Below are 57180 nucleotides of genomic sequence, written 5' to 3' on the forward strand. Positions count from 1 at the left end.
CGACAGCGCGGCGATCACCGCTGGCGAGCTGCACGTCGAGGGCGTCGACCTGAGCCACGCCAGCGAGCGGCAAAAGCGCGGCCTGCGTGGTCGGACCATCGGCCTGGTGCCACAGGATCCGATGGTCAGCCTCAACCCGACCCTGCGCATCGGCAAGCAGATCGGCGAAGCGCTGATTCTCGCCCAGGGCCGTCGCTACCCCGGTGTCGATGCCGACGTGATCGAACTGCTCGAGCAGGTCGGTCTGGACAAGCCGGTGTTGCGCGCCCACCAGTATCCACACGAGCTCTCCGGCGGCATGCGTCAGCGCGTGCTGATCGCCATCGCCCTGGCCGGCAACCCGCGGCTGATCATCGCCGACGAGCCGACCAGCGCTCTGGACGTCACCGTGCAACGGCGCATCCTCGACCACTTGCAACGCCTGGTCGCCGAGCGTGGCATTTCCCTGCTGATCATCACTCACGACCTGGGCGTGGCCACGGATCGTGCCGACCGCATTCTGGTGATGAAACAGGGCGAACGGGTCGAACAGGGCCCGCCGCAGCAGATCCTCACGGCGCCTCGGCATGACTACACCCGCGCCCTGATCGCCGCTGCACCGGCCTTTTCCAACCGCCGCAAGGTGCGCCCGCAAGAGCAGGCAGTGGCCGCTAGTACGCCGATCCTGAGCCTGCATAGCGTCGGCAAGCGCTTCGCCCTGCCGCGGGTCAAGGGTGAAGACAGCAGCTTCGTGGCACTGGAAAACCTCAGCCTGCAGGTCTACCCCGGCCAGACCCTGGCCATCGTCGGCGAGTCCGGCTCGGGCAAGAGCACCGCGCTGCGTATCGCGTTGGGCCTGGAGAAACCCAGCCAGGGTCGCGTGCTGTTCGAGCAGCAGGACGTCACCGACCTCAGCTGGCGCGAATTCCGCCCACTGCGCCAACGCATGCAGCTGGTGCAGCAGAACCCCTTCGCCGCCCTCGACCCGCGCTTCACCATCTTCGACAGCATCGTCGAACCACTGGTGTCTTTCGGCCTGCTCAAGGGGCCGGCACTGGAACAGGCCGCACGGGAACTGATCAGCCGTGTGCACCTGCCGGTCAGCTATCTGGATCGCTTGCCCCGCGAGCTCTCCGGCGGCCAGCGCCAGCGCGTCGCCATTGCCCGCGCCCTGGCACTCAAACCCGACCTGGTGCTGCTCGACGAACCGGTCTCGGCACTGGACGTCTCGGTGCAGGCACAGATCCTCGACCTGCTCCTCGAACTGCAGCGCGAGCTGGGCATCGCCTACGTGCTGGTGTCCCACGACCTGTCCGTGGTGGCCAACGTCGCCGACCAGGTGCTGGTACTGCGCAACGGCAAGATGATCGAGCAAGGCCCGGTGAGCCAGGTGTTCGAACACCCCGCCAGCGACTACACCCGTGAACTGATCGCGGCCATTCCGGGCCACCGCATCGCCTTGGCTTCCTGAGCGCAGGTATGGCGAACGCATTGATTCCGGAACTGGCGGTAAGCGATTGGCACATCAGCCGCTCGTTCTACTGCGAACTGATCGGTTTCACCCTGAGCTACGCACGAGCAGAGGAAGGCTTTGCCTTTCTACGCCTGGGTGACGCCGAACTGATGATCGATCAGATCGGCCTGGGGCGAACCTTCGCGGTTGCAGGTGCCGCGTTCGACTATCCGCTCGGTCGCGGGATCAACCTGCAGATCCGCGTTAGCGACGTGGAGGTGATTCTCCAGCGTCTGGCTGCAGCAGGCATCACGCCCTACCTGCCACTGGAAGAACACTGGTACCGGCGTGGCGCTGACGAGGTCGGCAACCGACAGTTCGCGGTTGCCGATCCCGATGGCTACCTGCTGCGGCTCTACCAGGACCTGGGCGAGCGGCCGTTTTCGAGGCCGCACCTCGGACCCGCATCGCCGGCCTGCACAGGAGCGGGTGCATGAGCAACCAGCTACTGCCTTGTCCCGCTACAGCCCTGGTCATCGCCAACCAGCTGTTGCGTACCCGCTATGCAGGCGCATCCTTCGCGTATGTCGCAGGCTCGATCATGCGCGGGCAAGGTACCTACCTTTCCGATATCGACCTTGTGGTCATTTACGATTGCTTGGAGGCCGCGCGTCGTGAATCTTTCATGGCCGATGGGGTTCCGGTGGAGGCGTTCGTCCATGATCGGCAGACCCTGGGCTGGTTTATCGATGCGGACGTGGGTCGCTGACGCCCTAGCCTGCTCAATATGTTTGCGTGGTATTCGGTCGACCAGTGAGGTGATGGCCATTGGCGCCATGCTGCACGCGCGACCATGGGCTCCGGCTACGGCACCTACTCGCCATTTGGCTTCACCGGTGGCTACTACTACACCCGCTTGAGCTATGCGTTCTGAACCCGGCTGGCCCAATGTCGCTCGCGAAGAAGCTGGTGTAGCCGACGCGCTTTTCATCCGCCCTTGCACGTGCAAAGCGGTGGACGGATCGGACCGCGCAGGTGAAACGTCATCCCCCAAGGCATCGGCGATTTCTTGCAAGAAATGCGGCTGCTGCCGCCAAGATAGGCAAAATCACGAGCAGGCTTCAGTCCCCTGACCGATACAGCGAGTGCCAAGGAGCCGGCGACACCATGGAACGCGACGACTCCCCCATCGGCCTGCTGCTCTAACCGGGCCTCACGCAGCTCGACCTGACAGGTCCACTGGAGGTGTCTCGGCGCATCCTGATCTGGAAAGAACTGCAGCCGGTCACCACCGACGGCGGCCTGCACCTGCAGCCGCCCCTGGACATGCTGTGGGTGCCGGGCGGTCCGGGCCAGGTCGAACTGACGGCAGACCCTGGCCTTCATCCGCCATGCCGCTACTTCACCTCGGCAACGAGGACGCCCGGGGACTGCAGTTGCACCAGGAGTACGACCCACAGCCCCCTACTCCTCGGGCCCGCCCAGACAGGCCACGGCCGAATTGCTGGCCAGGCCGATAGCCGCCGCTCAGTCGGGCGTGTGAGCAATGGCCTGACGCAATGCCTCGAGGAATACCCTTTCTGCCCGGCTCATGCGCTGCTCCCGGTTCCACAGCAGGTAGACGTCGACGTCGGCGACCCCCTCGGCCGGTGGCAGGCGCCAGATCAGGCCATTGTGCAGGTCGTTGTCCACCAGGTGCTCGGGCAGGCAGCCGATGCCGTAGCCGGCGATGATCAGTCGGCGGATCTCCTCGAAGCTCGACGAGGAGGCGACGATCTTGCCGGTGAAACCCTGCTGGTCGCGAAACACCGTGAGTGGCGACAGGTTGCCGCCGATCTGGTCGCTGGTGAAGCTGACGAAGTTCTCGCTCTTCAGTGCGTCCATGGACAGCCGGCGCTGGCCGAACAGGCGGTGCTTCTTGCCGCAGAAGAAGGCGTAGCGCTGGCGCATCAGGTGCTGCTGCTCAAGTTTCGGTTGCGGGAAACGGCATAGTCCGACTCCTGCAGTGGCTGTCTTCTGGCTCAGCGAACTCTGGATATCCGAACTACGCATCACCTCAATTTCCAGCTCGACATGCGGATGATCCGAATGGAACTGGGAAAGGAAATCATCGTAGATCGCAGACTGTACCTGACTGATCGACAGCAACCGCACCTTACCGACGATTTCATCGTGAGGCTCTTCCACGGTGGATGCCAACCGCGAAACATTGCCGTAAATCTCCTCGGCGATGCGCAGTACCTCCTCGCCTACCGGTGTGAAATGAAAGCGCGGCCCACGCCGCAGTATCAGCGCACAGTCGAGTTGTTCCTCAAGGCGCTTCAAGGACTGGCTGACCGCTGACTGGGTGATGAAAAGCCGCGCAGCCGCACGGCTGATGCTGCCTTCCTGGCTGATCGCCAGATAGGTGCGCAGCAGGTTCCAGTCTAGGCGATCGTTGAGGAAGCGCCTTCCAGACCATTTCTCCTTAGCATCCGCAGGACCTTCAGCAAACATATCTCACCATTAGTAGCACTGCTAATAAACGACTTAAGTATTAGCAATTTGATTAATCATTGATCGTAAGGGATAAAGCATCCAAGCGCCACAGAGCGCACCCGTGACCGCCTTAACCCTGCCACAACACCAATAAGCCAAGGGCCTTGCATGCAATCCACGAACAGCCAGCCGCGCCGTGCTGCAGCCGCCGCTTTCGTCGGCACCACTATCGAGTTCTACGATTTCTATATTTATGCGACAGCCGCCGCCCTTATCCTCGGTCAGGTATTTTTCCCCAGTGACAACCCCGCGCTGAGCACCCTGGCCGCGTTTGGCAGCTTTGCCGTCGGCTTTATTGCTCGCCCCATGGCTGGCCTCATTTTCGGTCATCTGGGGGATCGCCTGGGGCGCAAGAAGATGTTGCTTTTCACCATGCTGCTAATGGGCTTGGCGACCACAGGCATCGGCCTGCTTCCCAGTTACGCGAGCGCAGGAGTCTGGGCGCCCATTGGTCTGGTGGCACTGCGTATTGTTCAAGGCATCTCCGTTGGCGGGGAATGGGGTGGTGCCGTACTGATGGCCAGCGAACACGCCCCTGAAAAACGCAAAACCTTCTATGCGTCGTTTGCCCAACTGGGCAGCCCCGCCGGGCTCCTGCTGGCCCTGATCGCGTTTCGTCTGGTTACCTCACTTGAACCTGAAGAGTTTGCCGAGTGGGGCTGGCGTCTGCCCTTCCTGGCCAGCGGTGTATTGATGCTGATCGGCCTGGCAATCCGCTTTGGCGTCGGTGAGTCCCCCGAATTCAAGGCTGTCGCCGAGAGGGGCGAGACCGCCAGGTACCCGGTGCTGGAAGTGCTGCGTACCTGCTGGCGGCAGATTCTTTTTGCGGCCCTGGCCGTCACCATCGGTTCGGCAGGCTTTTTCTTCACCAATACCTTCATGATCACCTACGTCACTCAATATCAGGGCATATCGCGCGCCACGATCCTCGATTGCCTGTTCATCGTGACCATACTGCAATTGCTTTCCCAACCCTTGAGCGCATTGCTGGCGGAGCGCATCGGCGAAGGTCGCTTCCTGATGCTTGCCGCGCTGCTATCGATGGCCATGCCCTACCCCATGTTCATCCTGGTCGGCACACAGAACCTGTTGCTGATGACCCTGGGTATCGCCATGGCGGTGATCACCCTGTCGGGCCTATACGCGGTCATCGCCGGCTACATGGCTCAAGCCTTTCCGGCGCACCTGCGCTACAGCGGCATATCCATCGCCTACCAACTGATCTGCGCCATAGCAGGCGGATCCACGCCCATCATCGGCACCTTGCTGGCCACGCATTACGCAGGCCAATGGTTGCCTCTGGCGCTGTTCTTCAGCCTGCTCGCCTCTCTATCACTCGTCGGCGTCTGCGGCTTGGCCCGCCTACGTGGCGATGCCCTCACTGCAGCCCAGACCGTACGTTAACAAGGAGCCCTCATGCCCAAACCCGACAACATCGACTCCGTGGAATGGCAGGCACGCTGCGATCTGGCTGCGCTATACAGACTGGTCGCGTATTTCCGGATGACCGACCTGATCGACACCCATATCACCCTGCGCATCCCCGGCCCCGAGCACCACTTTCTGATCAACCGCTATGGCGTGATATTCGATCGTATGAAAGCCAGCGATCTGGTGCGCATCGATGAGCACGGGACGTTGGTGAACGGTCACCAGGACGGCAGTCGTGTCAATGCCGCAGGTTTCGTGATTCATTCGGCCATCCACATGGCGCGCCCCGACCTGAGTTGCGTGATCCATACCCACACCGCCGCGGGCATGGCGGTGGCGGCCCAGGAACAGGGGCTGCTGCCGATCAGCCAGCACGCCCTGAAGTTCTACGGCAAGCTGGCCTACCACACCTACGAAGGCATTGCCCTGTCCCTGGAGGAACGCGCGCGTCTGATCGCAGACCTCGGTACCCACAAAGCGATGATTCTGCGCAACCATGGCCTGCTTGCCGGGGGTAGCGGCGTAGCCCAGGCCTTCCATGAAATCCATTTTCTGGAGCGTGCCTGCCAGGCCCAGGTTCAAGCGCTGTCAGGCAACAGCAAGCTCGTCTATCCCACTGAAGAGGTCTGCCGGCATACCGCCCGGCAGTTCGAGCGTGATGAAGCCGAAGAAATCATCCAGTTGAGCTGGGCGGCGGCACTGACCCTGATCGAAGACCAGCGCGAGTCCTACTGCTCATGACCACCATCGTTCTGCTGAGCCGCGACAGCGGGCTGCTCGCTCAATTGCAGGCAGCATTCGCCCGGCAGGCGCCCGACCTGCAGGTCGTCCTCGCGGACGATCCACATGCCGTGCATGCGCGGGTCGCCGCGTGCTGGTATCCGCCTGCCGATAGCCTGGGGCGCCTGCCAAAACTCCAACTGGTGCATTCGGTCGCCGCCGGCGTCGATCACCTGGCCACCGACCCCAGCGCCGCCGATGTGCCTACGTGTCGGGTGGTGGATCCGGATCATCGCCAGGGGATGACCGAATACGTGCGCTGGGCCGTCATCCACTATCACCGGGATTTCGACCTGGCAATGGAGCAGCAGCGTCGTAACCAGTGGCAACGACACCCGCAACGGACAGCGGCGCAGTTCAAGGTTGGCGTCATGGGACTTGGTTCTCTGGGCGCTGCGATCGCCAGTGACCTGTCCTCGGCAGGCTATCCGGTACGTGGCTGGGCCCGCAGTTCCCGTGATTTGCCAGGGGTTTCCTGCCACCACGGAGAGAACCAGTTCGCCGCATTTCTCGATGGCCTGGACATGCTGGTCAACCTGCTGCCGCTGACGGATGCCACCCGCCATATCCTCTGCGCGCGCACCTTCAACGCCCTCGCCCGTGGTGCCGCCATCATCAATGGCGGACGCGGCCAGCATCTGCGCATCGACGATCTGCAACAGGCACTCGCCAGTGGCCAGATACGTGGCGCAGTGCTGGACGTTTTCGAGCATGAACCCCTGCCGGCAGATGATCCTCTGTGGCAAACCCCGGGGGTAGTAATCACGCCACACATGGCGTCGGCAGCCTCACACGACTGCATTGCCCAGCAGGTGGCCGAGAACACCCGGCGTCTGCTCGCCAATGAACCCCTGAATAATCTGGTGAACCCGTCGCTGGGATATTGAGCGGCGCAGCAATGCCTCCGCCAGCGTTTTTTTAACGGCCGCCTACGGTCAATCCGTTTTGCAAAGAGGTGCCTGATGGCAGTTTTGAAATGTAATGGCTCCCGCCTGTGGTCGAGCCTGATGGACATGGCCAAAGTGGGTGCCACCGATAAAGGCGGCAACTGCCGCCTGGCGCTTTCGGCCGAAGACAAGGCCGGCCGCGAGCTGTTCATGGGCTGGTGCCGCGAAGCAGGAATGACCATCGCGTTCGATGCCATCGGCAACCTGTTCGCGCGCCGCTCGGGTAACAACGACGACCTTGACCCCATCGTCATGGGCAGCCATCTGGACACCCAGCCAAAGGGTGGCCGTTTCGACGGTATCTACGGCGTGCTCAGCGGTCTGGAAGTGGTGCGCTGCCTGAACGACAACGCAATCGAGAGCCAACGCCCGATTGAAATCGCGGTATGGACCAACGAGGAAGGTGCGCGCTTCACCCCTGCCATGTTCGGTTCGGCGGTGTTCACCGGCAACCTGGCCCTGCGCACCGCGCTGGATACCCGTGATGTGGCAGGGATCAGTGTCGCCCAGGAGCTTGAGGCAACCGGCCATATAGGCAAGCTGCCGTTGCAGCGACCATTCGACGCCTACTTCGAGGCACATATCGAACAAGGCCCGATCCTTGAAGACAACGGTTTGCCAGTAGGCGTGGTAACCGGTGGGCAGGCGATCTGCTGGCTCGACGTGCAGGTTCGTGGGCAAAGCGCGCACGCCGGCACCACGCCCATGAACCTGCGCAAGGACGCCCTGTTCGGGGTTGCCGAGATGTCACTCCAACTGGAAGCCCTGGCCACCGAGTTCGCCCCCAAGGGCCTGGTAACCATAGGCCAGCTGGCTATCGCCAAATCCTCCCGTAACACCATCGCAGGCAACGTGGATTTCACCGTGGATCTGCGTCACCACGAGGACGAGCAGATCGCCCTGATGGAACAGCAGGTACGCGAACGCTTCGCCGCTGTGGTGCACGCCAGAGGCCTGACACTCAGCATCGAACGTCACTGGCTGAGCCCGGCGACGCCGTTTGATGCCGATTGCGTAGGCGCGGTACGCCGTGCGGTCGAAGCCCTCGATTATCCGCATCAGGACATCGTAAGCGGTGCCGGACACGACGCGATTCACCTGGCGCGGCACTGCCCCACCACCATGGTTTTCATTCCCTGTGTGGGTGGGCTGAGCCATAACGAAGCAGAGGATGCACTGCCCGAAGACGTACGTATGGGCTGCGACGTACTGCTCAATGCCATCGTCGAGCGCGTGTTGCGCTGACACTCGAACACCCTGTTCACCAGGGCAGGCACCACCGCCAGTAGAACAATAAACACGCGCTAGGACACGAACGTTAACACCTTGAAAAACACTGCCATTCAATAACTCAATCCGCTGAGCTTGCGCTCATTTTGGAGACATAAGGCATGAAATCCTCTGCGTGCACGACCGACCTGGCAACGCCTCGGGAACAACCGGTCAACATGAAAAAAGTCGCTGTGGCGAGCGTGATTGGCACCACCGTGGAATGGTATGACCTGTTCATCTTTGCCACGGCATCGGCGCTGGTATTCAACAAGATATTCTTTCCCGCGTTCGACGCACTGGTGGGCACCCTGCTCGCATTTGGCACCTTTGCCTCGGCATACGGCGCAAGGATCGTCGGCGCCGCCCTGTTCGGTCACTTCGGTGACAAACTGGGTCGCAAATCGATGCTGCTGATTTCCCTGCTGGCCATGGGGGCGGCAACCTTTGCCATTGGCCTCTTGCCGGACTACGCGAGTATCGGCATCTGGGCGCCGGTTCTGCTACTGACCCTGCGTATCATCCAGGGGCTGGCACTGGGCGGTGAATGGGGCGGTGCGGTACTGATGGCCGTCGAACATGCCCCCGCCCATCAACGCGGCCTGTACGGCTCTTGGGTACAGATCGGGGTGCCTGCGGGCACCATGATTGCCAACCTGGCGTTCCTGGTGATTGCCGCGATGATGAGCCCGGAGGATCTGCTCGCCTGGGGCTGGCGCATTCCGTTCCTGGCCAGTGCATTGCTGATTGCCGTGGGCCTGTACATTCGCCTGAACATCAGCGAAACCCCGGCCTTCAACAAGGCTCAGAAAACCGAGAAACATGTCAGCGTGCCGCTCGCGGAAATCTGCCGCAAGTACTGGAAACAGGTGCTGTTGGGCGGCGTGGCCACCATGTCGACCGGTGCCTCGTTCAACATCATCGTCGCCTTCGGCCTCACCTACGGCACCGCCACACTGGGCTTCAGCCGAACGGCCATGCTCAGCGTGGTACTGGCGTCCTGTGCGTTGTGTATCGCACTGCTGCCAGCCTTCGGCGCGCTCTCCGACAAGATCGGCCGCAAACCAGTGATCATCGGCGGCATCATTGCCGAGGCCGTGGTCGCCTTCCCGATGTTCTGGCTGATGGACACCCGCGAACTGCCCTTCGTGTTCCTGGGCTACATGCTGCTGATGACCGCCTTCGCCGCCAACTACGGCCCCATCGCCACCTTCCTGGCCGAACTTTTCGGTACACGCGTACGCTATTCCGGGCTTTCCGTCGCTTACATGCTGTCCGGCCTGCTGGGCAGCGCGGCGACCCCGATGGTCACCACCGCCCTGCTGGCCTGGACGGGCAAGGGTTCGTCGGTAGCCTGGTACATGATCGGCTCGGCGTTGATTTCGCTGATTGCCCTGCTACTGCTGACGGAAACCTTCAAGCGTGACCTGACACGCGCCTCGACGACAGACGACTGAAAGCGAGCCGCCAGTACGCGGCAGATCCGCCGTGCATGTTCGATGACACGGCTCGCCCCGCCTGCCGGGCGAGCCAAGCAAGAGGTAGCCTATGAAACGCATCAACGCCGCCAGTGGCGCAATCGGGCCGGTCGGCCCCTACTCCCAGGCAGTGATCAGCGGCAACCTGGTGTTTACCGCTGGGCAGATTCCGGCCAATGCCGAAGGCCAGCAGCCGGATAGCTTCCCGGATCAGGTGCGGCAGACGCTGCGCAATCTGGAGGCGGTTCTGCTGGAAGCAGGTTCCAGTTTCGATCAGGTGATCAAGGTCAATGCCTACCTGACCGATCCGGCTCAGCTCGAGCCGTTCAATGCGGTCTATCGGGAAGTGCTCGGCCATGCGCCGCCGGCACGCACCACGGTATGCGTGCAACTGTGGGGGGTCTCCCTGGAGATAGACTGCGTGGCAGAACGCCTGGAGCCCCGAGAGGCCAGCCTATGAGCGATCTCGATAGCCTTGTGCAGCGCCTCGCCGAGGTGGGCTTTGCGACCTTCGGGCATTTTCTCGACGATGGCTTCGCCGATCCCGGATTGCGGGCGCAGACGCCTGGCATCCGCCTGATCGGCCGGGCAGCGACCCTGCAACTGGCCGACAGCGATGCCATCGCCATGAACCAGGCACTGGTTCGCCTGCAGGCCGGCGAGGTACTGGTGGTCGCCACCGGCGGCGATCTGCGGCACGCCTGCGTGGGCACCGTCACCGTCAGTGCCGCCCTTGGCGTTGGCGCCAGCGGTATCGTGGTCGACGGGCTGGTCACCGATGTCGTCGAGCTGCGCCAGCTGGGCTTGCCGGTATTCGCCAGGGGCACCAGCCTGCTCACCACCAAGCTGCGCGGCAGTGAGACCAGTCGCTTTGGCCAGCCGGTGACCTGTGGTGGCGTGCTCGTTCAACCTGGCGACCTCGTGCTGGGTGATGACAACGGCGTGATGTTCATCAGCCCGGCCGCCCTGGCCGACGTCATCGACAAGGCCTGTGCATCCGACCAGGCGGAGCCCGGACTGCTTGCCCGGCTTGCCCAGGGCGAAGCGCTGGCCAGCGTACTGAAAACCCGCAACGACCCGCTCTGATCGGCCGTCATCCCGATTAGCTCGGCTGAAGGCCTGTGTGCTGGCTCCCATTTGAAGACTGGGGCCAGCAACGGGGATCACGCGTGACTGTTGTTCAGTAGCGAGCAGAAAGATGAATGCCGGCAATCATGCAGCGTACCGAGCCACCGGCCATCTCGACGGTTGGCACATTCAGTGGCACCAGACGCGCAGAGCGCTCGATAAGCGCGCGCTGCTCATCGCTCAGGCTCTCGAACGCCCGTTGCGACAGGGCAAGAATGCGTCCGTCACGTCCGGACAATTCGATGGCGTTGCCAGCGAACTCCTTGATCTGCTGATTCGCCAGCTCGATCACCTCGCGACCCGACTCCTGCAGACGTTTGCGCACCTCTTGCGCTCGTGGCTGATGGGTAAAGGTACCGAAGCCCACCAGTGCAAAATCCGTGGCCACGCACATCAGCACATTGGTGTGATAGATCGGCTTGCCCACCCCATCCGCAGTATCGAAGACCATCGGCTCGAAATTGAAGTGGGTGCTGAAGCGTTCGAGTGCCAGGGGATCGGCCCGGTTGGAACGCGCCGTATAAGCCACCCGCGCCAGGTGATCGAACACCATCGCCCCGGTGCCCTCGAGAAACAGGCCGTCGGCCTCCAACCCGGAGTAGTCGATCACATCCTGCACCCGATACTCACGCTTCAACATCTCGATGATGTCGGGGCGCCGTTCGCGACGACGGTTCGGGGAGTACATCGAGTAGAGCGCGACATGCCCCCCCGGATGAGTGGAGAACCAGTTGTTGGGAAACACGGAATCCGGCGTGTCGTTTTCACCACGATCTTCGAACAGGTGAACGCGAACGCCCTCGGCCTCGAGACGGGCAACCGCTGCGGTCACTTCGTCATACGCCGCCTGGGCAATTGCCTGGGCCGACTGTTTGGCGGCACTGCTCTGGAAGGCGTTGTCGGCAGCGGTCTGCGGATTGGGAGTAAAAGCATGCGGGCGGATCATCACCACCGCAGCCGGGGCCTGAATGGAATTGGTAGAAAGGGGCATTGTTGCGTACACCTTGGGAAAGTCGGAACGGCTTGCGATCGGTTACGCCACGCGGCGAATACGCTGCTTGCTGGAACCACCACGGGTATGGCGGAACAGATCCTTCGGATCATCATCGACCCAAGGCACCAGATCCACCTTGACGCCCATGCCCCGTTGCTCGGCCTGCTCGTTGACATACCGCAGAACCGAGTAATCCTCGAGCGCAAAGCCCACCGAGTCGAATACCGTCACCTGCTCCGTGCTCTGGCGGCCTTCGGCCGTGCCGGACAGCACCCGCCACAAATCCACCACCGGAAAATCCGCCGGCAATTGCTGAATGTCACCTTCGATACGCGTCTGTGGCTCGTACTCGACGAAAACACGGGCGTTACGCAGAACATCGGCATGCAACTCGGTTTTCCCCGGGCAGTCGCCGCCCACACCGTTGATGTGCATGCCGGGCTCGATCATCTCTGGAGTGAGAATCGTGGCATAAGCCTTGTCGGCGGTTACCGTGGTAACGATATCCGCACCGCGCACCGCCTCGGCGACGGAGCGGGCACGAATGATGCGCAGATCGCCGTACTCCTCCAGGTTGCGAATAAGCTTGGCAGTCGCCGCGGGATCGATGTCATAGGCGACGATTTCCTCGATGCCCAGGTGCTTGTGGAAGGCCAGCGCCTGGAACTCACTCTGCGCGCCGTTACCAATCAAGGCCATTCGCCTAGAGTCCGGCCGAGCCAGAGCCTGGGCCGCCATCAGCGAGGTCGCCGCAGTACGCAACGCGGTGGCCACGGTCAACTCGGAAAGCAGGACGGGGTAACCCGTTTCCACGTCGGCCAATACGCCAAAGGCCATTACCGTATGCAGGTTTCGCGCAGTATTACCCGGGTGGCCGTTGACGTACTTGAAGGCGTAGCGACTGCTGCTAGATACCGGCATCAACTCGATCACGCCGACATCCGAATGATTGGCCACCCGAGCACACTTCTCGAAGTCCGCCCAGCGCTTGAAGTCGCTGCGGATGGTTGCGGCCAACTCACCAATGAATGGTCCGACGCCAATCGCGTTAACCAGATTGGACATGGTTGGGACATCAATAAAACACGTCATGGTTACTTCCACCTTATTATTAACTTTCAATTGACGGGAAAAAAGCGACGGAACAGCATGCGTAACTTCAGCGGCGGTTGCATGACGATAGTTTGCTAGAGGTCGTTGCCAAAATGAAGTGACCATCTTGTCAATTCCAATCCGATAGTTAGCACTTTGCACACCCCCATCAACAATGTGAGTACTCGAGCGCAGCATGGACGACATCGACAGGGGGCTGGTTTCCCTATTAAGAGACAATGCAAGAACGCCGGTGGTGACCTTGGCGAAAAAGTTACGCGTCGCTCGGGCAACGGTGCAGAACCGCATGGCGCGACTCGAGGACGAGGGCGTTATCCTGGGCTACACCATCCGCCTCAGACCCGATACCGAGGAGCACGGCATACGGGCCATCACCAGCATCGGCATCAACGGTCATCATGCTGCCGAGGTGAAGCGGGCACTGCGCGGGCACCCCAACGTGGTCGCCATTCACACCACAAATGGCCGCTGGGATCTGATGGCGGAACTACGTGCCGATACGCTGGAAGCCTTCGACAAGGCGCTCAACTCGATCCGCGCCATCCAGCATATTGCCAACACTGAAACCAGCATTCTGCTCTCCACCTACAAAATGTAATCACAACCGGCCTTGGATGAGTGCCGCCGCCGACACGCGCACGAGCATTTTGCAAACGCGGCAGTGCAAAGTGCTCGAAAAAAACAACACACCATACAACTTGCCTTGTTCCGAATGGCACTTACTGATGGCAAACTTATGACACACCCACAGCGCAAAAAAACAAAATAAAACTCAAATTTTAATTTCATCAATCCTGCCAGGCCACATCATCCACTCCCGCATCCCGATGATTCGTGAAGGGGAAGTAGCCGCCATAATGATTAATAAGAGGAAAAGGCATTGATATTAAAAACTGTTGCGTGCTCGCTGATGGCAGGGGCAGTCCTGTTTGCAGGAGCAACGCAGGCTCGCCCCTACGAAACCATCCGCGCGAGTGGAAAGATACTCGTGGCGACTGGCGGTGAGTTTCCTCCCTTCAACTATTTCGAGGGCCGCAAGCTGTCCGGTTTCGAAATCGAGCTGGCTCAAGCTGTCATAAGACGGATGGGCCTGGAACTGGAGTGGAAGACTCTGGGTTTCGATTCCCTGCTCGCCGGCCTGCAGCAGGATCGTTGGGATATGGTCATTTCTTCCCATGGCATCACCGAGGTACGCGCCAAAGCGGTGACCTTCCTCGCCCCGCACTACTGTTCCGGTGGCTCCATTGTCTCGCGTGACCCGACGATCCGCTCGGCCGCAGACCTGAACGGCAAGCGGGTCGCCATCCAGACCGGCTCGACCTATGCCGATAACGTAAGCAAGCTCACCACCCCCAAAGGCATCAAGAACTACCCACAGGATCGGGATGCCCGCACCGCGCTGGCAACTGGCAGGGCCGACGCCTGGGTGACCGACAAATTCGTTGCTCTGGAAGCGATCCAGGCAGCACCAGCCGCCAAGCTACAACTTGGTGAGCTGCTGTTCGTGGAGAAGATTGCAGGGGCCGTCAGTAAGGGCAACACCGAACTGGCCGATGCCTACAACAAAGCGCTCGCCGAAGTCATGGCCGACGGCACCTACGAAGAGATTTCAACGCGCTACTTCGGTGAAGACGTTCGCTGCCCCTCCTGAGGGCAGCGTGTTCGATGACGGCTAGACAAGAGCGACAACAATAATGAATTTCCTTCTATCGGCATGGCCGGCTTCCTGGTCGCGCCAGCAACGCAGTACCCTGGCCATCGCAGTGGGTGTCGTCCTTCTGATGCTGGTGATGTGGCTGATCGCCATTCCACTGTCCTACGTTCCCGAACCCATCGCCTCGAATGCGGCCATGTTCGCCGACGGCACACGCACCACGGTGAAGATGACCCTGATCGCCGCCGTGTTCGGTATCGTGCTGGGGCTGGTCGCGGCGCTGGGCAAACTGTCCAGCTTCGCACCCGCCCGCTGGCTGGCCTCGTTCTACATCTGGATCATTCGTGGCACGCCGCTGCTGGTGCAGATCCTGTTCGTGTTTCTCGCCTTGCCGGTGCTGCTGCCCTGGTTGCAGATGGATGATTTCACTTCGGCATGCGTGGCGCTGGCCTTCAACGCGGGAGCCTACAACGCCGAGTCGATTCGCGCCGGCCTGCTGGCCGTACCACGCGGGCAGACCGAAGCATCACGATCTTTGGGCCTGTCACGTGGCTACACCTTTTTCGATGTGGTGTTTCCCCAGGCGTTCAAGATCTCGTTGCCGCCATTGGTCAACAACTTCATCGCCCTGCTCAAGGACTCCTCGCTGGCCTACGCGATCGGCGTCGTCGAGCTGACCAACGTCGGCAACCGCCTGCAGGCAGCAACCTTCGAACCCTTGCCGGCGCTGATCACCACAGCGCTCATCTACCTGCTGCTGACAACGCTGCTGACGCAGATTTCCAATGCCGTTGAACATCGTATGGATGTAGAGGGGCGACGCTCGTGACGACAACCGAAAATGCGCTGATCAAGGTGCGCAACGTACACAAGTACTTTGGTGCTCACCACGTGCTGCAAGACGTGTGTACGCAGTTCCATGCGGGCGAGGTGACGGTGATCGTCGGCGCCTCGGGCTCCGGCAAAAGCACCCTGCTGCGCACGCTTAACCGCTTGGAAAAACACGACGAGGGCCATATCACCATCGATGGTATCGAGGTCGATGACAACAACAGGCGCCTGGATCGCCTGCGCCAGGACGTTGGCATGGTGTTCCAGCAATTCAACCTGTTCGGCCATCTTTCGGTGCTCGACAACATCACCCTGGCGCCACGCCGCATGCGCGGCCTGAGCCGGCGCGAAGCCAATGAACGGGCCATGGAGTTGCTGGCGCGGGTAGGCCTACGGGCGCACGCGCACAAACATCCCCACGCGCTTTCCGGCGGCCAGCAACAACGGGTGGCGATAGCTCGGGCCCTAGCCATGCAACCGCGGGTGATGCTGTTCGACGAGCCCACCTCTGCCCTTGATCCGGAAATGGTCACGGAAGTGCTGGATGTGATGCGCGAGCTGGCCTCTTCCGGCATGACGATGATCGTGGTCACCCACGAGATGGGCTTTGCCCGCGAGGTCGCCGATCGCGTGATGTTCTTCGATCAGGGCAAGATAGCCTTCGATGCGGCCCCGGAGCAGTTCTTCACCCGCGACCACGACAATCCGAAGATCAACTCGTTTCTTAGCCGGGTGCTGAACCACTGATAGCGCCCGCAGTATTATGCGCAGTTAGCTCACAGCGACAATACGTAGTCAGGGGGTGTCATCTGGCCGCCAAGTACTGGCTATCCGGTGTGCCATAGTCAGAACGCTTAAAGACCACTCACAGCTGAAGTCTGCAGGCGCCTGGTCTGTCCATCAACAGATGTATTGCTGGGGCCCGCTGGTGGTATAGAGTTCCGCCACTTACCGAGGTGAGTTGACAAGTATACAGCTTGAGATTAAAGCACCATCCCAAGCTGAACCGATGGGGTTGGTCTTAGACCAGCAGCATCCGCGATCTTACCGCCTGCATCGTCAAGGACGTCTATGAATCGCGCTTTTCGAGGCAAGACACTAGTCGAGGCGTCGGTGCCGTCCGAATGATGGCACCTGTTCGGCGATGCGGCGCTGACCGGTCGCCGTGTAGGAGATACCCGCTCAAGCCTGAGCCAGGTGCTCGCGCAGAAATTCGATGAAGCGCTGCGTTTTCGCAGGCAGTAGACGTGTCTCGGTAATGGCGTAAACCGGGGTGGGACTGCCTTGCCATTGCGGCAACAGGCGACGCAAACGGTCGTGGGCAAGGTCATCCGCGGCGATTTCCTCGGGCATCAGCACGATGCCCATGCCCATCGTCGCCAGGCGCCGGATCATGCCGACGTTGTTGACCGCAAACCGGCTGCCCACCGAAATCGTGGTCGTTCGTGTGCCATCGTGCAGGGTCCACATGTTGGTTTTCGTCATGCCAAGGCACTCGTGCTGCGCCAGGTCAGCGGGATCGCCGGGTTCCCCCGAGCGTTCGAGATAGTCCGGGGAGGCGTAGAGGCAGGTCGAGAGCCGGGCCAGCGGACGCGCGATCAACTGCGAATTCTCCGACTCACCCATGCGGATCGCTACATCGAAGGGTTCGCTGACCAGATCGACCCGCCGCGGCGTCAGGTCGAAGTCGAACGTGATACCGGGATAGTGCCGGGCGAACTCGGCGATCAAGGGCGCCAGGTAGGTGACCGCAAAATCCACCGGCAGGGACACCCGCAGCATGCCGCTGGGCTGCACCAGCATTTCCCCCAGTTGTTCGTGCGCGAGCCGGGCTTCATCGACGATGCGCTTGCAGCGCTCGAAGTAGATCTGGCCGGCCTCGGTCAGCTCCACCTTGCGGGTGGTGCGGTGCAGCAGGCGCAAGCCGATGGCCTTCTCAAGCATGCTGATGCGCCGCGACAGCGTGGAGTTCGGCATCCCGATCACCTCGGCGGCGCCGCGGAATCCCTTGGCTTTGACGACCTCGACGAACAAGGCCATGTCATTCAAAAGCTGCTCCATAACATTGCTCCATAAGTGGAGCAATGTTATCCAATTTACCCCATTTATTCCAAATCAAATGAGACTGATGATTACCCCACTGTTAATCCAAGGACATCATCATGAGTCAGCTTTTCACCCCCGTCCGTGTTGGACGCTACACCCTCCCGAACCGCCTGGTCATGGCACCCATGACCCGCTCGCGCGCCGATGACGCGACCGGCGTGCCGACCGATCTGGTCACGACCTATTACGCCCAGCGCGCCGGAGCCGGCCTGATCATCAGCGAGGGTGCCTATCCCTCGGCGACCGGCAAGGGCTACGTGCGTACCCCCGGCATCATCGACGATGCGCAGGTCGCGGCCTGGAAGAACGTCGCCGATGCCGTGCACGCCAAGGGCGGCCGCATCTTCATGCAGTTGATGCACGCCGGGCGCGTATCGCATCCGTCAATGCAGCCCGGCGGCGCGCTTCCCGTAGCGCCGTCGGCGATCAAGCCGGAAGGCCAGTCCTGGACGGCCAGCGGCCCGCAGGACTACGTCGTACCGTACGCATTGAGCGTGGCCGAGATCGCCGGGGTCATCGGGGACTATCGCACCGCCACCCGCCGGGCGCTGGAAGCCGGTTTCGATGGTGTCGAGCTGCATGGTGCTTCGGGCTACCTGCCCGAGCAATTCCTGTCCTCGGGCAGCAACCAGCGCGCGGACGAATACGGCGGTTCCGTCGCCAACCGCGCCCGCTTCGTGCTGGACGTGCTCAAGGCCATGGTCGAGGAAGCCGGCGGTGATCGCGTCGGCCTGAAGATTTCTCCGGAGATGAACTTCAACAGCATCTCCGACGCCACGCCGCAGGAGACCTACACCTATCTGCTCGATCAATTGGACGGCCTCGACCTGGCCTACCTGCACGTGGCCCTGTTCGGCCCGACCAGCGTCGATTACCACGCGCTGCTGCGCCCGCGTTTCAAGGGGGCCTACCTGATCGGCAGCGGTCTGGATCAGGCCAAGGCCGAAGCCATCCTGAGCGAGGACAAGGCCGACGCCACGGTGTTCGGCGGTGCCTTCCTGGCCAACCCGGATCTGCCCGAGCGCTTGCGCCAAGGTGCCGCGCTGAATGCGCCCGACAAGGACACGTTCTACTCGCCGGGCGCCAAGGGCTACATCGACTATCCCGCCTTGAGCGACAGCACCACTGCCTGAGACCGCCGCCATGTCCATCGTCATCGCCCAGCTGCATCGCGTCAAGCACGCCGGCCATTTCCGCGCCTTCGGTCTGCGTGGCGAGGCCCGGCTGCTGTCCCCGTTCCTCGGGGTCGATCACTATTGGATGAACGGGCCGACCTTTCCGCCGCACCGCCATGCGGGCATGTCGGCCGTGTCCTACCTGCTGCTCGATTCCGAAACGGGCATGGCCAACCGCGACTCCATCGGCACCGACAACCTGATCCGGCCGGGTGGTCTGCACTGGACGACCGCCGGGCAGGGAGTGGTGCACGAGGAAGTCCCTTGCGAACCCGGCAAGACGGTTCACGGGCTGCAGATCTTCGTCGGACTGGCACCGGCGCGCCGCGACATCGCGCCGTTCCCGCTGACGATCGAACCGCAGGACGTGCCGGTCATCCAGCGGCCCGGCGCCAAGATCCGCGTTCCGGTGGGACGCTATGGCGACACGCACTCCCCGCTGACGCCGCCGACCGAGGTGACGCTGCTCGACGTCTCGCTGGAGGCGGGCGCCGAGCTGAGCGTGCCGGTGGCCGCAGGCCACGCCCTGTTCGCCATGCCGATCTTCGGCACGGTGGACGTGGCGGATCAGCGCTTCGACAGCGGACACCTCAGAGTGCCGGTGTTCCCCGCGCAGGACGCGCCGCGCGACATTTCATTCAGAGCCCCACAAGGCAGTGTCAAGGTCGTGCTGTTCAGCGGCCCACCGCTTCCGCTTATCTAAACCCCCAAACGAAGGACTTCCATCATGGCAAGAGACCAATTCACCGTCGAAAACTCCGCGCTGCTGCTGATCGACCACCAGGTCGGCACCATGCAACTGATCAAGAACATCGACTCCGGGTTCGCCGGCAAGCAGGCGATCGCGCTGGCCAAGCTGGCGAAGATCCTGAACCTGCCGACCGTGATCACCTCCAGCCAGGAAGATCGCGCCCAGGGGCCGATCATGCCGGAAATCGCCGAAATCCTGCCGGCAGCGCACGCTGCGCGCATCAAGCGTCCCGGCGTGGTCAATGCCTGGGCCTACCCGGAGTTCCGCGACGCGGTGCTCGCCACCGGGCGCAAGCACCTGATCATGGCCGGCGTGACCACCGATGTCTGCCTGATCTTCCCGGCCATCGACGCCGCCCTTGAAGGCTTCTCCGTGCAGGCGGTGATGGATGCCTCGGGTTCGCCCAGCGACCTGTCCGAGGAGTTCTCGCGCCAGCGCATGCACGACGCCGGCGTGGTACTCACCGCCACCAACACGCTGATCGCCGAGATCGCCCAGGATTGGTCTACGCCCGACGGCCAGCAACTGATCGGCCTGCTGTTCAGCGACGTGTTCCCGGCCCTGGGCGCCAGCATCGCCTGAGCCGGGCATGCAGCTCGCCAGTTGGGCGTAGATGCTTCAACTGGCTAGTCCGCATCGGGTAATGCCGACCGCTCCCAGCGCGATACCGCCGTTCAAATGGCCCACGGCGAAGAACGCACGGGCGTTGCCCTCCCGGCTGTCGAGGTGGAGCCGCCCTCATCCACGATCAGGCACGGCAGCCGCGTTCTCACAGGGCGCGCCGAGCCTGGCGAGACCGTACCGCGTCACCACCCCTTTGCTTTGAGGATCCAGTTCGTGAATGTCGAAGCCCAGGGATAGCGCGTGGGCGTCTGACCAGCGGATCATTTCGTTGGCCACGGTTTCGGCAGAGCCGACGAAGCCCTTTGGCCTGGCGGGCTCCTACAGACTCGGAACTGCACTCCTTACCGGGCTGCCTAGCCTACCGGCAGCTCGCCGGTGATGATCGCCGTGACGATGAAGATGCCGAACAGCGGCAACGACCATTTGAAGAACTCCTTCTGGTACTGGCCGAACGTCATCTCGGTACGGTTCATCAGCAGGAACAGCCATGCCACCGTCGGGCTGGCATAACGCAGTGCCTGCCCCATGAACGAGGCCACGCCGATTTCGGTCGGGGTGATGCCGAACTGGTACGCGATGGGAGCCACCACCGGCAGGATGCCGAAGTAGTAGGCATCCACCGGCAAGGCATAGCAGGCGATGGCACCGAGGAAGGCGAACATCAGCGCGGTATGGCTGCCCATCGACTCGGGGATCAGGCCGGCGATGCTTTCGGCGACCGCCGCCGCCATGCCGCTACCGTTGAAAACGCCGAGAAAGCAGCCTGCCGCCATGATGATCGATGCCACCGCGATGGCATCGCCCCCGTTGGCGGTGATGCGGTCACGCTGTTCGGTGGCGCTGTAGTTCACCGCCAGGGCGATGGCGGTGCCGAGCATGAAGACGATGGCCCCGCTCGCCCAGCCTGCCAGCAGGATGACCAACATGCCGATGGTCAGGGCCAGGTTGAAGAGGAACAGTTTCGGCCGTTTGAACTCACGGTCGTTCTCTTCGATCACCGTGACCATGTCGTCGATCTGCTGCGGGGTGACGATGGCCCTCTCGCCGGGTATGTAGCCCAGCCGGGCGCGCTCCTTGCGACCCATCAGGCAGGCCATGCAGAACACGTAGGTGAACGACACAGCGAGGATCGGCAGAATCGCCACGAACAGGGTGTTCACCTCCACGTTGAGCACCGCCGCCGCGCGCGCCAGCGGCCCGCCCCAGGGCAGGCAGTTGCCCAGCCCGCATGGCAGGATGATGAGCATGGCCAGGTTCGACAGCTTCATGCCCATCTGCTTGTACAGCGGCAGAAAGGCGCTGGTGATGATCAGGATGGTGGTGGTGCCGTCACCGTCGAGCGTCACCACCGAGGAGGTGAACGCCGTGACCAGGATGATCTTCAACGGATCGCCGTTGGCCTTGCGGATCAGGTAGGTGCACAGCGGATCGAACAAGCCGACGTTCATCATCAGGCTGAAGTAGAGAACCGCGAAGAGGATCATCACCGTCGGGTTGACGGTACCCAACGAGACCTTGCCTTCTTCGTTGGTGGTATAGAACAGCCCTTCCCTCACCCAGGTGACCAGGGTGTCGAACGGCACACCGGTGGCCATGCAGGCCAGCGCACCGACGATCAGCGAAACGACGATCAGCCCGGTGAACGGAGAAAGCTTTTGCTTGATGACGAGGATCAGGAACGAAACGATCAACAAATAGCCGAGAGCGGTAAGCATCCGGACATCTCCCAATTTTATTTTTATAGTGCGGAAACGGTGTATCAGGGAGCCTCATGGGCTCCCCAGGGGCATCAGCGCCCGGTCAGCAGTTCGGTCACCCAGGCCGGCGCGAGCTCTGGCAGCGACTCGCCAAGGGCGCGACGGCGGGCGTAATCGTCGATCACCTCGCGCCGCTTGGCCTCGTAGGCATCCTTCTTCTCCGAGGCCTCCAATACGTCCAGCAGGCGGCAACGGGGAACCACCGTGACGCCGTCGTAATCGCCGAAGACCAGGTCGCCCGGGGCGACCTCGATGCCGGCGCAGTGCACCGGCGCATTGATCTTGCCGGGCCCCTGCTTGGCCGGGCTGCGCTGCATGAAGCCCTTGGCGTATACCGGAATGTCCAGCTCGGCCAAGGGCACCTTGTCGCGTACGCAGCCATCGATCACCAGGCCGCTGAGGCCCACCGCCTGGGCAGCACCGGCCATCAGATCACCGATGTAGGCCCGCCCGCGGTAGCCCTTGCCTGCCACCACCAGCACGTAACCCGGCTGGCCCTGGTAGATGGCCACGTGGATGGGGAAATTGTCGCCGTCTTCGGTATCCACCGTATAGGCAGTGCCGAGCATGACCTTGCTCTCATCGAGCGGCATCAGGTCGCTGTCCATGCAGCCGTTGCGTGGGATGCCGAGGCTCTGCATGCCATCGCACAGCTGTGCCGGGCTGAGTTTGCGAAAGCGCTCCAGGATCTCCTGTGGGATGGCTTCGGGCAGGGAAAGATAGTGTTCGGTATTCATGTCGGCGTCCTCAGGGCTGGCGGATGAGATGCGCGATGGCTTCGCGGTAGTTCATGTCACTGCCGCCCGGGCCGAGCAGGCTTGCCCAGTCGCGGGCCGCGAGTTTTTCCAGTTGTTGCCTGGTGGCGATCGACATGCTGGCGTCCACCCCGGCCGCTTCGAGGGTGGCCACCACGTCGTCCAGTTCGGCACCGCGACGCTTCGCGTGGATCAGGGTGCGGGCGGTGAAGGTATTGGCGAGTTGCTCGACCGTCTTGCCGTTCAGCGAGTCCGCCAGGGAATCGACCAGGGTATCCAGCACGCCGAATCGCTCGGCCGCCTGGAAGGACTCCAGAAACAGCTGCGGCAGGCCTTTCATGACCACGCTCTTGAGCATCTTGATGGCCGAGGCCGAACCGGGCGCCGCGTCCAGCACGGTGAGGCACATGCCACGTGGGGTGAAGGCCTGCTCGAAGGCCTGCGCGGCGCTACCGGCCAGCAGCATCGGTACGCGGTGGGCGTTGCCCGGCACGGTGCCCATTACCGCGATGTCGCAGAAGCCCACGTCGGCGGCCCGCGGCAAGCGCTCGATGGCCTGCTTGACGGTGGGTGCCGCCGAGTTCATGTCGATGTAGTGCTGCCCGGTCTGCAGCAGCGGCATGATGCGCTCGGCCAGTGCAAGGGCACTGCTGGCGCTGGTCAGGCAGACGACGAAGCGTGCTTCGCGGCAGGCCTCTTCCAGGGTGTCGTACAGGGTCACCTGCGCCTGCTGGGCGCGCTGCCGAATCAGCGGACCAGCCTTGGGATCATCCCTGTAGGCGTCGTATGCGCCTATCCGCACATCGCCTTGCGCACCCAGGCCGGTGGCCAGGTGGAAGGCCGCCTCGCCGAAACCGATAAAGATCAAGTCCATGAACGCTTTGCCTCTTTTTGGATTTATTGTCCTGGAGGCACAGCAAGGCATGTGCCACGAGCCACAGCACTGCCCCTTCTATTGAAAATCTCCTTTTCAATCAGATGGTTGAGGTCACATCGACAATTCAACCTTTGCCAGAATGAAATGTCGGCGTACCTTGCGAATTGCAGTTAATTTCATTTTCTCAACAACAATGAAAAGCAAGAGAATTAAATGAAACGCGAAACCGACATCCCTGATCAGCAAAACCGCGCGGCTGGAATCGCCGTCATCGCTCCGTCCAGCACCATGACCCGAGTGATGACCAGCATTCTGCGGACACGCCAGCTTTCCCTACCGGTGGTGGAGGCCGCACAGAGCGAAGCGATCGAGATCGCCCGGCAGTTGCTCGCCGAAGGCGCCGAGGTGCTGATCAGCCGAGGCAAGACCGCGCGCATGCTGCGCGAGCACTTTCGCGTGCCGGTCGTTGAGGTCAGGCATACCTTCTTCGACTGCATCAATGCCTACGAGAAGGCGTCACGCCTGTCATCGAGAATCGCCTTCCTGGCCACGTCGGAGGGTTACGCGAGAATCCTCGAGAAATCCCGCCCGTTCGTGGCCGGCGCCTCGATCTGCTTCATCGACCCGCTGAGCAGCGCGCAGACCACCGAAGCCGTGCTCGACGCGCTCCAGGCGCAGGGCATCGAGGTCGCCATCGGCGGGTTGTCCCTCGAAGCGCCGGTGAAGTCGCGAGGCATGCGCTATGTGATGTCCGATACCGACAGCGACGCCGCTGCCGAGGCGATCGACGAAGCCCTGCACCTGCTGCAGGTGGAAGAGGAACGCCGACAGCAGCGCCAGGAACTGCAACGCCGCTACGAGATGATCCAGTCGATTCTCGATTGTGTGTCCGAAGGGATCTTCAGTGTCGATGGCATGGGCGTGGTGACGCGCATGAACAACGTCGCCAAAACCTACCTGAGTGCCGTCAGCTGCGGAGACGCCATCACCGAGCTGCCGGTACGCAGCTACTTCAACCAGGCATTACGCCACGGCAAACCGGTGCGCGGCGCGCTGATCGACGTGGGCCGGCTGTCGCTCACCCTGAGCATCGCACCCATCGTTCTCGAGGGGCAGATCATCGGCGCCGTCGCCACCTTGCAGAAGCAGACGGATATCAAGGCGATCGAACAGAAGATGCGCCGCGCCCTGGCCGGGCAGCATCTGGCCGACAGCCGTTTCGATGACATCGTCGGCAGCAGCGCGGCCTTGCAGAAGGCCAAGAGCCTGGCCGCCACCTACGCCGGCGTGGACAGCACCCTGATGATCGAAGGCGAAACCGGCACCGGCAAGGAGCTGTTCGCGCAGAGCATCCACAATGCCTCGCCACGTCGGAGCGGCCCCTTCGTGGCGATCAACTGCGCCGCCTTCGCGCCCGGCGTGCTGGAGAGCGAGCTGTTCGGTTACGTGAAGGGGGCCTTCACCGGCGCCTCGACCGATGGCCGGGCCGGGGTCTTCGAGCTGGCCCATACCGGCACCCTGTTTCTCGACGAGATCAGCGAAACCTCGTCGGACATCCAGTTGAAACTGCTGCGTACCCTGCAGGAGCGCAAGGTCATCCGCATGGGCGACGACAAGGTCACGCCGGTGGATATCCGCATCATCACCGCGAGCAACAAGCCCCTGCCGGCACTGATCGCCCAGGGCCTGTTCCGCGAGGACTTCTACTACCGCATCTGCGTACTGAGGCTCAGGCTGCCGCCCCTGCGCGAACGCCGAGAGGACATTCCCGCGCTGGTGCGCCATCTTCTCGGCGGCAACGCCGGCGAGCTGCTGGAGCACACGCCAACGCTGGTCGCCAGGCTCTGCGATCACCACTGGCCGGGCAACGTGCGGCAGCTCGGCAACATCGTCGAACGCCTGAGCGTGATGAGCCAATGCAGCGCGCTGATACCAGGCTGGCTGGACGACGCCCTCGACGATCTCTCTCCAGCAAGCCGGAGTGCGGGCGGCGAGCCCGCCATGCAGCCGCTCAGCGAGCGGGACATCCTGTTCGCGGCGCTGGCCAGGGCTGGCGGCAACCGGCAAGGCGCAGCCGAGCACCTGGGCATCAGCACCACCACCCTGTGGCGCAGGATGAAGAAGTTCCTGGATGAGAACCCGGGCTGCTTCGATGCCGCACGCTACGGCTGAGCGAGCGGGCAGCACGTTCACCAACGGCCAGCGCTCGCGCTCGCGTTTCTGTTCCACTCGCTGTCGATAGATCTGCTCGCTGACACGCGCCGGGTTGCGCTGCACGCGCATATCGAACAGGTCGTCCAGCCCATGGGGCGATGATGTGCAAAGCATCATCGGCGTCCAGACTCACGGCAATCGAAGTCGCGAATTAAGGCCAGCTCGCCAGCGCCTCACAGAGCGACTGCAACGGCTCGACGGCATGGCCGAAACAAGACTCGAACCACAGGTGTGCCGCCTGGTTGGCCACCTCCTAGGGGAAGCGCGGAGCGAGGATACTCAGCTTCGCCTGCAACTCGGCATCCCGCGCCGCAGGCAACTCCAGCGCCTCGAAATAAGCCAGATCGACGCAGCCTGGTGCGGCCTGGCTGCGCGGTTCGCCATGAAAAGTGGTTCAGCGCCATGTGCTGCTTGCTCATACGCCCTACGGTGGAAGACCTACGGGTGCCATCCCGTCTTGCCACGGAGTTTTAAAAACCAAAGCAGCGTTATTGCCGTCGGCCAGAACACCGTGTTGAGGATGTCGTGAGTGCTTGCCTGCCAGCGCCAATATCCCAGGCTCCCGATGTCGTCTCGCCGATCGACCCACTCGCCGGCACAGGCAATGACGAAAACCGTCAGCCACGCCCTATACGGTCTACATCGCGGGATGATGGCGATGAGAGTCAAATACACCGCCATCCCTACATAGACGTGCAGCGCATCTTTTGACAGGCCGGTCAATGACACGACCGTGAGCTTGATGCTTTGTACGATTGAGGTGTCCATGTCAACTCATTCCCGTCCACCCGGTATTAGTCGGTTAGCCAGCGACGTAGGTCGGCTATCGTACCTTGGACAGTCGCGGATGGATCAGCGAAGCGTCATCCGTGACTATCCGGCACCTCTCGAAACCTAGGCGCTGGGTCGCCCGGCTTGGCGCTCGCAGACGAGCCTGTTTTCAACGCCATGATGACAGCGCCGGTCGTTTTTCGGGTTTGGCCTACCGGGAATGCCTGGTTTCACCCGCCGGATGTGCTCAGCAATCAGACAGGTAGCTGTCGATTGTGTGGAATCGCCAGCCCCAGGCCGGCTTCGGGCATGGAGGACCAGACCCAACCATCGGGGCGGCCAGAACGAGGAAACCGTCGACATCGACCATGATTGCGTCGATCACCTTCCTCGCTCCTTATCTCGTTCTTTGGCGCGTTGCACGAATTCAAAGTCATCAAGCACCACGCTAACCAGCGGCCAACGCTCGCGGTAGCGTTTTTGCTCCACTCGCTGTCGATAGATCTGCTCGCTGACACGCGCCGGGTTGCACTGCACGCGCATATCGAACAAGTCGTCCAGCCCATGGGGGGCGATGATGTGCAAACCATCTTCGGCGTCCAGACTCACGGCGACCGAAGTCGCGAATTCAGGCCAGCTCGCCACCGCCTCACAGAGCGACTGCAACGGCTCGACGGCATGGCCGAAGCAAGACTCGAACCACAGGTGCACCGCCGCCTGGTTGGTCACCTCCCAGGGAAAGCGCGGAGCGAGGATACTCAGCTTCGCCTGCAACTCGGCATCCCGCGCCGCAGACAACTGCAGCGGCTCGAAATAAGCCAGATCGACATCGGCCAGATACGACGGCTCGGGATGGCCGTGCAGGTGGTCCCAGACCAGATTACGCACGGCGCCGGCGCCAATGCACCAATCGTTCAGCTCCAGCTGGCGAGCCCCTCGCAACGCCTCCATGAACCAGGAGGACTGGCGCACGATAGCCTCGAGCTGCTGCTCCAGCCTGGCCTGCTTCTGCTGCCCGGCAGGCCTGGACGGCCGCGAGGCCCCGCATGCCGAGTGGTTGTGCTGCATGTGCTGCTCGCTCGCTGAGATTAGCGTTCAACAGAGTTGTCGCCGCGCTCGACGCCGGGTTACCAAGACGTCTGCGCCGGTGGCTATGGTCATCAGTGACACATCAGCCCTTCCGCCAACTTCAAACTATCGACAATAAGCGTACTGCTGCGCAATGCCCAGGCTTGTTCCTGGCCACCACGGCGTTTCCAGTCGGCCAGAGCGGCCTGGAGAAACTTCTGGCTCTGAGGGTCTTGGCGAGGGAGATAGATGCTGGCGTCTTCAGCAGCGGCCAATGAGTCGGGCAGCAGGCGATAGAAGCGCCAGTCGTCCTGGCTCTGCAGCACCTTGAGCGCAGACTGCTCATCTGCCAGCAGGCTGCATTCGCCGCTCATGAAGGCTACCGCGGCACGTATGGACGAGGCATATGGCTGCACCCGTGCGCCGCGTTCAACCACGTCGGCTCGCCAGGGACTGCCCACAGCCAGGCAGACGCTCTGCCCGGCCAGGCTACCGGCAGCGGGCAGGGAGCGGTTGCGTAGCACCAGCAAGCCACCCTGGCGATAGCCCGCCGGTGGCTGTGACAGCGCAGCGTGACCGAACACCGGGCCTGTTGCGGCGCCAGGCAATGCCAGGCTACCGGCGATCAGCAGATCCACCCGCGCCTCACGCAGCAAGCGGCCAGGGTCATCCGCCGATGCACCGAGTAACACCACCGGCACCCCCAGGTACTGTCCCAGTGCCTGCGCCAAGGCCTGATCGAATTCGTCAGGCACCGCCTCCAGTGCCGCGTCGGTCGCGCTGGGCCGGGGGTAACTGCGTACCCCCACCCGCAACACCTGACGCTCGGCGACTGCCGCCAGCGTAGGGCCCAATGCGACCTCTCCTGGCAACTGCGGCCGGCTCAGGCCATAGCCGGCCAGGCCAAGCAGCACCAGCACCAGCACCCCAGCGCCTCGTCTAGCCACCCTGTTGCAACCCCCGTCGCCAGCGGGTAAACCGCCGCTCCAACAGCGCCAGCAGGCCATTCAACAGTAAACCGACCACGGCCAACAGCAGAATACCGGCGTACATGCTGGGGATCTGGAACACCTCTTGGGAATTGAGCGTCAGGAACCCCAGCCCGGAATGCGCGCCGATCATCTCCGCGGCCACCAACGCCGTGATGCAGTAGGCCCCTGCCAGGCGCACCCCGGTGAAAATCGACGGGGACGCCGAAGGCAGCACGATGTTGAGAAACAGGAAGCGCCGGTTGGCGCCCATGGACAACGCCGAATTGACCAACAGGTTGTCCACCTGCTTGACTCCGCTGATCGTGCTCAACAGGATCGGCCAGAACGACGCCCAGAAGATGATCGCGATTTTCGACCACTCGCCAATGCCCAGAAACAGGATGAACACCGGGAACAAAGCGAGTGCCGAGGTTTGCCGGAACAGTTGCAACAACGGGTCGAGTACGTTTTCAAGCCGGGCGAACCAGCCCATCAGCAAGCCCAGGCTCACACCGCTGGCGATGGCCAGCAGCAACCCGACCAGCGACCGCAGCAAACTTGCCTGCAAGTGCCTGAGCAGATCGCCGGATCGTACGAGGTCGGCGATCGCGGCCAGCACCGCACTGGGTGGGCTGAGGTACCCTGGGTTTACCCAACCCAGGCGGGGAATGGCTTCCCACACCAGCAAAAACAAAATAATACCAAGGCTGCTATCGAGCACCTTGCGCGAAGTGGTGCGCACACTCATGCCTAGACTCCAATCCGGTGGGCGTGGCGTCGGGCGACGCCTTGCCACGTCTGTGGCACGCTGACGGCTGCCGCCGGGCGCGCCGGGACACCACTGACCTCCTCGCGCAGAACCTCCCAGGCACGCTGGCGCAACTGCACGAAGGCATGGGTATTGCGCAACTCCGCGGCCCGCGGGCGAGGCAGATCGATATCGAATATCTCCTTGACCCGCCCGGGCCGGGCCGTCATCACCGCAACCCGGTCGGACAAGAACACCGCCTCATCCAGGCTATGGGTGATGAACACGATGGTTTGCCGGTGCAGGTCCCAAATGCGCAGCAATTCGTCCTGAAGTATCTCGCGAGTCTGCGCATCCAGCGCGGCGAAGGGTTCGTCCATCAGCAGCACATCCGGCTCGTACACCAGCGAGCGGGCGATGGCCACGCGCTGGCGCATGCCACCAGACAACTCATGGGGGTAACGCGCCGCAAAGCCCTCGAGCCCCACCAGCGCCAGGTAATATCGCGCCTTGTCGCGCCGCTCGGCCTTGCCGACACCGCGGATTTCCAGGCCCATGGCGATGTTGTCCAGCACAGTGCGCCACGGCAACAGCGCATAGCCCTGGAACACCACACCCTGGCTACGGTTGATGCCCTGCAAGGGCTGGCCATCGACGTCCAGTTGCCCGCCGGTTCTGTGCGCCAGGCCGGCAAGAATGTTGAGGAAGGTCGACTTGCCGCAGCCCGAAGGCCCCAACAATGACAGGAACTCGCCCTCGCGCACCTGCAGATCGAAGCCGTCCAATACCGACACCTGTTCGAGCTGGCCGGCTTCGTTGTAGGCCTGGTAGCCCATCTGCACGCCCTTGGCAACGATTTTCGCTACGCCAACCGCACCCATCAGGCAACCGCCTTGGCAAAGTCGTTGAATTGGTTGGTGTAGACATCCTTGACCTGAATGGCGCCGCGATTGAGCTTGCCTTCGCTCTCCAGTATGTCGATGTAGTACTGGATCGGCGGCTCGGTGACGATCAGATCGTCGACATAGGCGAAGCGCTCCACCAGCTCCAGCTTCATGCCGATACGCTCAGAGGTGATCTTGCGCGCATCGTCCGGGTTGGCGTTGACCCAGTTGGCGGCCTTGGCTAGCGCGCTGACCACGTCTCGGGTGGCCTCGGGGTGTTCGCGGCTGAACTTGCCAAAGACGCTGTACGGCGCCATACCGCCCAGGCCCTTGTCCAGGTCATAGTCGCTCCACAACTTACGCAGTTGGCTATTGTGCTCGGCCCCACCGGAGGCGGGCGGGTGGATAATGGCCACATCCACGTTGCCGGTGGCCAGGGTCTGCTCAGCCTGGTTATCGGGTACCACCAACCACTTGATGGTGTCGACATCGACGCCCTGCTCACGCAGGAACTTCTTGGTGACGAACTCGGCGCACGCCCCGAAACTGTTGAAGCCTACCGTCTTGCCTTCGATATCCCTGGGCGTGAAGATCCCCGAGTCGGCGCGCACGAAATACTTCATGTGAGGCGCCTCCTGCAAGGTCTTGCCCCCAGCGGCCACAACCTTGAGATCCAGGCCGCTGGCGATGGCCGAGATGACCAGAGGCACCATGCGCGCACCAAAATCGATTTCTCCGGTGCCGGTGAGCGGAATTATCTGTGGTGCAGCGATACGGCCTATGTATTTGGGCCGCGCCCGCGAGCCCTCGAAATAGCCCAGTGAGTCCGCTACGTAAACCAGGTCGAAGGTCGGGTTGTCGGGGTACTTGAACTCGACCACCTGATCAGCACGCTGTTTGATCACTCCCGGGGCGCCGCCCGCCGACTTGGGCTGCGGGTTGTCCTGCGGGCCACAGCCGGGCAAGGCCAGCCCGACGCTGCCGGCCGCGGTGAGCAGCGCGAAATTTTTGAGAAAGGTTCTGCGATCGTGGTGTTGCATGGTTGCTCCTGCAGTAAGTCGAGACCCGGGGCGATCGCGCCCCGGCACAACAGGCAACGTTGGCAAACCGGGCAGCCAGCGCACTGCAAGCCGGGCTTGGCAAGCGAGACCGAACCCTGTTTCAAGCCTGGGGCAGGAGCGCAATCTCCGGTGGTCCGGTCAAAGGGGGATATAGCTGGGAGTTAGCTTATATGAATAAAATAATGGTTTTAAAATACACTTATGGCATATATTTATACCCGCATGCATCCCATGCCGCCCGCCTGCTTGGCACGCCAGCAGGCCATGGGCCGCAGGGCGTATCAGCCTAGGGGTAATGCGACAGAGCCGTCGGACGCAGCATGCAGCGCTGAGAAAGCACTCTGGCGAACCACCTCAAACCGACAGTTCCCGGCGCTTGGCCCCTCTTCCCTTCGCCAAGCAGCGAAGGACGTGCGCAGTCCCGGCCCCTTCGCCCCGGGCAGCGCTGGCTCGACGTGTTGCTGCAACCTTTCGCCCCAGGTCCACAGTGGTATGGGTAACGCTCTTTCTCGTCGATCGGCGGCCTGCAACCGTCCACGGACGGCGTTCCAGCCACCGTGGCATTTCTAGGGATTGCGGGGAATACGCAGTCCCAGGCTCTCACGCAAGGTGCTGCCTTCGTACTCGCGGCGATAGACCCCGCGCTCCTGCAGGATCGGCACCACCTCTTCGGTGAAGCGCCTGAACTGCTCCGGGTGGCCGATGTAGAGGTTGAAGCCATCCAGCGCCCGGGCCTCGAACCAGCGGATCATTTCGTTGGCCACGGTTTCGGCACAGCCGACGAAGCCGTTGGGCCTGAGTGTCAGGCCATTGGCTACCGCCTGGCGTAGCGTCCAGCCCTTGCTCACGGCCAAGTCGGTGGCGGCCTTGGCGGCGGTGTAGAAGCTGCTGCGGGCGTACTCCAGGGCCTCGACCGGAAACGGTGCATCGAGGTCGTACTGGCGGAAGTCATGCCAGCCGAAGGAGCGACCGAACTCGGCCAGGGCCTGGTCGAAACTATGGTCGACGTCGTGGTAATGCCGCTCGATCTCGCGAGCCTGCTCGTCGCTGTCGCCGATGTAGATCTGCGCGCCCGGCAGGATGATGATCGCGTCCGGGTCGCGACCCTGGCGCTGGGCCCGCGCCTTGATGTCGCGGTAGAAGGCCTGGCCCTTCTCCACGCTCGGCGCATGGGTGAACACTACATCGGCGATGCCTGCGCCCAGATCGCGACCCTGTCGGGAGTCGCCTGCCTGAAAGATCACCGGCTGGCCCTGGGGCGAGCGCTGGATGTTCAGCGGCCCCACCACCGAGAAATGCTCGCCCTTGTGGTGCAGCGCATGCAGCTTGCTGCGGTCGAGGAACTGACCGGTTTCGCGGTCCCGGGGCAGCGCATCGTCCTCGTAGGACTGCCACAGTTTCTGCACCACCTGCACGTGTTCGAGGGCACGGCCGTAGCGGGTGTCGTAATCGTAATGCTCGTCACGGCCATAGTTGCCTGCGGTCCCCGCATCGCCACTGGTGACCACGTTCCAGCCGGCGCGCCCCTTGCTGATCAGATCCAGCGAGGCCAGCCGGCGGGCGACGTTGAACGGCTCGTTGTAGGAGGTGGTCAGGGTGCCGACCAGGCCGATATGGCGGGTCGTCACGGCCAGTGCCGAAAGCAGCGTCAGGGGCTCCAGACGGTTGAGATAATGGGGCGGCGAGTCCGCTGTGATGAACTGGCTGTCGACAATGAAGATCAGATCGAACAGCGCCGCCTCGGCCTGCCGGGCGAGGTCGATGAACCAGTCGATGTTCACGCTGGCATCCGCGGGAATCGCCGGATCGTGCCAGAGGTTATGTCGCCCCGGCCCGCCGACGCCCATGGGCACCGCACCGAGCTTTATCTGTCGTTTGCTACTCATACAGCCCATCCAAAAAGCCTTTTCACAGCCCTTATTAAATACTTATTACTGATATTTAAAAACATATTAGATAAGTAAATTACATAATTAGCTTAGAACCAGAAAGACTTTCACAGCAATTCCTTAGAGGGATAAGGTCAATCCCAGACCGACCCCTGTCCTGGTGGAGGCCGTCTTCCACGACCTGCACCAGGAGTCTGCGCTGCCATGACCACCCGCCCTCCATTACTGCTGTCTGCCGACGTGCTGGTCATCGGCGGCGGTCTCGCGGGAACCTGGGCGGCGGTGGCTGCAGCCCGTGAGGGTGTGCGGGTGGTACTGGCGGAAAAAGGCTTTTGCGGCACCAGCGGGGTGACAGCCACCGCCGGTCCTGGCCACTGGTGGGTTGCGCCGGAGCAGCGCCAGGCAGCCATCGACAAGCGCGTGGCGAGCGCCGCCGGGCTGGGCGATCCACACTGGATGGCGCGAATTCTCGAGACCACCTGGCACACCCTGCCGAGCCTCGACCGGCTCTATCACTTCCCCCGCAACGAGCAGGGAGAGAAGCAGTACCGCGCGCTGCGTGGCCCGGAATACATGGGTGCCATGCGTCAGTTGGCGGTCGAGCACGGTGTCACCCTGCTCGACCACAGCCCGGCCCTGGAACTGCTGAAGAACGACGCCGGCGAGCTGGCCGGCGCCCGTGGCCTGCAACGCCAGCAGCAGCGTGACTGGCAGGTGCAGGCACCTGCCGTGGTGCTGAGCACCGGCGGTTGTGCCTTCCATTCGCGACTGCTGGGCAGCCAGAACAATACCGGTGACGGCTACCTGATGGGCGTTGAAGCGGGTGCCGAGCTGTCAGGCATGGAGTTCTCCAGCTATTACTGCATCGCCCCGGCGAACAGCACCATGACCCGCTCGATGGTCTATACCTTCGGCCGCTATTTCGATGCTGGCGGCCGTGAACTGGCCATCGCCCAGGGCCCGGATTTCAACCTGTCATTGGCGCGCGCCTTGCTCGAAGGGCCGGTGTACTGCCGGCTCGACCGCATTCCCGACGATATCCGCAAGCGCCTGCCCTATGTGCAGCCGAACCTCATGCTGCCGTTCGACCGCAGCGGTATCGACCCGTATCGCGACAGGTTCCCGGTCACCCTGCACGGCGAAGGCACGGTACGTGGCGTCGGCGGCCTGCGCCTGATCGACGAACACTGCCAGACCCGCCTGCCCGGCCTCTTCGCAGCCGGTGATGCGGCGAGCCGCGAGGCAGTCACCGGGGCCATCTCCGGGGGTGGCGCGGTGAACTCGTCCTGGGCGCTGTCCAGCGGGCAATGGGCCGGGCGTGGCGCCGCACGCCACGCCCGTCAGCACCCGGCCGGCACCGTACGGACTCACGGCATCGCCCGGGTCGGCCTGTTGCCGGTAGGCGCGCAGCGGGATGACAGCGCCGCGCTGATCCGCACCGTGCAGGACGAAATGCACCCTTATGACAAGAACCTGTTCCGCAACGGCGAGCAGTTGCAGCGCTCGCTCGATGCACTGGACAACGCCTGGGATCGCCTGCGCGAGCAGAGCCGTACCCGCGATACCCCTGCACGGCTGCGCTGGCGAGAAACCGCGGCGATGCTCGCCACCGCCCGCTGGTGTTACGGCAGCGCCCTGGCCCGCAAGGAAAGCCGCGGCATGCATCAGCGCAGCGACGCGCCCGGGCAATCGGCGGACTTCGACGTGCACCTGCACAGCGGCGGTCTGGATGCGCCCTGGGTGCGCCGCAGTGGGCTCAGCGAACGCAGCGACACCCGCAGCGGAGCGACAGCATGATCGCACTGATCCTCAGTGACCGCTGCGACGGCTGCAGCCGTTGCGTGGCCGCCTGCCCCAGCGACGTGCTGGCGGTCGGCAGTGACGGCAAGCCGGTCATCGCCCGTCAGGCGGACTGCCAGACCTGCTTCATGTGCGAGCTGTATTGCAGCAGCGACGCCCTCTACGTGCACCCCGACAGCGAACAGGCGGTCACCCTCGACGCTGAGCAGGTCCGCACCAGCGGCCTGCTCGGCCAATACCGCCGCGACTCCGGCTGGGACGAATGGGCTGGCGATCCACGCTACGCCAACCAGCACTGGCGCATGGAAGAAATCTTCGGCCTGGCCCGCAGCCTGGCCACAGCCAACGACATTTGAGAGGAGACACCCCATGTTGATCCGCACCCTTATCGCCGCCGTCCTGGGCAGCAGCCTGCTGATGGGTAGCTACGCCAGCGCCGCCGACCTCGAACCGCTACGCGTCGCCAATCAGAAATCCGGCATCAAGTTGCTGCTGCAGGCTGCCGGTGAACTCGACGACGTGCCCTACCGCATCGACTTCTCCGAATTCCCCGCAGCGGCGCCACTGGGCGAAGCGCTGAACGCTGGCGCCGTCGACATCGGTGGTCTGGGCGATGCCCCTTACGTGTTCGCGCTGGGTGCCGGGGCGCCGCTCAAGGTGGTGGAAATCATCAAGCGCGATGGTCGTTACACCACCTCGATTCTGGTGCCCAAGGACTCGCCACTGAAAACCGTGGCCGATCTCAAGGGCCAGCGCATCGTCACCAACCGGGGCTCGATCGGCCACTTCCTGGTCATCCGGGCGTTGCGCGAAGCCGGTCTGAAAACCTCCGACGTGACCTTCGTCAACCTGCTGCCCACCGATGCCCGCAGCGCCCTGGAAAGCGGTGCCGCGGATGCCTGGTCGACCTGGGACCCCTACACCACTATCGCCATCACCCAGAACGGCGCACGCATCCTGCGTGACAGCGACGACCTGCTGACCAACCACTTCTACCTGGCTGCCACCCAGGACGCCGTAGACGGCAAACGCGTGCAGCTCGAGGACTTTGTCAAACGTGTCGAGCGCGCCTTCCTGTGGGCCAACGACCATCACCAGGCCTATGCAGAGGCCCAGGCTCGGGTCACCGGCCTGCCGGTCGCGGTGCACCTGGAGTCGGTCAAGGAAACCACCCACTCCCGCACCGAGATCACCGACAAGGTGATCAGCGACCTGCAGCAGGTCTCGGACATCTACCTCGAAGAAGGCGTGCTGAGCCGCGCCGTGGACGTATCCCAGGGTTTCGATCCGAGTTTCAACGCTGCCCGTGCCGAGCAGCCGGGCAAGGCGGTTGCCCAGGCGCAACCTCAGTAAATCGACAGGAGCATTTTCCATGAGCAAACGACAGATCAAACTTGGCGCGATGATTCACGGCGTCGGCCACGGCTGGGGCGAGTGGCGCCATCCGAACGCACTGGCCGATGCCAGCGTCAATTTCGGCTTCTACAAGCAGCAGGCACAGCTGGCCGAAGGCGCCAAGTTCGACTTCGCCTTCATCGCCGACAGCCTGCACATTCACGCCAAATCCAGCCCCCACTACCTCAACCGCTTCGAGCCGCTGACCGTCCTCTCGGCGCTGGCGGCGGTCACCGAGCACATCGGCCTGGTGGCCACCGTGACGGTGAGCTACACCGAGCCGTTCCAGGTCGCACGCCAGTTCGCCTCCCTGGATCACATCAGCGGTGGGCGTGCCGGCTGGAACGTGGTCACCTCCTGGCTCTCCGGCACCGCCGACAACTTCGGCAAGGCCGAGCACCCGCCACACGCCACGCGCTACCGCATCGCCCGGGAGCACGTGAACGTGGTCAAGGGGTTGTGGGATTCCTGGGAAGACGACGCCTTCACCCGCGACAAGCAGAGCGGCGAATTCTTCGACCCGGAAAAACTCCATGCCCTCAATCACCAGGGCGAGTTCTTCAAGGTCAAGGGCCCACTGAACATCCAGCGTTCGCGCCAGGGCCAACCACTGATCTTCCAGGCAGGCACCTCCGAGGATGGCCGCAACTTCGCCGCGCAGAACGCCGATGCGATCTTCGTCAGCCCGGAATCCTTCAGCGAGGCCCGTGCCTATTACGCGGACCTCAAGCAGCGTGCGGCCAAGGCCGGCCGCAATCCGGACGAGCTGTTCATCCTGCCGGGCATCCGCCCGATCATCGGCCGCGATGCCGAAGAGGTGGAAAGCCGTTACCAGCAGGCCGTCGAACTGGTGAGCATCGAGGATGCCATCGTCGCCCTGGGGCGCCCGTTCAACGATTACGACTTTTCCAAGCACGATCTCGACGCGCCCTTCCCCGACCTTGGTGACCTGGGCAGCAACAGCCAGAAAGGCGGCTCCGACCGCATCAAGCAGCAGGCCCGCGAAGAGAACCTGACCCTGCGCGAAGTCGCCCTGCACTTCTCGCGCCCACGCCGCGATTTCGTCGGCACCCCGGAAGAAGTCGCCAACACCCTGCAGGACTGGTTCGAGGACGGCGCCGCCGACGGTTTCATCGTCAACTCGCTGCTGCCTGACGGCCTGGCCTACTTCACCGAGCACGTGGTGCCGCTGCTGCAAGCCCGCGGCCTGCTGCGCCGTGAATACGAGGGCAATACCCTGCGTGACAACTTCGGCCTGGCCGTACCCACCAACCGCAACACGCTGCAACGCGCACAAGGAGAAGTGGCATGAGCGATTCCCTGAACGATCTGCTGGCAGAACTGCACGCCGAGCGCGAGCGCACCTGGGCCCCCGAGGCGCTGAAGGTCAATATCGAGCAACGCCAGAAGTTGGTGGACGAGGCGCGTCACGACGCCTTCATCAAGGTCGGCGACAACGTCGCCTCCTTCGAACTGGAGAACGTCGACGGCAGCACCCTGAGCCTCGAGAGCCTGGTCGCCGATGGCCCGGCGGTGCTGGTGTTCTTTCGCTTCGCCGGATGCCCGGCCTGCAATATCGCCATCCCCTACTACGAGCGCAACCTGCAGCCGGCGTTGCGCCAGCGCGGGGTACCGCTGGTAGCCGTCAGCCCGCAGGTGCCGGAGCGCCTGGTGGAGATCCGCGACAGGCATCGGTTGACCCTGCAGGTCGCCAGCGACAGGGACAACGCCCTGGCCCGGCGTTTCGGCATTCTCTACGAATTCGACGAGCCGTCGCGCCAGGCCGCACTCAGCAAGGGCCCGGGTATCGGCGCCGTGACCGGTACCGGCACCTGGGAGCTGCCGCAACCGACCGTGGTGGTGATCGGCAGCGACCGTCGCGTGCACTTCGCCGAGGTCAGCCCCGACTGGCTGATCCGCAGCGAGGCGCAACCGATCATCGATGCGGTGGATGAGGTGCTTGGGGTCACCGACAAGGTGGCGAGAAGCGCCTGATGTAGTTCGTAGGGTGGACCGGGGCGCGTAGCCAACGCGAAGCTTGTCCACCGCTCTGCATGGCCCATGGTGGACAAAAAGAGCGTTGTCCACCCTACAAAAACCGAAGCCGCCCTACAACACGGCTCTTTCTCTCTAAAAAAGGATGCGGCCCATGCACGCGCCAGGATTCGTTCGTCCCGAAAAACGCCTGCCTTATGCCCTGTCGCTGCTCTGCCTGGCGTTACCCGGGGCGGCCTGGGCCGCGGAAAAGGACACGGCCCTCGGTACGGTTTCGGTGATATCCACCGGCAACCGCAGCAATACCCTGACCGTGGCCGACAGCCCCTCGCCGATCGACATCATCAGCGGCGAGCAGATCCGCAAGACCGGCAAGGCCAGCCTGCGTGAGGCCCTGGGTCGCATCGTGCCGTCGTTCAGCGCGCCCGCCCAGGCCGGTGGCGGCACTTCGTCGTCGGTACGGCCGGTGTCGATCCGTGGCCTGAGTGGCGATCACCTGCTGGTGCTGGTCAACGGCAAGCGTCGCCACAACACGGCGGTCTACAACAACTTCGCGCGTATCGCCAGCGGCAGCGTGCCGGTGGATCTCGATCTGGTCCCCACCTCGGCCATCGAGCGCATCGAGCTGCTGCGCGACGGCGCCTCGGCGCAGTACGGCTCGGACGCCATCGCCGGGGTACTGAACATCATCCTCAAGAGTCAGGACAATGGCGGCAGCGCCAGCGTGACCAGCGGCCAACAGGAAGACAAACCCGGCGACCTGACCCAGACCGGACTCAATGGCGGCTTCGCGCTTGGCGACAACGGCGGCTTCTTCAACAGTTCGCTGGATATTCGCCTGCAGGGCCCCTCCTATGCGGCCGGCGATGCCCAGGGCGCCTGGTACTACCCGGTGCAAGGCGGTCAGTCGGTGCCGTTCGGCACCCCCGGTGCACAGCCTGACCCACGCGAGGGCTCGGTGGATCGGTTGCTGGAAAAGGGGTATGGCCGGTCCAACCGCGACAAGGTCTACAACCTCTCCTACAACGCAGAACTGCCGCTGCGTGACGATCTGACGCTGTACTCGTTCGCCACCTACAGCGACCGGGAAATCGTCGACACCCGTGGCAGCTTCCGCGCCACCAGCCTGGCGTCGATACCCGAGATCTACCCGGATGGATTTCATGCCCAGCGCCTGATCGACGAGCGCGACTTCCAGGTGGCATTTGGCGGCAAGGGCGACCTGGCCGGCTGGGCCTATGACCTGAGCACCACCTACGGCAAGGACGACGTGCGCCTGGGGGCACAGAACACGCTGAATGCCTCCCTGGGTCCGGCAAGCAAGACCTCGTTCTACCTGGGCGCGCTGGAGTTCGAGCAGTGGACCAGCAACCTCGATATCACCCGGCCTTTCGACATCGGCCTGCCGAAACCGCTGCAACTGTCGGCCGGCATCGAGCATCGCTGGGAAAAGTACCTGCAGACCGAAGGCGAACCCGACTCGTACCGCGACGGCGGCTATGTCTACCCGGTTGGCCACCCGCGTGCCGGGCAACGACCCAGCGCCGGCCTGCAGTCGTTCACCGGCACGTCGGTGGCCGATGCCGGCTCGCTGGACCGTGACAGCTACGCCGTCTACCTCGACGCCGGCAGCAACCTGACCGAGCGCTGGTACACCAGCGCCGCCGTGCGCTTCGAGCACTACGACGACAGTTCCGGCAACACCGCCAGCGGCAAGCTCTCGACCCGTTACGAGCTGGCCCCGGGATTGGCCTTGCGCGGTACCTTCAACACCGGTTTTCGCGCGCCCTCGCTGGCTCAGAAGACCTTTTCCGTCACCCAGAACACCGCCGTGCGGCTGCCGGACGGCAGCTATCAGTTGCTGCTGGCGCGTTACCTGCCGCCTGGCAGCACCGCGGCCCAGGCATTGGGCGGCCAGGATCTGGAACCGGAAAAATCGACCAATTTCAGCGTGGGCATCTCCTGGGAACCGACGCGCAACGCGCGCATCACGCTCGACGCCTACCGCATCGAGATCAAGGACCGCATCGTCAAGAGCGAGATCATCCGCGACAGCGGCTCTTCCACGGTGATCCGCGACACCCTCGCCTCGCTCGGCATCAACGACCTGTACTCGGCGCAATACAACATGAACGGCGTCGACACTCGCACCGACGGCGTCGATCTGGTCAGCGAACTGAACAGCGATTACGGGCGCTTCGGCCAGGTGCGCTGGTCGGCGCTGTACAGCTACAACCACACGACCCTTCGCGACATCAAGCAGAACGGCACGGTCAGCAATCTGCTCGGCAGCGACTACGTGATCTTCGGCCATCAGGCACAGACCGACCTGACCCGCGGAACGCCACGCGACAAACTGGTTTTCGGCAGCAATTGGCGCATTGGCGACTTCATCACCGATGTGCAACTGACCCGCTACGGCACGTACACCGAAGCGGGCATCAGTGCAGCAGCCGACCGCGAGTTCGGCGCCCGCTGGATCACCGACCTCGACCTGACCTACCTGGTCAACGACAACCTCTCCGCCTCCATCGGCGCCAACAACCTGTTCGGCATACGCCCGGACAAGCAGACCGCCAACCCCAGCGTCACCGGGCTGGGTGCAGCGAACCCCAGCGAGATCAACAACCCGGATGAATACGGCAGCTTCAGCCCCTACGGGCTAAACGGCGCGTTCTATTACGCGCGCCTTTCCTACGACTGGTAACGACAAGAGGACAGCCCCATGCCCGCAGAGAACGTCGTCGCGCTCACCGAAACGCTCGTGGTCACGCCACTGGAGCCCACCGTGGGCGCCGAGATAAGCGGCATCGACCTGAGCAAGCCACTCAACGCGCGACAGCGTGACGAAATTCACGGGCTGCTGCTGCGCCACAAGGTGATTTTCTTCCGCGACCAGCACATCAGCAGCGAACAGCAGATCGCCTTCGCCAGCCAGTTCGGCGAGCTGTACGTGCACCCCACCACCCGCCAGGAAGACCGCAACAAACCCCAGGCCCACCTGATTCTCGCCAGCCAGGCCAAGGAGGCTTATGGCGACGCACGCAAGGGTCGCTGGCACACCGATACCAGCTGGATGCTCAAGCCAACCTGGGGCGCGGTGCTGCGTGCGGTAGCGCTGCCGGAGCTGGGTGGCGACACCGTGTGGGCAGATGCCGGCCTGGTCTACCGCGGCCTTTCGGATGAACTGAAAGCGCGTATCGACAACCTCTACGTCACCCACAATTTCAAATCGTCGCTGGACAGGGTCGGCTACAGCTACCCGATCCTCGCCCATCCGCTGGTGCGCACCCATCCGCAAACCGGCGAAGACGCACTGTTCATCAACTTCTCGATGTCGCCACAGGTGATCGGCTGGTCCGTCGAGGACAGCCGCGCGCTGGTCGCCGAACTGCTCAGGGAAGTCGGCAATCCGGAATATCAGCTGCGCTTCAAATGGACGCCAGGCACCGTGGCGTTCTGGGACAACCGCGCGCTGCTGCATTACCCGGTCTACAACTACGGTGACGTCGACCGGGTGATGGAACGGGTGCTGATCACCGACGACGACATCCCCCACCGCGTGCGCGCGCAGGTGGCCGGTTGATGGCCCGGCAACTGCACCTGGCGCTGTTCGTCAGCCATGCCGGCAGCCACCTTGCGGGCTGGCGCCTGCCTGAAGCGGAAGTCGGCAATGCGCTGGACATCCGCTATTACCAGCGCCTGGCCGAACAGGCCGAAGCCGCCAAACTGGACATGCTGTTCGTGGCCGACAAGCTGGCCCTGGACGATATCCATGGCGGCGCCTTCGATGCCGCCGTGACCTGGCGACCGAGCGGTTCGCCCGAACCCCTGGCGCTGCTCTCGGCGCTCAGCGTGCTGACCACGCGCATCGGCCTGGGCGCGACCATCTCCACCAGCTACCACCAGCCTTATCATGTGGCCCGGCAGTTCGCCACCCTGGATCATTTCAGCGCTGGCCGCGCGGCCTGGAATGCGGTGACCTCGGTGAACGACGGCGAGGCCCGCAACTTCGGTCTGGATGAGCATCTCGGCCACGCCGAGCGCTACACCAAGGCCAGCGAGTTTCTCGATGTGGTGCGCACTCTCTGGGACACCTGGGAAAACGATGCCCTGCTGGTCGACAAGGCCAGCGGCCGCTATGCCGATGCCAGCAAGCTGCATTACGCCAACCACCGGGGCGACTGGTTCAAGGTACGTGGCCCGCTCAATCTGCCGCGCCCGCCCCAGGGGCACCCGGTGCTGATCCAGGCCGGCGTGTCGCCGGCCTTTCAGTCGCTGGCGGCGCGCAACGCCGAAGTGGTCTTCCCGGTGCAGTCGACGCTGGAAAAGGCCAGAGCGTTCTACCGCGAATTCAAGGAGCAGGTGGTCGCCGCCGGCCGCCAGCCCGATGACGTCAAGGTGCTGCCCGGCCTCTACCCGATCATCGCCGACAGCGATGAACAGGCCCACGCCCTGGCCGCCGAGCTGGACGAGCGGATCCTGCCCATCGCCGGCCTGGCATTCATGTCGGCGAGCATGAACTACGACCTGGCCAGGCACGACCCCAAGGCGCCGGTGCCGGATATCCGCGCGCACATCCGCGGTAGCAAGGGGCGCTTCGACGTGGTGATCGGCAATGCCATCGAAGCCGGCTGGACGCTCGAACAGCTGGGCCGCTGGTACGCATCGAGCCTGGCGTTCGCCAAGTTCATCGGTTCACCGCAGACGGTCGCCGAGCAGATCCAGCAGTGGTTCGAACTGGAGGCTGCGGACGGTTTCGTGGTGATGCCGCCCTACATGCCAGGCGGCGCCGAGCGCTTTCTCGATCAGGTGGTGCCCGAGCTGCAGCGGCGTGGAATCTTCCGTATCGACTACCAGGGCAGCACCCTGCGCGAGCACCTCGGATTGCGCACCCCGGTTAATAGATTTAGAAAATAACATAAGCATATTTTTATACGTTCTTTGCATGTTCAAAAAGCCTTTCCTAGTATCCGTCCATTGCCTTGACGTGCATCCAGAGGCCGCGCCAATCAACGCGGCACCCACCGAACAGACAGGAGTTCCGCGCAATGAGTCTCGAATTTATCGGCCTGATCGGCCCGCAGGAAGGCAGTGAATCGCAAGCGGCCCGTGGCCCCGCCGTCGACATCGAGTTCATCAAGGCATTCGCCCAGGCTCAGGAGTACGGTGGCTTCGACAAGGCGCTGCTGGCGGTCAACACCAGCGCGGCGGATTCGATGATTCTGGCCAGCTATGTCGCCGCCGTGACCGACAGGCTCGGCCTGCTGGTCGCGCACCGCCCGGGCTTCCAGGCGCCAACCTTCGCCGCCCGGCAGTTCGCCACCCTCGACCACCTCAGCCGTGGCCGTGCCTCGATCAACGTGATCACCGGTGGCGACAGCGGTGACCTGCAGCGCGATGGTGACTTCCTCGACAAGGACGCCCGCTATGCGCGCACCGAGGAGTATCTGGATATCTTGCGCAAGGTCTGGACGAGCACCGAGCCCTTCGATCATCAGGGCGAGCACTACCGTATCGAAGACAATCTGACGCTGGTCAAGCCGGTCCAGAAGCCTCACGTCCCGGTCTACTTTTCCGGCGCATCCGACGCTGCGGTGGAAGTCGCCGCCAAGCACGCCGACGTGTACATGATGTGGGGCGAGCCACTGGAACAGGTCCGCGAGCGCATCGCCAAGGTGCGCAAGGCCGCGGCCAAATACGGCCGCGAAAAGCATATCCGCTTCAGCCTGTCGCTACGGCCGATCCTCGGTGCCACCGAAGATGAAGCCTGGGCCCGCGCCGAGCGCATCCTGGCCGATGCCCGTGAACTGATTCATCTGCGCCAGGGCAAACGTCGCGACAAGAACTTCGGCACCAGCAACTCGGGCTCTTCACGGCTGGTCGAGCTGGCGAGCCAACGCAAGGTGCACGACAAGCGCCTGTGGACCGAGATCGCCGCCCTGAGCGGCGGCGCCGGCAACTCCACCTCGCTGGTGGGCACACCGGATCAGGTCGCCGATGCCGCACTGGACTACTACAACGCGGGCATCACCACCTTTCTGTTCCGTGGCTTCGAGCAACTGCGCGATGCGGCGGAATACGGCCAGGATCTGCTGCCACGCATTCGCGCCCTGGTCGAGCAGCAAGGCAGTGCGAAGAAAGTCCAGAACGCCTGAGCAGGAATCACCACGATGCCGCCAAGCAGACGCGACACCCTGGGGATGCTCACTGGAGGTGCCGCCCTGTTGGCGGCACAGTCGGCACTGGGCTCCGAGCACTCGCCACTCAAAGAAAGCCCACGCCGCATGAAAGAATCATCGACTCCCCGGCAAGCGCCGAAAACCTACAACCTTTTGGAACTGGAAGCGCTCGCATCAGAGGTCATTCCTCGCCCGGCCTTCGATTACATCGCACGGGGCGCCGGTGACGAGCAGACCTTGCGGGAGAACCGCACGGCATTCTCCCGAGCCTTCCTCGACCAGCGCATCCTGACCGGCAAGACGGTCAAGAGCCTGGAGACGAAAATCCTCGGCAGCCCACTGCGTGCACCTGTCGTAGTGTCCGCGATGGCAGCGCACGGTCTGGCGCACCCATCGGCAGAATCCGGCACGGCAAAAGGCGCCGCTGCTTATGGAACACTGCTGGGTGTCAGCACCGTCTCGACCCAGAACCTCGAGCAAGTTGCCTCGGCAAGCAACGGTGACAAGTGGTTCCAGTGCTACCTGACGCGCGACAGCGGCTTCAACCGCGAACTGCTGCAGCGCGCGCACGCTGCGGGTTACAAAGCCATCGTCCTGACTGCAGACGTGACGGTCGGCGGTAATCGCGAGCAGGACCGGCGCAATAACCTGCGCATGCCAACCCCCGGCAACTTTCTAGATACCAGTAATCGACCTCGTAAGATCGAGTTCGCATTCGACAGCAGTATCGGCCTGGACAGCCTGGATTTCGTGCGCCAGCACAGTGGTGGTCTGCCGTTGATCGTCAAGGGCGTGACCACCCCGGCAGATGCCCGCTCGGTTCTGCAACACGGTGTCGATGCCATCCAGGTTTCCAACCACGGTGGCCGCCAGCTGGACGGCTCCCCGGCAGCGTTCGACTCATTGCAGCGAGTGGCCGCCGAGGTAAAGGGTCGCGTACCGCTCATCTTCGACAGCGGCATCCGGCGCGGCCTCGATGTGTTCAAGGCCATCGCCGCCGGCGCTGATCTGGTCGCAGTCGGTCGTCCTGTGCTCTACGGCCTGGCCCTCAATGGCTCGCAAGGGGTGCAGTGGGTGCTCGAACAGCTCGAGCAGGAACTGCGCATCGTCATGCAACTTTCCGGCGCCGCCACGCTTGCCGACATCCGCACCACGCCATTGCTGCACAAGCCGTTTTACGACGCATGAAGCGCAGCGCTGAGCGACTGCGCCAGCGCTATGCACCGTGTTAACCCTCACTCGCGACTGGCATGGCCAGGGGATAACAGCATGACTCAACGACAACTGCATTTCGGCGCCATTCTCACGGGCGTCGGCACCAGCCAGCAGGAATGGCTGAACCCGGAGATTCCCGGCAACGCCAGCATCGACATCGACTGGTACAGGCAGCAGGCACGCGCTGCCGAGGCGGCCAGGTTCGATTTCGTGTTCATCGTCGACAGCCCCTACATCACGCCGGAGTCGGCACCGCATTTTCTCAATCGCCTGGAGCCTCTGACTCTGCTCTCCGCCTTGGCCGGCGCCACCGAGCGGATCGGCCTGGTGGCCACCCTGACCACCTCCTACACCGAACCCTTCAACGTTGCACGCCAGTTCGCCTCGCTGGACCAGATCAGCCATGGCCGCGCCGGCTGGAACGTGGTGACCACCGGCCTGGAGGGTGCGGCAGGCAACTTTGGCCGCGAGCGGCATATCGACCACGGCGAGCGTTACCGCCGTGCCCACGAGCACGTTGCGGTAGTACAGGGTTTGTGGGACTCATACGAGGACGATGCCTTCCCACGCGACAAGGCCAGCAGGCGCTTTCTCGACCCGGCCAAGCAGCACCGCCTGGATCATCAGGGCGAGTTCTTTTCGGTTACCGGCCCCCTGAACATCTCCCGCTCGCCCCAGGGGCAGCCGGTGATCTTCCAGGCGGGCGTGTCCGAATCCGGCCGCGGCCTGGCTGCCGCCATCGCCGAAGGCATCTTCGCTGGCGTGGACAACTTCGAGGATGCCCGCGAGTACTATGCGGACATCAAGCGCCGTACCGCCGAAGCCGGGCGCAACCCCGATCATGTGCTGCTGTTCCCGGGTATCGAGCCGATCATCGCCGACACCGACGAGCAGGCCCAGGCCATCGAGCGTGAGCGCAAGGGCGAGTTGGACCTGCACAAGGCCCTGGTGCAGTTGGGCCGCCCGTTCAACTACCACGATTTCAGCCAATACGAGCTGGACGCGCCCTTCCCCGATCTCGGCGACCTGGGCAGCAACGGCTATCGCGGCCACGCCGAACGCATCAAGCGCGTGGCCCGTGAACAGCACCTGACACTGCGCCAGACCGCGCTGCGCTTCGGCCAGCCCTACTCCAGCTTCGTCGGTTCGCCACTCACGGTGGCCAACGAAATAGAGCGCTGGTTCCGCGAAGGTGCCGTGGACGGTTTCAATATCCACGTTGGCGCTCCCAGCGAATTCGCCCGTTTCACCGGCGAAGTACTGCCTATCCTGCGTGAGCGTGGTCTGTTCCGTGCCGATTACACCGCGCGCACGCTGCGTGGCCACCTGGGGTTGCCGGTACCTGGCAACCGCCATGCCGACAAGCAGACCGGCGCCCCGCGATCCGCCCCCGCGCGTGCGTTGCCGGCTTAGGGTCAGATTCGGGCGCAAAGGCCTGTCATGCCTCTATACTCGCCAGCCCCTTTGCGAGAAGAATCCGCATGTTCTACGCGCTCATCGTCGCACTCGTCGTGGTGCCGGTCATCCTCCTGTGGAGGTCGAGGCACTCGGCGCCAACCGAGACCATCTCGGCTGCACACGCTCGCCTGGTCGAACTCGACGCGCAGCTCATGGATCCCCATGGCGTGTTCAGTATCAGCGAAACGCTGGCCGAGCTCGACGACCTCGAGAACCAGCTTCCTGGCGACGCCGCAGCAGACCGCGGGCACCTGCTCTACCTGCGCAGCTTCGTGTTGCACCGCGCCGGACGCCCCTGGGAGTCGCTGCCCATGGGGCTCGAGGCACTGCGCATCGACGACGCCCGGGCCTTTCTGTCGCCGCAACAGCGCGGGCCATTCGCGCACAGCCTGGCCACCCAGGCCCAGGACCTCGGCGAATGGAGCACGGCCATCGACACCTACGGCGCGGCGCTCGTGCTGCTTGACGCCGACCCCGACATGAGCGAGGCCCAGCGCCTGGGGGTGCGCAAACGGCTGGCCTACTGCCTGCACGAAGCCCAGCGTTACACCGAGGCGCTGGAGATCAACAGCGAGGTACTGGCAGGCGCCGAGCGGCTGGTGGGTAGCCACGACGACAGGCTGCTCCCGGTGATCACCAACCTGGCCCAGAACACCCATGCACTCGGACAGTTGCACAGCGCTCGCACCTTTCTCGAGCGCAGGCTGGAGATCGCGCACCGGCACGATATTGCCGACGAGGTGGACGATAGCCTGTTCCAGCTCGGCGTACTCGCCTTCGAATCGGGCAACGCCGAGGAGGCCGAAGCCTTCATGACGCGTCGACTCGAGCAGGCGTCGGCGAGCGGCGACGAACAGCGCCTCGCCCAGGCACGGGAAGACTTCGACGCTCTTTATCAGAAGTTGGGTCGCCAGGCGGCCGGGCCGTCGCGCTGAGCAATGCGCCCACGGCGCAGAAGCCAACCGACGGTTTCGCGCCCGTGGGCGCAGAAAAGCCTGCCGCCACCACGGCACCCTCGCCTTCCAGGCACAACCAATACATTAATTAAAATTATAAAACTACAAAAAGATAATTAATTAAAAGAATAATATATTTAGATCGAAATAGTATTTATCAAGCCAGTTTAATTTCCGTAGATTTTAATCATTCCGACCCCTCACCCGGTGGAGGCTATCGACACGCATGACGCGAGCGAGGAAGTCGGATACCCGGTTGCACGCTGCACTTCCCGTCATGTCCCCGTGTTCGATAGATGGCGGGACGTTGAACGATCGACGTCTCATCACCCGATCGCGCCGAGACCAGCGAAATGACCAGCAGAGAGCAATTCCCGCCCATCCACAGCATCCGTTCGCTGCCCCACGCCAACAATCGGCTGCTGTCTACCGAGGTGCCCGGACAACTCGATCCACAGGCCGAACGCCTGCACCGCAAGCAGCGCCTGGCAGCCTCGTACCGGCTGTTCGCCGAGCTGGGTTTCGAAGTGGGAGTGGCCGGGCATTTCACGGCCCGCGACCCGATCGAAACCGACCATTACTGGATCAACCCGCTGGGTGTAGCGTTCTCGCAGATTCGTGTTTCCGACCTGCTGCGGGTCGATGGCGCAGGCCAGGTGGTAGAAGGCGACGGCCTGCTCAACACCAGCGCGCTGGATCTGCACCACGAGCTGCAGCGGGCACGCCCCGAGGTGGTCGGCATCGCCCACCTGCATGGCTTTCATGGCCGCGTCTGGTCATCGTTCGGACGCCTGTTCGAGCCGATCACCGCCGAGTCGTCGGCCTTCATCGATGATCAGGTGATCTTCGCACGCAATGCCCTGCGCAGTGCCGATGGAGCGCTGGCGCAGGATCGCCAGATCGTCACCCGGTCATTCGTCGAGCACTTCGCCGCGAATAACCTGCTGGTGTGGCAGAACCATGGCCTGTGGGCCACCGGCGAAACCGTCGAGAGCGCCGCGTGGCGCTTCATCCAGGCGGATGACAGCGCCCGGGCACACCTGCTGGCCTATGCCGCCGGGCAACCGGTGGTGCCAGAAATCGACCCTGCCGACCGCGCCCCCAAGGCACGCCGGGAGTTCTTCGCCTGGGTGAACTTCCTGCCGCTGTGGGATCGCATCATCCGCCAGCAACCAGACCTTCTGGATTGAGCGGGAAGCCAGCACATGCCTACCATCAACCGTCGCTCCCTGCTGCGCAATGGCGCCATTCTGACTGCCGGCGGGCTGCTACCCGGCTGGGCTGCAGCCGATGACAGCCAGCCGCTGCGGGTCTGGCGCTACAAGGGCACCATCGCCTATTTCCTCGACGATGCCGGTCAGGCACAGGCGCCCTATCCTCTGGAATGGGTCGATATCGCCGGTGGCAACCTGGTGCTCGAAGCACTGACCAGCAACAGCCTCGACTATGCCTTCATGAGCGAAGTCCCGCCGATCTTCGCCAGCATCGCCAAGGCTCCGCTGGCCCTGATCGCCAGCTACAGCGGCGACAACAACAAGACCGGCATCGTGGTGAAGAGGAACAGTGGTATTGCCCAGGTCAGCGACCTCCGTGGCAAACGTATCAGCTACGTGCGTGCCACCAACACGCACTATCTGGTACTCAACATGCTGCGCCAGAACGGCCTGGCGCTGTCCGATGTACAGGCCATCCCGCTACCGGCCCAGGACGGCCTGAGTGCCTTCCAGAACGGCCATATCGATGCACTGGTGACCGGTGGCATCAGCGCGATTCATGCCGAGGCCAACCTCGACGGCGTATTGCTGCAAAGCGCCGAGGGCTATTACTCGGGCAACTACCTGATCTCCACGACCCGAACCGCCTTGGCCAAACCCGGTAAACGGGCAGCCATCGGTGATTTTCTGCTGCGTGAAAAAGCCGCCTGGGACTGGATCGAGAGCCACCCCGAACAGTGGGCATTGCGCAGTGAAACGCTCACCGGCATTCCCCGGGAGCTCTATTTGCAGCAATTCGAACAACGCAGCCAGCCGGCGCGAGTAAGGCCCGTGGACGATGCGGCCATAGAGGCCCAGCAGCAAGTTGCCGATGTGTTCTACGAGAGCGGCCTGATACGTCAGAAAGTCGATGTCCGCCCACTGTGGGACAAACAGTTCAGCGAACTATTGAGCGGCTGAACATGAATAACGAACCCCACTCAACAGCATGAAAGAGCACCTGTTCTAACGATACCGAGCCACCCGTCAGACACAACTTCCCATTCATTGAACGGCAACGCGTCAACGTTGCCGCGACGGCGCCCTGCTGCCTGCAAACGGCAACTGACAGCGCGCCAGTACGTGCACGAGAAGTATCAGGCAAGACCCTCAGGGCAAACCCGGGATTGTCTCCATCAGGACGAACACACCGTGCAGCGCAAAGCACGAATACCGGGCTCTCAGACGCCTGAACAATTATCGAGAATGAGGGGCAAACGGATGAAATCCGCATTGAATTACCCTGTGCTGTCATTGGCGCCCGCCCTGCTGGCCGGCTACCTGATCAGCCCGGCCGCTGCCGTCGCCGCACAGACCGACGACAAGCTGGATACGGTGATCGTCACCGGCTCGCGCGGCAGCGAAGCACGCACGGTGACCACCAGCCCGGCGCCGATCGACGTGATCGACAGCAGCCAACTGGAAAAGACCGGCTCCAGCAGCCTGCGCACCGCGCTGCAGAAGACCCTGCCTTCGTTTTCCCAGCGTCCCTCGGGGCCGTCCAACGACAGCATTGCCCGCCCCTACAGCCTGCGCGGCCTCAATGGCTCGAACGTGCTGGTGCTGGTCAACGGCAAGCGGCGCCACAACAGCTCGGTGATCAACCTCGATTCCACCGCGGCCTACGGCACCAACCCGGTGGATCTCGACCTGATCCCGATCAGCGCCATCCAGCGCATCGAGGTGCTGCGCGACGGCGCCTCGGCGCAGTATGGCTCGGACGCCATCGCCGGCGTGATCAACATCATCCTCAAGCAGCAGGACAATGGCGGCTCGCTGAGCACCCAGTACGGGCAGTACTACAAAGGCGACGGCGACACGCTCAGCCAGACCCTCAACAAGGGCCTGGCCATCGGCAGCGAGGGCGGTTTCCTCAACCTGTCGCTGGACGCCAAGTCGCAGCAGACGGCGGTGCGCTCCCAGGAGGCCACCGGCAACCTGTACTTCCCCGGCGACGCGCGCAACGACACGACCAGTCGCCATGTGCAGCGCAACGGGCTACCCAAGATCAAGGGCTTCAACCTGGCCTACAACGCCGAACTACCGCTCGGCGACAACCTTTCGCTGTATTCCTTTTCCACCTTCAGCCAGCGTGACGCCCGTGGTGGGCAGAACTTCCGCCGGGCGAACTCGACCAATATCATCCCCGAGATCTACCCGGACGGAACCGCACCCTTCTACACCCTGGAGGAAACCGACTACCAGGTCGCGGCTGGCGCCCGTGGCCTGCTGGCCGACTGGTCGTGGGACCTGAGTTCCACCTTCGGCCGCGCCGAGGGCCAGGCCGGCGCCGACGAAACCCTCAACGCCTCACTCGGCCCGGCCAGCCCGACGCGTTTCGACACCTACAGCAACCTGTTCGACCAGTGGACCAGCAACCTCGACCTGAGCCGCCCGTTCGAGGTCGGTCTGACCGCGCCGCTGCAGGTCTCCTGGGGCCTGGAACATCGCCATGAGCGCTACAAGACCGAATCCGACGACGTGCTGTCATGGATCAACGGCGGCTACGTCTACCCCAGTGGGCCGCTGGCCGGCCAGCCGGCAGCGGTCGGCGCCCAGGGCGCCATCACCCTGACCCCGGAAGACGCGGGGCAGAATTCGCGCAACAGCTACGCCGCTTATGTGGATCTGGGTTTCGAGCCGACCGACAAGCTGTTCCTCGGCGTCGCCGGACGCTTCGAGAAATACGACGACAGCGCCGGCAACACCACCAGCGGCAAGCTCTCGGCCCGCTACGCGTTCACCCCGGCCTTCGCCCTGCGCGGCACCCTGAGCAATGGCTTCCGCGCCCCCTCGCTGTCGCAGTCCACCTATGCCCAGACCGCCAACCAGTACACCAGCGTGAATGGCGTGGCGCAGTTCGTCGAGGCCAAGACGGTGCGGGTCGACTCGCCCCTAGCCCGCGCCCTCGGCGCGGAGGACCTGAAACCGGAAAAATCGCGCAACATCAGCCTCGGCCTCAGCTGGCAACCGCTGCCCCAGGCCAGCGTCACCCTGGACGCCTACCAGATCGAGATCCGCGACCGCATCGCCCTGACCGGTTTTCTCTTCGGCGACGGCGTCGACGATATCCTGCTGGCCAACGGCTACCGGGAAGGCTACCGCCTGAAATACTTCACCAACGCCGCCGACACCACCACCCGCGGCCTGGATCTGGTCGCCGACTACCGCGTCGACCATGGCCGCTACGGGCGCGTCAAATACGGCCTGGGCTTCAACTACAACAAGACCGAACTGGACGGTATCAAGCAGACCCCGGCCGCCCTCAGCGCAGTGGGCAGCGACCTGCAACTGTTCGACCGGGTGGCCCAGGGCTACCTCACCGCGGCCAACCCGAAGACCAAACTGATCCTCAGCGCCGACTGGCAGATCGACCGCTTCACCGTGAACGCCAGCGTGACCCGTTACGACAAGGTCGTCGCCCGGGACGCCAGCCCGCAGTACGACGTGACCTACGGCGCCAAGTGGCTGACCGATGTGGAAGTGACCTACGCGGCAAGCGACGCGCTGGACATCTCGGTCGGCGCCAACAACCTGTTCGACGTGCGCGCCGACGACAACGCCTTCCCCAACGGCGACATCAACGGTTTCCCGCGTTTCGGCAGCATCTCGCCGTTCAACCCCTATGGCGGCTACTGGTACACCCGCCTCGCCTACAACTTCTGACCCCTTGATCGCCTCCGGCTCAGCTGGAGGCCAACCCGTGGAAAATGCCATGAGCACAGCAGACAAGAAGATCATTCTCGGCGCCTTCGTACCCGGCGTGTTGAGCGGTTCGGCCTGGCGCCTGCCGGAAGCGCCGAAAGACACCTTTCTGGACTTCGACCATTACCGCTACATCGCCGAGAAGCTGGAAGCCGGGCGCTTCCATTCACTGTTCTTCAACGACACGGTCAAGGTCGACCTCGACCCGGGCCTGGAGAAAGGCGCCAACAGCGTGCGCTGGGATCCGTTGATCCTGGCCCCGGCCCTGGCCCTGGTGACCCGGCACATCGGCCTGATCGCCACCGGCAGCACCACCTACAACGAGCCCTACAACCTGGCACGCAAATACGCGTCGCTGGATCACATCAGCAAGGGCCGGGCGGGCTGGAACCTGGTGACCTCGCTGGGCGGTGGCGAGAACTTCAATCGCGCCGAGCACAGCCAGTACGGTGATCGTCACGAGCGCGCCGAAGAGTTCTTCGACGTGATCAGCGGTCTGTGGGACAGTTGGGGCGAAGACGCCTTCGTGCAGGACAAGGCATCCGGCACCTGGCTGGACCTCGACAAGCTGCATGTGCTCGACCACCAGGGCAAGCACTTCCAGGTCAAGGGACCACTCAACGTGGCCAGGCCGATCCAGGGTCACCCGGTGATCGCCCAGGCGGGCTCCTCGGAGGCTGGCATCCGCCTCGGCGCCCGGGTTGGCGAACTGATCTTCACCGCCCAGCAGACGGTCGAGGAAAGCCTGGCGTTCTACCGCACCATCAAGGATCTGGCGGCAACCGAGTTCGGTCGCTCGGCCGAGCAGCTCATCGTACTGCCGGGCATTTCGCCGGTGGTCGGCAAGACCCTGGCCGAGGCCGAAGCCAAGTACGAGCGCCTGCAGGAGTTGCTCGACCCGAAATCCTTCCTCAGCCGCATCTCGCGTTTCGCCAGCCTGGATTACGACCTCTCCGAACTGCCCTTCGACGAGGTGGTGCCCCTGCCGCCCGAGCAGTTCAGCACCGACAGCCACCCCAGCCGGCAGAAGCTGGTCTACGACCTGATCCGTCGCGAACGGCCGACGGTTCGCCAACTGTTCAACAAACTCACTGCAGGCGGCCATCGCGTGCTGCTCGGCACCCCGCAGAGCATCGCCGATGACCTGCAGCACTGGTTCGACAGTGGCGCCGCCGACGGTTTCAACGTGATGTTCTCCGGCCTGCACGCCGGCATCGACGATTTCGTCGACGGTGTCGTACCCGAGCTGCAGCGCCGCGGCGTGTTCCAGCGTGAATACACCGGCACCACCCTGCGCGAAAACCTCGGCTTGCCCTATCGGCAGAACCGCCACCGCTGACCTGACGGGAGACCTCCATGACACGCCGCCCTCTCTTCTGGACGACGACCCTGGCACTGGCCGTCGGCCTGGCTGGCTGTGGCGACCCGGCGCCGCCAAGCGACACCCGCTCGGCGGCCAAGGCACCGGCACACGGCGGGATACTCAAGGTCGCCTTCGACGGTGACCCGCTGTGCATCGACCCACACCAGGCCGGCAACAACACGGCGCTCAATGTGGGGCGGCAACTGACCGACTCGCTCACCGATCAGGATCCGCAATCCAGCGAGATCGTGCCCTGGCTGGCCGAGCGCTGGGAAATCAGCGAAGACTCGCGGCGCTTCACCTTCCACCTGCGCGAGGGGGTGACCTTCAGTGACGGCACGCCGCTCGACGCTGCCGCGGTCAAGGCCAACTTCGAGGCGATCATCGGCCTCGGCGCCCTGGCCACCCTCGGCGGTACCTATCTGTCCGGGCTGCAGAGCATCGAGGTACCCGAGCCGTTGACCCTGGTGGTCAGTTTCAAGCAGCCCAACGCCCAGTTCCTGCAGGCCACCTCGACCATGAGTCTGGGCCTGTTCGCCACCAGCACGCTGCAACGCTCCAGCGAGGAACGCTGCCAGGGTGCTCTGGTCGGCTCGGGCCCTTTCGTACTGGACAGCTTTACCCATAACCAGAGCGTGAAGCTGTCACGCCGCGCCGATTACGCCTGGCCATCATCCCTGGCAGGCCATCAGGGCCGTGCCTGGCTCGATGGCATCGAGTTCGTGATCATTCCGGAATCGGGGGTGCGCCTGGGCAGCCTGCTGTCGCGGCAGATCGACGTGAATACCGGCGTGGCGGTGCAGGACGAAGGCATTCTCGAGGCGCAGGGCATCCCGTTCATCGCTCGCCCCAACCCGGGCATCGTCTTCAACCTGGCGCCGAACGAGTCCCGCGAACTGCTCAAGGAAACCGCCGTTCGCCAGGCCCTCAACAAGGCCATCGACCGCAGCGAACTGCAGGGCATCATCTCCCGCTATCAGAAGCCCGCGACCTCGGCCCTGGCCAGCAGCACGCCGCTGTATCACGACCTGTCCGGGGCGCTGCAGCACGACGCGCAAGGCGCCGCAAGGCTGCTCGACGAGGCCGGCTGGCAACTCGGCGCCGATGGTATCCGTGCGCGGGATGGCCAGCGCCTGTCGTTCCGGGTGGATTACTGGCAGGCCTCGACGCCGGTGCTGGAACTGATCCAGCAGCAACTGCGCCAGGCCGGTATCGAACTGCGCCTGAACAAGACCACCATCAGCCAGACCAGCGCACTGCAAAGCGAAGGCGACTACGACCTGTGGTTCTTCAACCTCACCCGTGCCGACCCCGACGTACTGCGCACGGTGTTCTTCGCCTCGGGGCGCAACGTCAACAAGCGTCCGTTTTCGGAGGTCGACGAAGTGCTGCAGGCGTCGGCCTCGGTACTCGATGCGGGGCAGCGCCGCGAGCTGATCCAGCGCGCCAGCCAGTTGCTCGTCGAGCAGGGCCACATCCTGCCGCTGTACGAATCGGCCACGGTGACGGCATTCGGCAAGCAGGTTCACGGCCTGCATTACGAGGCCTCCACCCGCCTGCAATTCTTCGATACCTGGCTGGAACCACGATGATCGCGAGCACTTTCTGGAACCTGTCTGCCGCCACTCGACGGCGCGTCCTCGCTCAGGGCTACGGGCTGCTCGCCCGCCTGGGCCAGGCGCTGTTCGTGCTGTGGGCAGCCTTCACGCTGTCGTTCGTGATTCTCTACGCACTGCCGAGCGACCCGGTGACCATCATGCTCAGTCAGAGCGGCGAGATGAGCGCGGCGGATCAGGCGCAGATCGATGCCCTCAAGGCCCGCTATCACCTCGACGAGCCATTGCCAGTGCAGTACACCATCGCCTTGTGGCAGGCCCTGCAACTGGACCTCGGCACCTCGATCCAGAGCGGCAAGGCCGTCACCCTGACACTCTGGCAGGCGCTGCCCGGCACTGCCGCGCTGAGCGCTGCGGCACTGTTGCTGGCGATTCCCGCCGGGGTTGGCCTGGCGCTACTGGCCAGCCTGGTGCGCAATCCGCGGAGCCAGGAGACCCTGCTGGCACTGCCCTCGGTGGCGGTTTCCCTGCCCACCTTCTGGGTCGGCCTGCTGTTGCTGCAGGGGCTGTCGTTCCGCATCCACCTGTTCCCGGCCATGGGCAACCAGGGCCTCGCATCGCTGGTGCTGCCAGCCTTGACCCTGGCGATACCCACCGCGGCAGTGATCGCCCAGGTGCTGTCACGGTCCATCGCCGGGGTGATTCGCCAGCCCTTCGTCAGCGCCTTGCGCAGCAAGGGTGTCAGCTGCCGCCGCGTGCTGTTCGGCCATGTGCTGCATAACGCCTCGATTCCGCTGCTGACCCTGGCTGGCGGCATCATCGGCAACCTGCTGGCCGGTGCGGTGGTCACCGAGACGGTGTTCTCCCGAGATGGCATCGGTCGCCTCGCCCAGGGCGCCGTGGCCAGCCAGGACATCCCCATGGTGCAGGGCGTGGTGCTGCTGGCGGCGCTGATCTACATCCTCGTCAACCTGCTGGTGGACCTGCTCTACCCCCTGCTCGACCCCCGCATCAACCTGAGGAAGACGCCATGAGCAGCCTTTCACCCGTGGCCCG

General features: G+C 63.3%; 52 protein-coding genes and 1 pseudogene (2 of these 53 cut by a window edge). 37 read left to right on the forward strand and 16 right to left on the reverse strand.

Annotation, left to right across the window (positions count from 1 at the left end):
* The 3 genes in view from BLR94_RS19010 to BLR94_RS19020 are tightly spaced (at most 8 nt apart) and all read left to right on the forward strand, a layout consistent with a single transcriptional unit that may run on beyond the window.
* Positions 1 to 1450, forward strand: partial view of a dipeptide ABC transporter ATP-binding protein gene (locus BLR94_RS19010; RefSeq protein ID WP_084307601.1) — the 3' portion only. The gene continues 182 nt to the left of window position 1, outside the view; only the last 1450 of its 1632 coding nucleotides appear in the window; the start codon falls outside the window, past its left edge; its stop codon occupies positions 1448 to 1450.
* An 8-nt stretch (positions 1451 to 1458) separates the two neighbouring features.
* Entirely contained in the window at positions 1459 to 1929 is a 471-nt protein-coding gene (locus BLR94_RS19015) for a bleomycin resistance protein (protein WP_084307600.1), read from the forward strand.
* A complete protein-coding gene (locus BLR94_RS19020) occupies positions 1926 to 2201 on the forward strand; it encodes a nucleotidyltransferase domain-containing protein (RefSeq protein WP_208601354.1) in 276 nt (91 codons plus the stop codon). The genes BLR94_RS19015 and BLR94_RS19020 overlap by 4 nt, the downstream gene beginning before the upstream one ends.
* A 218-nt stretch (positions 2202 to 2419) precedes the next feature.
* On the opposite strand, the gene BLR94_RS19025 is transcribed toward BLR94_RS19020, so the two are convergent.
* Together BLR94_RS19025 and BLR94_RS19030 are read right to left on the reverse strand one after the other, a co-directional pair.
* Positions 2420 to 2818, reverse strand: coding sequence for a hypothetical protein (locus BLR94_RS19025; protein ID WP_084307599.1), 399 nt, complete (start codon positions 2816 to 2818; stop codon positions 2420 to 2422).
* Between the two features lie 141 nt (positions 2819 to 2959).
* Entirely contained in the window at positions 2960 to 3928 is a 969-nt protein-coding gene (locus tag BLR94_RS19030; RefSeq protein ID WP_084307598.1) for a LysR family transcriptional regulator, read from the reverse strand.
* 150 nt (positions 3929 to 4078) lie between these two features.
* Between BLR94_RS19030 and BLR94_RS19035 the strand changes: the two genes are divergently transcribed.
* From BLR94_RS19035 to BLR94_RS19065, 7 genes are all read left to right on the forward strand, one after another.
* Positions 4079 to 5374, forward strand: a complete 1296-nt coding sequence (locus tag BLR94_RS19035; protein WP_084307597.1) for an MFS transporter — start codon at positions 4079 to 4081, stop codon at positions 5372 to 5374.
* 12 nt (positions 5375 to 5386) lie between these two features.
* Positions 5387 to 6142: a class II aldolase/adducin family protein gene (locus BLR94_RS19040; RefSeq protein WP_084307596.1), complete on the forward strand. Its 756-nt coding sequence runs from the start codon at positions 5387 to 5389 to the stop codon at positions 6140 to 6142.
* Positions 6139 to 7068, forward strand: coding sequence for a 2-hydroxyacid dehydrogenase (locus BLR94_RS19045; protein ID WP_084307595.1), 930 nt, complete (start codon positions 6139 to 6141; stop codon positions 7066 to 7068). Before BLR94_RS19040 ends, BLR94_RS19045 begins: the two co-directional genes overlap by 4 nt.
* Before the next feature lie 75 nt (positions 7069 to 7143).
* Entirely contained in the window at positions 7144 to 8373 is a 1230-nt protein-coding gene (locus BLR94_RS19050) for a Zn-dependent hydrolase (protein WP_084307594.1), read from the forward strand.
* 146 nt (positions 8374 to 8519) lie between these two features.
* On the forward strand, positions 8520 to 9854 hold the full coding sequence (locus BLR94_RS19055; protein WP_084307593.1) for an MFS transporter: 1335 nt from the start codon (positions 8520 to 8522) through the stop codon (positions 9852 to 9854).
* 91 nt (positions 9855 to 9945) lie between these two features.
* A complete protein-coding gene (locus BLR94_RS19060) occupies positions 9946 to 10335 on the forward strand; it encodes a RidA family protein (protein WP_084307592.1) in 390 nt (129 codons plus the stop codon).
* On the forward strand, positions 10332 to 10961 hold the full coding sequence (locus BLR94_RS19065; protein WP_084307591.1) for an RraA family protein: 630 nt from the start codon (positions 10332 to 10334) through the stop codon (positions 10959 to 10961). The genes BLR94_RS19060 and BLR94_RS19065 overlap by 4 nt, the downstream gene beginning before the upstream one ends.
* 94 nt (positions 10962 to 11055) lie before the next feature.
* Here BLR94_RS19065 and ctlX read toward each other — a convergent pair whose 3' ends face one another.
* On the reverse strand, positions 11056 to 11994 hold the full coding sequence (ctlX, locus tag BLR94_RS19070; protein WP_369690898.1) for a citrulline utilization hydrolase CtlX: 939 nt from the start codon (positions 11992 to 11994) through the stop codon (positions 11056 to 11058).
* A 42-nt stretch (positions 11995 to 12036) separates the two neighbouring features.
* Positions 12037 to 13089 carry an ornithine cyclodeaminase gene (locus BLR94_RS19075; RefSeq protein WP_084307590.1) on the reverse strand — a complete coding sequence of 351 codons (1053 nt, stop codon included), beginning with the start codon at positions 13087 to 13089 and terminating at the stop codon, positions 12037 to 12039.
* 196 nt (positions 13090 to 13285) lie between these two features.
* Between BLR94_RS19075 and BLR94_RS19080 the strand changes: the two genes are divergently transcribed.
* The 4 genes from BLR94_RS19080 (at position 13286) to BLR94_RS19095 (ending at position 16342) form a co-directional block, all read left to right on the forward strand.
* Entirely contained in the window at positions 13286 to 13708 is a 423-nt protein-coding gene (locus BLR94_RS19080) for an Lrp/AsnC family transcriptional regulator (RefSeq protein WP_084307589.1), read from the forward strand.
* Positions 13709 to 13990: 282 nt separating this feature from the next.
* Positions 13991 to 14761: an ABC transporter substrate-binding protein gene (locus BLR94_RS19085; RefSeq protein WP_208601355.1), complete on the forward strand. Its 771-nt coding sequence runs from the start codon at positions 13991 to 13993 to the stop codon at positions 14759 to 14761.
* Positions 14762 to 14804: 43 nt separating this feature from the next.
* Positions 14805 to 15593 carry an amino acid ABC transporter permease gene (locus BLR94_RS19090; RefSeq protein WP_084307587.1) on the forward strand — a complete coding sequence of 263 codons (789 nt, stop codon included), beginning with the start codon at positions 14805 to 14807 and terminating at the stop codon, positions 15591 to 15593.
* Complete coding sequence (locus BLR94_RS19095; RefSeq protein WP_084307586.1) at positions 15590 to 16342, forward strand: amino acid ABC transporter ATP-binding protein; 753 nt, start codon at positions 15590 to 15592, stop codon at positions 16340 to 16342. Before BLR94_RS19090 ends, BLR94_RS19095 begins: the two co-directional genes overlap by 4 nt.
* Before the next feature lie 435 nt (positions 16343 to 16777).
* Here BLR94_RS19095 and BLR94_RS19100 read toward each other — a convergent pair whose 3' ends face one another.
* A complete protein-coding gene (locus BLR94_RS19100; protein ID WP_084307585.1) occupies positions 16778 to 17656 on the reverse strand; it encodes a LysR family transcriptional regulator in 879 nt (292 codons plus the stop codon).
* Positions 17657 to 17757: 101 nt separating this feature from the next.
* On the opposite strand from BLR94_RS19100, the gene BLR94_RS19105 reads away from it, so the two are divergent.
* From BLR94_RS19105 to BLR94_RS19115, 3 genes are read left to right on the forward strand one after another with little or no spacing between them, the layout of a single operon-like run.
* Positions 17758 to 18834, forward strand: a complete 1077-nt coding sequence (locus tag BLR94_RS19105) for an alkene reductase (protein WP_084307584.1) — start codon at positions 17758 to 17760, stop codon at positions 18832 to 18834.
* A 10-nt stretch (positions 18835 to 18844) separates the two neighbouring features.
* The gene (locus tag BLR94_RS19110; protein WP_084307583.1) at positions 18845 to 19579 is read left to right on the forward strand and encodes a pirin family protein; all 735 of its coding nucleotides are present in this window, start codon (positions 18845 to 18847) and stop codon (positions 19577 to 19579) included.
* Between the two features lie 24 nt (positions 19580 to 19603).
* The gene (locus tag BLR94_RS19115; RefSeq protein ID WP_084307582.1) at positions 19604 to 20209 is read left to right on the forward strand and encodes an isochorismatase family protein; all 606 of its coding nucleotides are present in this window, start codon (positions 19604 to 19606) and stop codon (positions 20207 to 20209) included.
* Positions 20210 to 20604: 395 nt separating this feature from the next.
* Here BLR94_RS19115 and BLR94_RS19120 read toward each other — a convergent pair whose 3' ends face one another.
* From BLR94_RS19120 to BLR94_RS19130, 3 genes are all read right to left on the reverse strand, one after another.
* The gene (locus tag BLR94_RS19120; RefSeq protein ID WP_084307581.1) at positions 20605 to 21966 is read right to left on the reverse strand and encodes a CitMHS family transporter; all 1362 of its coding nucleotides are present in this window, start codon (positions 21964 to 21966) and stop codon (positions 20605 to 20607) included.
* Between the two features lie 74 nt (positions 21967 to 22040).
* Complete coding sequence (locus BLR94_RS19125; protein WP_084307580.1) at positions 22041 to 22745, reverse strand: RraA family protein; 705 nt, start codon at positions 22743 to 22745, stop codon at positions 22041 to 22043.
* A 10-nt stretch (positions 22746 to 22755) separates the two neighbouring features.
* Positions 22756 to 23637 (reverse strand): NAD(P)-dependent oxidoreductase, encoded by an 882-nt coding sequence (locus tag BLR94_RS19130; protein ID WP_084307579.1) that lies wholly within the window; start codon positions 23635 to 23637, stop codon positions 22756 to 22758.
* 216 nt (positions 23638 to 23853) lie between these two features.
* On the opposite strand from BLR94_RS19130, the gene BLR94_RS19135 reads away from it, so the two are divergent.
* On the forward strand, positions 23854 to 25812 hold the full coding sequence (locus tag BLR94_RS19135; RefSeq protein ID WP_084307578.1) for a sigma 54-interacting transcriptional regulator: 1959 nt from the start codon (positions 23854 to 23856) through the stop codon (positions 25810 to 25812).
* A 24-nt stretch (positions 25813 to 25836) separates the two neighbouring features.
* Here BLR94_RS19135 and BLR94_RS28320 read toward each other — a convergent pair.
* From BLR94_RS28320 to BLR94_RS19170, 8 genes and pseudogenes are all read right to left on the reverse strand, one after another.
* Positions 25837 to 25971: pseudogene (locus tag BLR94_RS28320) on the reverse strand (nucleotidyltransferase family protein); the annotation flags it as partial.
* A gap of 321 nt (positions 25972 to 26292) precedes the next feature.
* On the reverse strand, positions 26293 to 26622 hold the full coding sequence (locus BLR94_RS19140; protein WP_084307577.1) for a hypothetical protein: 330 nt from the start codon (positions 26620 to 26622) through the stop codon (positions 26293 to 26295).
* A 384-nt stretch (positions 26623 to 27006) separates the two neighbouring features.
* Complete coding sequence (locus tag BLR94_RS19145; RefSeq protein ID WP_208601356.1) at positions 27007 to 27693, reverse strand: nucleotidyltransferase family protein; 687 nt, start codon at positions 27691 to 27693, stop codon at positions 27007 to 27009.
* 92 nt (positions 27694 to 27785) lie between these two features.
* Positions 27786 to 28640, reverse strand: a complete 855-nt coding sequence (locus tag BLR94_RS19150) for a type 2 periplasmic-binding domain-containing protein (RefSeq protein WP_244158233.1) — start codon at positions 28638 to 28640, stop codon at positions 27786 to 27788.
* On the reverse strand, positions 28633 to 29412 hold the full coding sequence (locus BLR94_RS19155; protein WP_084307576.1) for an ABC transporter permease: 780 nt from the start codon (positions 29410 to 29412) through the stop codon (positions 28633 to 28635). Before BLR94_RS19155 ends, BLR94_RS19150 begins: the two co-directional genes overlap by 8 nt.
* A 2-nt stretch (positions 29413 to 29414) precedes the next feature.
* On the reverse strand, positions 29415 to 30293 hold the full coding sequence (locus tag BLR94_RS19160; protein ID WP_084307575.1) for an ABC transporter ATP-binding protein: 879 nt from the start codon (positions 30291 to 30293) through the stop codon (positions 29415 to 29417).
* On the reverse strand, positions 30293 to 31336 hold the full coding sequence (locus BLR94_RS19165; RefSeq protein WP_084307574.1) for an ABC transporter substrate-binding protein: 1044 nt from the start codon (positions 31334 to 31336) through the stop codon (positions 30293 to 30295). Before BLR94_RS19165 ends, BLR94_RS19160 begins: the two co-directional genes overlap by 1 nt.
* A 587-nt stretch (positions 31337 to 31923) precedes the next feature.
* Positions 31924 to 33243: an LLM class flavin-dependent oxidoreductase gene (locus BLR94_RS19170; RefSeq protein WP_084307573.1), complete on the reverse strand. Its 1320-nt coding sequence runs from the start codon at positions 33241 to 33243 to the stop codon at positions 31924 to 31926.
* A 207-nt stretch (positions 33244 to 33450) separates the two neighbouring features.
* On the opposite strand from BLR94_RS19170, the gene BLR94_RS19175 reads away from it, so the two are divergent.
* From BLR94_RS19175 to BLR94_RS19265, 19 genes are all read left to right on the forward strand, one after another.
* Positions 33451 to 35043 carry an FAD-dependent oxidoreductase gene (locus BLR94_RS19175; RefSeq protein WP_084307572.1) on the forward strand — a complete coding sequence of 531 codons (1593 nt, stop codon included), beginning with the start codon at positions 33451 to 33453 and terminating at the stop codon, positions 35041 to 35043.
* A complete protein-coding gene (locus tag BLR94_RS19180; RefSeq protein ID WP_084307571.1) occupies positions 35040 to 35402 on the forward strand; it encodes a 4Fe-4S dicluster domain-containing protein in 363 nt (120 codons plus the stop codon). Before BLR94_RS19175 ends, BLR94_RS19180 begins: the two co-directional genes overlap by 4 nt.
* Before the next feature lie 13 nt (positions 35403 to 35415).
* Positions 35416 to 36399 (forward strand): ABC transporter substrate-binding protein, encoded by a 984-nt coding sequence (locus BLR94_RS19185; protein ID WP_084307570.1) that lies wholly within the window; start codon positions 35416 to 35418, stop codon positions 36397 to 36399.
* A 19-nt stretch (positions 36400 to 36418) separates the two neighbouring features.
* Complete coding sequence (locus BLR94_RS19190) at positions 36419 to 37753, forward strand: LLM class flavin-dependent oxidoreductase (RefSeq protein ID WP_084307569.1); 1335 nt, start codon at positions 36419 to 36421, stop codon at positions 37751 to 37753.
* Positions 37750 to 38436, forward strand: coding sequence for a peroxiredoxin-like family protein (locus BLR94_RS19195; RefSeq protein ID WP_084307568.1), 687 nt, complete (start codon positions 37750 to 37752; stop codon positions 38434 to 38436). The genes BLR94_RS19190 and BLR94_RS19195 overlap by 4 nt, the downstream gene beginning before the upstream one ends.
* A gap of 154 nt (positions 38437 to 38590) precedes the next feature.
* On the forward strand, positions 38591 to 41143 hold the full coding sequence (locus BLR94_RS19200) for a TonB-dependent receptor plug domain-containing protein (protein ID WP_084307567.1): 2553 nt from the start codon (positions 38591 to 38593) through the stop codon (positions 41141 to 41143).
* Between the two features lie 18 nt (positions 41144 to 41161).
* Positions 41162 to 42022, forward strand: coding sequence for a TauD/TfdA dioxygenase family protein (locus BLR94_RS19205; RefSeq protein ID WP_084307566.1), 861 nt, complete (start codon positions 41162 to 41164; stop codon positions 42020 to 42022).
* On the forward strand, positions 42022 to 43356 hold the full coding sequence (locus BLR94_RS19210) for an LLM class flavin-dependent oxidoreductase (RefSeq protein ID WP_167359782.1): 1335 nt from the start codon (positions 42022 to 42024) through the stop codon (positions 43354 to 43356). Before BLR94_RS19205 ends, BLR94_RS19210 begins: the two co-directional genes overlap by 1 nt.
* Positions 43357 to 43487: 131 nt before the next feature.
* On the forward strand, positions 43488 to 44594 hold the full coding sequence (locus tag BLR94_RS19215; protein WP_084307565.1) for an LLM class flavin-dependent oxidoreductase: 1107 nt from the start codon (positions 43488 to 43490) through the stop codon (positions 44592 to 44594).
* A 15-nt stretch (positions 44595 to 44609) separates the two neighbouring features.
* Entirely contained in the window at positions 44610 to 45806 is a 1197-nt protein-coding gene (locus tag BLR94_RS19220; RefSeq protein WP_084307564.1) for an alpha-hydroxy acid oxidase, read from the forward strand.
* 81 nt (positions 45807 to 45887) lie between these two features.
* Entirely contained in the window at positions 45888 to 47246 is a 1359-nt protein-coding gene (locus BLR94_RS19225) for an LLM class flavin-dependent oxidoreductase (protein ID WP_084307563.1), read from the forward strand.
* 68 nt (positions 47247 to 47314) lie between these two features.
* Positions 47315 to 48226 carry a tetratricopeptide repeat protein gene (locus BLR94_RS19230; protein WP_084307562.1) on the forward strand — a complete coding sequence of 304 codons (912 nt, stop codon included), beginning with the start codon at positions 47315 to 47317 and terminating at the stop codon, positions 48224 to 48226.
* 374 nt (positions 48227 to 48600) lie between these two features.
* A complete protein-coding gene (locus tag BLR94_RS19235) occupies positions 48601 to 49437 on the forward strand; it encodes a class II aldolase/adducin family protein (RefSeq protein WP_084307561.1) in 837 nt (278 codons plus the stop codon).
* A gap of 15 nt (positions 49438 to 49452) precedes the next feature.
* Positions 49453 to 50421 carry an ABC transporter substrate-binding protein gene (locus tag BLR94_RS19240; protein ID WP_084307560.1) on the forward strand — a complete coding sequence of 323 codons (969 nt, stop codon included), beginning with the start codon at positions 49453 to 49455 and terminating at the stop codon, positions 50419 to 50421.
* Between the two features lie 300 nt (positions 50422 to 50721).
* On the forward strand, positions 50722 to 53166 hold the full coding sequence (locus tag BLR94_RS19245; protein WP_084307559.1) for a TonB-dependent receptor plug domain-containing protein: 2445 nt from the start codon (positions 50722 to 50724) through the stop codon (positions 53164 to 53166).
* A gap of 49 nt (positions 53167 to 53215) precedes the next feature.
* Positions 53216 to 54544: an LLM class flavin-dependent oxidoreductase gene (locus BLR94_RS19250; protein WP_084307558.1), complete on the forward strand. Its 1329-nt coding sequence runs from the start codon at positions 53216 to 53218 to the stop codon at positions 54542 to 54544.
* Between the two features lie 17 nt (positions 54545 to 54561).
* The gene (locus tag BLR94_RS19255; RefSeq protein ID WP_084307557.1) at positions 54562 to 56160 is read left to right on the forward strand and encodes an ABC transporter substrate-binding protein; all 1599 of its coding nucleotides are present in this window, start codon (positions 54562 to 54564) and stop codon (positions 56158 to 56160) included.
* Positions 56157 to 57158 (forward strand): ABC transporter permease, encoded by a 1002-nt coding sequence (locus BLR94_RS19260; RefSeq protein ID WP_084307556.1) that lies wholly within the window; start codon positions 56157 to 56159, stop codon positions 57156 to 57158. The genes BLR94_RS19255 and BLR94_RS19260 overlap by 4 nt, the downstream gene beginning before the upstream one ends.
* Positions 57155 to 57180 carry the 5' end (the start) of an ABC transporter permease gene (locus BLR94_RS19265; protein WP_084307555.1) on the forward strand. Its footprint extends 826 nt past the window's final position, so the window shows 26 of its 852 coding nt (coding positions 1-26); it begins with the start codon at positions 57155 to 57157; the stop codon falls past the right edge of the window. Before BLR94_RS19260 ends, BLR94_RS19265 begins: the two co-directional genes overlap by 4 nt.

Origin of the sequence: Phytopseudomonas flavescens (assembly GCF_900100535.1) — a bacterium.
GTDB classification, from domain to species: Bacteria; Pseudomonadota; Gammaproteobacteria; order Pseudomonadales; family Pseudomonadaceae; genus Aquipseudomonas; species Aquipseudomonas flavescens.

What these genes read in the sequence shown, in the direction of transcription:
- BLR94_RS19170 (WP_084307573.1), bottom strand. Translation starts at nt 33,243, where the DNA reads ATGAGTAGCAAACGACAGATAAAGCTCGGTGCGGTGCCCATGGGCGTC.
- BLR94_RS19160 (WP_084307575.1), bottom strand. Translation starts at nt 30,293, where the DNA reads ATGGGTGCGGTTGGCGTAGCGAAAATCGTTGCCAAGGGCGTGCAGATG.
- BLR94_RS19115 (WP_084307582.1), top strand. Translation starts at nt 19,604, where the DNA reads ATGGCAAGAGACCAATTCACCGTCGAAAACTCCGCGCTGCTGCTGATC.
- BLR94_RS19240 (WP_084307560.1), top strand. Translation starts at nt 49,453, where the DNA reads ATGCCTACCATCAACCGTCGCTCCCTGCTGCGCAATGGCGCCATTCTG.
- BLR94_RS19180 (WP_084307571.1), top strand. Translation starts at nt 35,040, where the DNA reads ATGATCGCACTGATCCTCAGTGACCGCTGCGACGGCTGCAGCCGTTGC.
- BLR94_RS19015 (WP_084307600.1), top strand. Translation starts at nt 1,459, where the DNA reads ATGGCGAACGCATTGATTCCGGAACTGGCGGTAAGCGATTGGCACATC.
- BLR94_RS19185 (WP_084307570.1), top strand. Translation starts at nt 35,416, where the DNA reads ATGTTGATCCGCACCCTTATCGCCGCCGTCCTGGGCAGCAGCCTGCTG.
- BLR94_RS19135 (WP_084307578.1), top strand. Translation starts at nt 23,854, where the DNA reads ATGAAACGCGAAACCGACATCCCTGATCAGCAAAACCGCGCGGCTGGA.
- BLR94_RS19260 (WP_084307556.1), top strand. Translation starts at nt 56,157, where the DNA reads ATGATCGCGAGCACTTTCTGGAACCTGTCTGCCGCCACTCGACGGCGC.
- BLR94_RS19225 (WP_084307563.1), top strand. Translation starts at nt 45,888, where the DNA reads ATGACTCAACGACAACTGCATTTCGGCGCCATTCTCACGGGCGTCGGC.
- BLR94_RS19155 (WP_084307576.1), bottom strand. Translation starts at nt 29,412, where the DNA reads ATGAGTGTGCGCACCACTTCGCGCAAGGTGCTCGATAGCAGCCTTGGT.
- BLR94_RS19215 (WP_084307565.1), top strand. Translation starts at nt 43,488, where the DNA reads ATGAGTCTCGAATTTATCGGCCTGATCGGCCCGCAGGAAGGCAGTGAA.
- BLR94_RS19190 (WP_084307569.1), top strand. Translation starts at nt 36,419, where the DNA reads ATGAGCAAACGACAGATCAAACTTGGCGCGATGATTCACGGCGTCGGC.
- BLR94_RS19250 (WP_084307558.1), top strand. Translation starts at nt 53,216, where the DNA reads ATGAGCACAGCAGACAAGAAGATCATTCTCGGCGCCTTCGTACCCGGC.
- ctlX (WP_369690898.1), bottom strand. Translation starts at nt 11,994, where the DNA reads ATGCCCCTTTCTACCAATTCCATTCAGGCCCCGGCTGCGGTGGTGATG.
- BLR94_RS19145 (WP_208601356.1), bottom strand. Translation starts at nt 27,693, where the DNA reads ATGCAGCACAACCACTCGGCATGCGGGGCCTCGCGGCCGTCCAGGCCT.
- BLR94_RS19020 (WP_208601354.1), top strand. Translation starts at nt 1,926, where the DNA reads ATGAGCAACCAGCTACTGCCTTGTCCCGCTACAGCCCTGGTCATCGCC.
- BLR94_RS19220 (WP_084307564.1), top strand. Translation starts at nt 44,610, where the DNA reads ATGCCGCCAAGCAGACGCGACACCCTGGGGATGCTCACTGGAGGTGCC.
- BLR94_RS19200 (WP_084307567.1), top strand. Translation starts at nt 38,591, where the DNA reads ATGCACGCGCCAGGATTCGTTCGTCCCGAAAAACGCCTGCCTTATGCC.
- BLR94_RS19210 (WP_167359782.1), top strand. Translation starts at nt 42,022, where the DNA reads ATGGCCCGGCAACTGCACCTGGCGCTGTTCGTCAGCCATGCCGGCAGC.
- BLR94_RS19035 (WP_084307597.1), top strand. Translation starts at nt 4,079, where the DNA reads ATGCAATCCACGAACAGCCAGCCGCGCCGTGCTGCAGCCGCCGCTTTC.
- BLR94_RS19130 (WP_084307579.1), bottom strand. Translation starts at nt 23,637, where the DNA reads ATGGACTTGATCTTTATCGGTTTCGGCGAGGCGGCCTTCCACCTGGCC.
- BLR94_RS19110 (WP_084307583.1), top strand. Translation starts at nt 18,845, where the DNA reads ATGTCCATCGTCATCGCCCAGCTGCATCGCGTCAAGCACGCCGGCCAT.
- BLR94_RS19205 (WP_084307566.1), top strand. Translation starts at nt 41,162, where the DNA reads ATGCCCGCAGAGAACGTCGTCGCGCTCACCGAAACGCTCGTGGTCACG.
- BLR94_RS19235 (WP_084307561.1), top strand. Translation starts at nt 48,601, where the DNA reads ATGACCAGCAGAGAGCAATTCCCGCCCATCCACAGCATCCGTTCGCTG.
- BLR94_RS19255 (WP_084307557.1), top strand. Translation starts at nt 54,562, where the DNA reads ATGACACGCCGCCCTCTCTTCTGGACGACGACCCTGGCACTGGCCGTC.
- BLR94_RS19175 (WP_084307572.1), top strand. Translation starts at nt 33,451, where the DNA reads ATGACCACCCGCCCTCCATTACTGCTGTCTGCCGACGTGCTGGTCATC.
- BLR94_RS19125 (WP_084307580.1), bottom strand. Translation starts at nt 22,745, where the DNA reads ATGAATACCGAACACTATCTTTCCCTGCCCGAAGCCATCCCACAGGAG.
- BLR94_RS19075 (WP_084307590.1), bottom strand. Translation starts at nt 13,089, where the DNA reads ATGACGTGTTTTATTGATGTCCCAACCATGTCCAATCTGGTTAACGCG.
- BLR94_RS19105 (WP_084307584.1), top strand. Translation starts at nt 17,758, where the DNA reads ATGAGTCAGCTTTTCACCCCCGTCCGTGTTGGACGCTACACCCTCCCG.
- BLR94_RS19040 (WP_084307596.1), top strand. Translation starts at nt 5,387, where the DNA reads ATGCCCAAACCCGACAACATCGACTCCGTGGAATGGCAGGCACGCTGC.
- BLR94_RS19090 (WP_084307587.1), top strand. Translation starts at nt 14,805, where the DNA reads ATGAATTTCCTTCTATCGGCATGGCCGGCTTCCTGGTCGCGCCAGCAA.
- BLR94_RS19245 (WP_084307559.1), top strand. Translation starts at nt 50,722, where the DNA reads ATGAAATCCGCATTGAATTACCCTGTGCTGTCATTGGCGCCCGCCCTG.
- BLR94_RS19140 (WP_084307577.1), bottom strand. Translation starts at nt 26,622, where the DNA reads ATGGACACCTCAATCGTACAAAGCATCAAGCTCACGGTCGTGTCATTG.
- BLR94_RS19030 (WP_084307598.1), bottom strand. Translation starts at nt 3,928, where the DNA reads ATGTTTGCTGAAGGTCCTGCGGATGCTAAGGAGAAATGGTCTGGAAGG.
- BLR94_RS19230 (WP_084307562.1), top strand. Translation starts at nt 47,315, where the DNA reads ATGTTCTACGCGCTCATCGTCGCACTCGTCGTGGTGCCGGTCATCCTC.
- BLR94_RS19120 (WP_084307581.1), bottom strand. Translation starts at nt 21,966, where the DNA reads ATGCTTACCGCTCTCGGCTATTTGTTGATCGTTTCGTTCCTGATCCTC.
- BLR94_RS19065 (WP_084307591.1), top strand. Translation starts at nt 10,332, where the DNA reads ATGAGCGATCTCGATAGCCTTGTGCAGCGCCTCGCCGAGGTGGGCTTT.
- BLR94_RS19050 (WP_084307594.1), top strand. Translation starts at nt 7,144, where the DNA reads ATGGCAGTTTTGAAATGTAATGGCTCCCGCCTGTGGTCGAGCCTGATG.
- BLR94_RS19055 (WP_084307593.1), top strand. Translation starts at nt 8,520, where the DNA reads ATGAAATCCTCTGCGTGCACGACCGACCTGGCAACGCCTCGGGAACAA.
- BLR94_RS19100 (WP_084307585.1), bottom strand. Translation starts at nt 17,656, where the DNA reads ATGGAGCAGCTTTTGAATGACATGGCCTTGTTCGTCGAGGTCGTCAAA.
- BLR94_RS19060 (WP_084307592.1), top strand. Translation starts at nt 9,946, where the DNA reads ATGAAACGCATCAACGCCGCCAGTGGCGCAATCGGGCCGGTCGGCCCC.
- BLR94_RS19195 (WP_084307568.1), top strand. Translation starts at nt 37,750, where the DNA reads ATGAGCGATTCCCTGAACGATCTGCTGGCAGAACTGCACGCCGAGCGC.
- BLR94_RS19165 (WP_084307574.1), bottom strand. Translation starts at nt 31,336, where the DNA reads ATGCAACACCACGATCGCAGAACCTTTCTCAAAAATTTCGCGCTGCTC.
- BLR94_RS19025 (WP_084307599.1), bottom strand. Translation starts at nt 2,818, where the DNA reads ATGAAGGCCAGGGTCTGCCGTCAGTTCGACCTGGCCCGGACCGCCCGG.
- BLR94_RS19080 (WP_084307589.1), top strand. Translation starts at nt 13,286, where the DNA reads ATGGACGACATCGACAGGGGGCTGGTTTCCCTATTAAGAGACAATGCA.
- BLR94_RS19045 (WP_084307595.1), top strand. Translation starts at nt 6,139, where the DNA reads ATGACCACCATCGTTCTGCTGAGCCGCGACAGCGGGCTGCTCGCTCAA.